The sequence below is a fragment of the Streptomyces sp. NPDC002640 genome (assembly GCF_053592575.1).
This window is the reverse complement of sequence record NZ_JBSFVZ010000004.1, coordinates 170,159-227,829: the sequence shown is the minus strand read 5'-3', so window position 1 is coordinate 227,829 and position 57,671 is coordinate 170,159. Positions and strand designations below refer to the sequence as shown.

Here is a 57,671-nt window from a genome sequence, read left to right as displayed (position 1 = left end):
CACGCGTGAGCCCCGGCCACGCGTGAGCCCCGGCCACGCCTGAGCCCCGGGCGAGCCTGAGCCCCGGCCACGCCTGAGCCCCGGGCGAGCCTGAGCCCCGGCCCCGACCCGCGCCCCGGTCCCGCCCGAGCCCGGCGTGGGCCGGACGCGGGCGTGGTGCGAGCATGGGGCGCATGGCAACTCATGTGATCACCGGCGCCGGATCCGGCATCGGCGCCGCCGTCGCCCGACGGCTGCTGGAGCGCGGCGACGAGCTCGTGCTGCACGCCCGGGACGCGGGCCGGGCCAAGGAGCTCGCGGCCCGCTTCCCCGGCGCCCGGACGCTGGTCGGCGACCTGAACGACCCGGACAAGCTCTCCTGGGCCTTCTCCCACCAGAGCCTGCCGGAGCGGGTCGACTCGCTGCTGCACATCGCCGGCGTGGTCGACCTCGGGCCGGTGGGGGAGCTCACCCCCAAGGCGTGGCGCCACCAGCTCAACGTCAACCTGATCGCGCCCGCCGAGCTGACCCGGCACTTCCTGCCGCAGCTGCGGGTCGCGCGGGGGCACGTGCTGTTCGTGAACTCCGGCGCCGGGCTCAACGCCTCCCCGCACTGGGCGGCGTACGCGGCGTCCAAGCACGGGCTGAAGGCGCTGGCCGACTCGCTGCGGCAGGAGGAGCACGGCAACGGGGTGCGGGTCACCTCCGTGTACCCCGGGCGCACGGCCACGCCCATGCAGGCGAAGGTGCACCAGCAGGAGGGCAAGGAGTACGACGAGGCGCGGTGGATCGACCCCGAGTCGGTCGCCACGACCATCCTCATGGCCCTCGACCTGCCCCGTGACGCCGAGGTCAACGACCTCACCGTCCGCCCGGGTCGCTGACCCGCGCGCCGGCCGCGGCGGCGGAGCGCCGCGGCCGGCGCGGACCGGGAGGCCGCGCGTCGCGGTCGGGGAGGACGCCCGAGGGGACGGAGGCGCGGGGCGCGGGCCCCCGGGGACCGCGGGCCCGCCCGCTTCCGTACCCTTCCGGGGTGAGCGAAAAGCGTAGGTTCAACTTCGGGCCCGCCACCGGGGTGGGCTCCCTCCCCGGCGAGGACGCCCTGGAGGCCGCCAAGACCGCCGTGGGGTCGTTCGAGACGTTCGCGTTCCTCCCCGAGCTCCCCGCCCGCGGCCCCGGCGCGGACATGATCGGCCGCACCGCCGGCCTCCTCGTCGAGATGTACGCCCGCGTCGAGCCCAGCGGCTGGCGCCTCGGGGACCGCCCCGGCCGGGACACCCGCCGCGCCCACGCCTGGCTGCGGCAGGACCTCGACGCGTTCGAGGAGCACACCCAGGGCTACGAGGGCCAGGTCAAGGTGCAGGCCGTCGGCCCGTGGACGCTGGCCGCCGCACTGGAGATGAGGAACGGCGAGGCCGTGCTCTCCGACCCCGGCGCCGCCCGCGACCTCACCGGCTCCCTCGCCGAAGGGCTGCGGAACCACCTCGCCGAGCTGCGCCGCCGCGTCCCCGGCGCCGAGATCGTGCTCCAGCTCGACGAGCCCTCCCTCACCGCCGTGCTGCGCGGGCAGATCCGCACCGCCAGCGGCTACCGCACCCACCGCGCCGTCGACCGGCAGGTCGTGGAGGCGGCCCTGCGCGAGGTGATCGGCGTCCACGACGGCCCCGTGGTGGTCCACTCCTGCGCCCCCGACGTCCCGTTCGCGCTGCTGCGCCGCTCGGGGGTCGCCGCCGTGTCCTTCGACTTCTCGCTGCTCACGGAGCGTGACGACGACGCGATCGGCGAGGCGGTGGAGGACGGCCTGCGGCTGTTCGCCGGAGTGGTGCCGAGCACCGACGCCCCGTTGTCCGACCCTGCCGGTAGCGTCATGGGTGTCAGGACGCTCTGGCGCAGGCTGGGACTGTCCCCGGGTCTCCTCCCGGAGGCGGTCACGGTCACGCCGACGTGCGGACTCGCCGGGGCGACCCCGGGGTACGCGCGGAAGGCGCTCGCCCAGTGCGTCCGGGCGGCGACATCGCTCGCGGACAACCCTGAGTAACGGGAGGACCGACAGTGGCCGGCGAGGACGAGCAGGCGAACACGACGGGCAGTACGACGGAGAGTCCCGTGCCCAGCGAGGCGCGGGACCGGCACGCACAGCTGGCCGAGCAGATCGAGGAGCACCGCTTCCGTTACTACGTGAAGGACGCTCCCGTCATCAGCGACGCCGAGTTCGACAAGCTGCTGCGCGAGCTGGAGGCGCTGGAGGAGCGGCACCCCGAGCTGCGCACGCCCGACTCGCCGACCCAGAAGGTCGCCGGCGCCTACGAGACGGAGTTCACCGCAGTCCGGCACCGCGAGCGGATGCTGTCGCTGGACAACGCCTTCGACGACGAGGAACTCGCCGCCTGGGCCGACCGGGTGGCCAAGGAGATCGGCGCCTCCGCCCACCACTTCCTCTGCGAACTCAAGGTCGACGGCCTCGCCGTCAACCTCACCTACGAGCACGGCCGCCTCACCCGCGCCGCCACCCGCGGCGACGGACGCACCGGCGAGGACATCACGCCCAACGTGCGCACCATCGCCGAGATCCCCGACCGGCTCCACGGGGAGGACCTCCCCGACCTGGTCGAGATCCGCGGCGAGGTCTACTTCCCGATGGAGAAGTTCGAGGAGCTCAACGCCCGCCTGGTCGCGGCCGGCGACAAGCCCTTCGCCAACCCGCGCAACGCGGCGGCCGGTTCGCTGCGCCAGAAGGACCCCCGGGTCACCGCCACCCGCCCGCTCCACATGGTGGTGCACGGCATCGGCGCCCTGGAGGGGTACCAGGGCTCCGGCATGTCCCGCCTCTCCGAGGCCTACGACCTGCTCCGCTCCTGGGGCCTGCCGACCGCCCGGCACAACAAGGTGGTCGACGACCTCCCGGGCGTCCGCGACTTCATCGCCCACTTCGGCGAGAACCGGCACTCCGTGGAGCACGAGATCGACGGCGTGGTCGTCAAGCTGGACGAGATCCCGCTCCAGGGCCGCCTCGGCTCCACCTCCCGCGCCCCGCGCTGGGCGATCGCCTGGAAGTACGCGCCGGAGGAGGTCAACACCAAGCTGCTCAACATCCGCGTGGGCGTCGGCCGCACGGGCCGGGTCACGCCCTACGCACAGGTCGAGCCCGTCACCGTGGCCGGGTCCGAGGTCGAGTTCGCCACCCTGCACAACCAGGACGTGGTCAAGGCCAAGGGCGTCCTCATCGGCGACACGGTGGTGCTGCGCAAGGCCGGCGACGTCATCCCGGAGATCCTCGGCCCGGTGGCCGACCTGCGGGACGGCAGCGAGCGGGCGTTCGTGATGCCCACCGAGTGCCCCGAATGCGGCACGCCGCTGCGGCCCATGAAGGAGGGCGACGTCGACCTCCGCTGCCCCAACGCCCGCAGCTGCCCCGCCCAGTTGCGCGAACGGCTCTTCTACCTGGCCGGGCGCAAGGCCCTCGACATCGAGCACTTCGGCTACGTCGCCGCCGCCGCGCTCACCCAGCCGCTGGAGCCCTCCGACCCCCCGCTGCGCGACGAGGGCGACCTCTTCGACCTCGCCGTCGAACAGCTCCTGCCCATCAAGGCCTACGTCCTCGACCAGGACAGCGGCCTGCCCAAGCGGGACCCGAAGACCGGCGAGGACAAGATCGTCACGATCTTCGCCAACAAGGCGGGCGAGCCGAAGAAGAACGCGCTCGCCATGCTGCAGAACATCGAGGCCGCCAAGGAACGCCCGCTGGCCAGAATCCTCACCAGCCTCTCCATCCGCCACGTCGGCCCGGTCGCCGCCGAGGCGCTGGCCCGCGAGTTCCGCTCCCTGGAGCGCATCGAGGCCGCGAGCGAGGAGGAACTGGCCGGCACCGAGGGCGTCGGCTCGATCATCGCCGCCTCGCTCAAGGAATGGTTCGCCGAGGACTGGCACCAGGAGATCCTCCGCAAGTGGCGCGCCGCCGGCGTGCGCATGGAGGACGAGGCCACCGGCGAGGACGAGGGCCCGCGCCCGCTCGAGGGCCTGACCGTGGTGGTCACCGGCACCCTCGCCTCCTACACCCGCGACGGGGCCAAGGAGGCACTGGTCGGCCGGGGCGCCAAGGTGACGGGCTCGGTGTCGAAGAAGACCTCGTTCGTGGTGGTCGGCGACAACCCCGGCTCCAAGTACGACAAGGCGATGCAGCTCAAGGTGCCGGTGCTCGACGAGGACGGCTTCCGCGTCCTCCTGGAGGAGGGCACGGACGCCGCCCTCCAGGCCGCGCTGCCCGCCGAGGGGACCGCGGAAGGGACCGCGGCGGGCGAGGGGCCTGGGGAGGGCGCACGGGCGGGGGCCTGACGGGCGGCGGCGGCCCGCGCGTCACCGGAGAACCCGCCCAATCGGGGAGGAAGCACGCCTTCCGGGTGGTGTGGGGCGTTTCCGGGTAACCACCGGTGACCGCTGCCCAGATGCCGCCGGGCCGCCTAGTGTTGGGGTGGTGCACCGTCGGCCCACCGGCGGTCGGAGCACGCCCCGCGGTGGGAACCGCCGCGGAGCGAGGAGTTCGGACACGCGCGGCCGGAGAGCCGTCGCGTCGGCCGCGCGGCGCGGGCACCGCGGGCTGTGAGAGGGACGGGGTATGGAACCGACCGAGAACGCCGCGTCGGGGCCTCGGCTGCCCGCACGCCTGGCCGACGCCCTGCGACGTCCGTTCTCCCGGCTCACCTCCGGCCCCCGCACCGGAACGCCCTCCGCTGCCACGAGACCACCCCTCGCCCGCACCGGAACACCCCCCGGCCCCGGCGGAGCACCCTTCGCCCCCGGCGGCCCCGCTTCCGTTCCCGGTGGCCCAGCCTCCGTCCGCGGCGGTTGGGCCACCGCCCCTGGCGGAACACCCTTCGCCCCCGGTGGCCCGGCGTCCGTCGGCGGCTCAGCTTCCGCCCCCGGTGGCCCCGCTTCCGTTCCCGGTGGCTCAGCCTCCGTCCGCGGCGGTTGGGCCTCCGCCCCTGGCGGAGGACCCCTCGCCCCCGGTGGCCCGGCGTCCGTTCCCGGCGGAACAGCCTTCGCCCTCGGTGGCCCGGCGTCCGTCGTCGGCCCAGCTTCCGCCCCCGGCGGCCCGGCCTCCGCCCCCGGCGGAACACCCTCCGCCCCCGGCGGAACGCCGTCCGCCCCCGCCGGGCCGGCCGCGGCCTCCGGCGAGGCGCCCGTGGTCCGTGGCCGGACTCCGGTCGCCGCCCGGCGGCTCGCCGTCGCCCTCGCCCCGCTCCGGCGCAGGCGCACCGAGGCCGCGGCACCCGCCACCGGCCGCCCCGGTCCGCTCGCCCACCTCGCCGTCACCCCCGCCTACCCGCCTCACCGGTACGGCGTCGACCCCGACGGCCAGGCCCGGCAGCAGATGCTCGCCTGGCCCGTCCTCCCCGTGGTGGTCGTCGCGGCCGCCGGGTTCGTCCTCGGCGCCGGCTTCTACCGGGCCCTCACCGGACAGCACGCCCTGTTCCCGCCCGGCCCCGTCGGCTGGTCCCTGGCCCTGCTCACCGGCGTGATCGTCGGCCATCTCGTCCTGCTGGGCCGGACCCGCTGGTGGGGCGGCACGGGCTCCGGCGCCGCCCTCACCCTCGCCGTGCTGCTGCTCTACGGCTGGGTGCCGGCCGGCCTGGTCAGCCTCACCGTCGTGCTGTTCTCCGGCATCGCCCGGCGCCGCAGCAGACGCGAGAACCTGCTGTGCGGCGCCGTCGACATCCTCGGCATCGCCGTGGGCGCGCTGCTGCTCGCCCTGTTCGGCAGGTTCCCCTCCGTCGAGGCGCCCTGGCAGGCCCAGTACTGGACCGGGTCGGCCGCCCCCCAGGTCGCCGCCGTCGCCTTCGCCTACCTCGCCGTCACCCGGGTGCTGCTCTGGTACCTCCAGGCCCCCAGCGGCGACGGCCTCCCCGTCTTCACCCGCACCGACATGAAGCGGCAGGGACTCCTCGCCGCCGCCCTGCTCGGCATCGCCCCGCTGATGTGCGTGGTCACCTCCGTCCAGCCGCTGCTGCTGCCCCTGTTCGGCATCCCGCTGATCGCGGTCGACCGCACCCTGTGGATCGCCCGGGCCCGCGCCGAGGAACAGCTCCGCGACCCGCTCACCGGGCTGCCCAACCGGCAGTGGCTGCTGGAGCGCACCTGGAGCGCGCTGGACGACGCCGAACGCCAGGAGGCCAGGACCGCCCTGGTCCTGATCGACCTCGACCGCTTCCGCTCGGTCAACGACACCCTCGGCCACCTCGCGGGCGACCGGCTGCTGGTCCAGATAGCCGGACGCCTGCGCCGCGCCCTGCCCGAGGGGGCCGAGGCCGCCCGGCTCGGCGGCGACGAGTTCGCGGTCCTGCTGCCGCTCACCGACTCCACCACCTCGGCGACCCGCGCCGCCCGCGGCCTGGTGGCCGAACTGGGATCCCCGCTGGACCTCGACGGCCTGACCCTGGTCCTGGAGGCCAGCGCGGGCGTGGCCCTCTACCCCGACCACGCCCCGGACGCCGAGGGCCTGCTGCGCAGGGCCGACGTCGCCATGTACCAGGCCAAGCGGGACCGCACCGGCGTCGAGGCGTACGAGTCCAAGCGGGACTCCAACACGCCCGACCGGCTCGGGCTCCTGGGCGACCTGCGCCGTGCCCTCGACGCCCACGAGGTCGAGCTCCACTACCAGCCCAAGGTCCGCTTCGACGGCGAGGTCGCCGGCCTCGAGGCGCTGGTGCGGTGGGTGCACCCCGAGCGGGGCCGGGTGCCCCCGGACGAGTTCATCGCCATCGCCGAGACCTCCGGGCTGATGCCGCACCTCACCGAGTACGTCCTGGAGACCGCGCTCGCGCAGGTCGCCCAGTGGCGGACGCAGGGACTGATGGTCCCGGTCGCCGTCAACGTCTCGCCGCGCGATGTCCACACCCCCGGGTTCGCCGGTTCGGTGGCCGCGCGGCTCGCCCGGCACGGGGTGCCCACCGGCGCGCTCCAGCTGGAGATCACCGAGCACGTGCTGCTGGAGGACCCCCAGCGCGCCGCCGACACCCTGGCGGCGCTCAGCGGCCACGGGGTGAAGCTGTCCCTCGACGACTTCGGCACGGGGTACTCCTCGCTGGTGCACCTGCGGCGGCTGCCGGTGAGCGAGCTGAAGATCGACCGGTCGTTCGTGGCGCGGCTGGCGGTCGACTCCCAGGACGCCGAGATCGTGCGGTGCACGCTGGACCTGGCCCACTCCCTGGGCCTCCTGGTCGTCGCCGAGGGCGTCGAGGACGACGAGACCTGGGAACGGCTCCGGGACCTGGGCTGCGACGCGGTCCAGGGCTGGCTGGTGTCCGCCGCCATGCCCGCCGACGAGACCACCGCCTGGCTCCGCGCCCGCGGGGTCCGGCGCGCCCCGGCCGCCCTGGACCCGGGCCGCGGCTGAACGCAGGCCGCGGACCGCGCCGGTGACCGCCCGGCGACCGTGCCGGTGGCCGCCCGGCGACCGTGCCGGTGGCCGCCCGGCGACCGTGCCGGTGGCCGTGCCCGTGTCCGCCCCGAAAGGGCGGCCCGGGTAAACCGGTGCGTGGCCGGGTGGGCGCGAGCCATAGGATTGGGGTTCCGAACCACAGAACTCTCACCCCAGAGGATCGCTGCATGCCTGGCATCACGCGCGAGGAGGTCGCCCACCTCGCCCGGCTGGCGCGTCTGGAGCTGAAGCCCGAAGAGCTCGACCACTTCGCAGGCCAGCTCGACGACATCATCGGCGCGGTCGCCCGCGTCAGCGAGGTCGCCGACCAAGACGTGCCCCCGACCTCCCACCCGCTCCCGCTGACCAACGTCATGCGCGCGGACGAGGTCCGTCCCTCGCTCACCCCGGAGCAGGCCCTCTCCGGCGCCCCTGCCCAGGAGCAGCAGCGTTTCAAGGTGCCGCAGATCCTGGGTGAGGAGCAGTAGTCATGACGGACATCATCAAGCTCACCGCCGCCGAGACCGCCGAGAAGATCGCCTCCGGCGAACTCACGGCCGTCGAGGTCGCCGAGGCCCACCTCGCCCGCATCGAGGCGGTCGACGAGAAGGTCCACGCCTTCCTGCACATCGACCGCGAGGGCGCCCTGGCGCAGGCCCGCGAGGTCGACGCCAAGCGCGAGCGCGGCGAGAAGCTCGGCCCGCTGGCCGGCGTGCCGCTCGCCCTGAAGGACATCTTCACCACCGAGGGCGTCCCGACCACGGTCGGCTCCAAGATCCTCGAGGGCTGGATCCCGCCGTACGACGCCACGCTGGTCAAGCGCCTGAAGGCGGCCGACGTCGTCATCCTCGGCAAGACCAACATGGACGAGTTCGCGATGGGCTCCTCCACCGAGAACAGCGCCTACGGCCCCACCGGCAACCCGTGGGACCTCACCCGGATCCCCGGCGGATCCGGCGGCGGTTCCTCCGCCGCGCTGGCCGCGTACATGGCCCCGCTGGCCATCGGCACCGACACCGGCGGCTCCATCCGCCAGCCGGCCGCCGTCACCGGCACGGTCGGCGTCAAGCCGACCTACGGCGCGGTCTCCCGCTACGGCATGGTCGCCTTCTCGTCCTCCCTCGACCAGGGCGGGCCCTGCGCCCGCACCGTCCTCGACGCGGCGCTGCTGCACGAGGCGATCGCCGGCCACGACCCGATGGACTCCACCTCCATCGACGCCCCGGTCCCGCCGGTCGTCGAGGCCGCCCGCAACGGCTCCGTCGCCGGCATGCGCGTCGGTGTCGTCAAGCAGTTCCGCGGCGAGGGCTACCAGGCCGGCGTGGTGCAGCGGTTCGAGGAGTCGGTCGAGCTGCTGAAGTCGCTCGGCGCCGAGATCGTCGAGCTGGACTGCCCCTCCTTCGACCTCGGGCTCTCCGCGTACTACCTGATCGCGCCCTCCGAGTGCTCGTCCAACCTGGCCCGCTTCGACGGCCTGCGCTACGGCCTGCGGGTCGGCGACGACGGCGGCAACTCGGCCGAGACGGTCACCTCGCTCACCCGCGAGGCCGGCTTCGGCGACGAGGTCAAGCGCCGCATCATGCTCGGCACCTACGCGCTGAGCTCCGGCTACTACGACGCCTACTACGGCAGCGCGCAGAAGGTCCGCACGCTGATCACGCGGGACTTCGAGAAGGCCTTCGAGCAGGTCGACGTCATCGTGTCGCCGACCACGCCGACCACCGCCTTCCCGATCGGCGAGCGCGCCGACGACCCGATGGCGATGTACCTGGCAGACCTGTGCACCATCCCCACCAACCTCGCGGGCAACTCGGCCATGTCGCTGCCCTGCGGTCTCGCCCCGGAGGACAACCTCCCGGTGGGCCTGCAGATCATCGCCCCGGCGATGAAGGACGACCGTCTGTACAAGGTCGGGGCAGCGGTCGAGGCCGCCTTCGTGGAAAAGTGGGGACACCCGCTCCTCGAGGAGGCTCCGTCGCTGTGAACTCGCTGAAGAAGGCCAAGGGCTTCAAGAAGTCCCGCAACGGGACGTACCTGTCCATCGCCACCACCGCCTTCGGTGCCGTGACGGTCGTCAAGCAGATCCGCAGGGCCCGTCAGGACAGCGACACGCTGCGGCTGCTGGACGCGGCCGTCTCCGGCGTCGCCATCGTGACCGGCCTCGCCATCCTGCTGCGCGACCTGAAGCAGCTGGGCGACGACGACGTCCTGCTGGGCTGAGAGGGAAGTACCACCGTGACCACCACGACCGACCTGGTGTCGTACGAGGACGCTCTGGCGTCGTACGACCCCGTCATGGGCCTCGAGGTCCATGTCGAACTCGGCACGCAGACCAAGATGTTCTGCGGCTGCTCGACCGCGCTCGGCGCGGAGCCGAACACCCAGACGTGCCCCACCTGCCTCGGCATGCCCGGCGCCCTCCCGGTCGTCAACGCGACCGGCGTGGAGTCGGCGATCCGGATCGGCCTCGCGCTGAACTGCGAGATCGCCGAGTGGTGCCGCTTCGCCCGGAAGAACTACTTCTATCCGGACATGCCGAAGAACTTCCAGACCTCCCAGTACGACGAGCCGATCGCCTTCAACGGCTACCTCGACGTGCAGCTGGAGGACGGGGAGACCTTCCGCGTCGAGATCGAGCGCGCCCACATGGAGGAGGACACCGGCAAGTCGACGCACATCGGCGGTGCCACCGGCCGCATCCACGGCGCCTCGCACTCCCTGCTGGACTACAACCGCGCCGGCATCCCGCTGATCGAGATCGTCACCAAGCCCATCGAGGGCGCCGGCGAGCGCGCGCCCGAGGTGGCGCGGGCGTACGTGCGCGAGCTGCGCGAGCTCATCCGTGCCCTCGGGGTCTCCGAGGCCCGCATGGACAAGGGCCAGATGCGCTGCGACGTCAACCTGTCGCTGCGACCGCACGGCCGCGAGAAGTTCGGCACCCGCAGCGAGACCAAGAACGTCAACTCGCTGCGCTCGGTGGAGCGCGCCGCCCGCTTCGAGATCCAGCGGCACGCGGCGGTGCTGTCCTCCGGCGGCACCATCGTGCAGGAGACCCGCCACTTCCACGAGGACACCGGGTCCACGACCTCGGGCCGCGTGAAGGAGGAGGCGGAGGACTACCGCTACTTCCCGGAGCCGGACCTGGTCCCGGTCGCCCCGTCCCGCGAGTGGGTCGAGGAGATCCGCGGCTCGCTGCCGGAGCTGCCGCTGGTCCGCCGCAACCGGCTCCGCGAGGAGTGGGGTGTGTCGGCCACCGACATGCAGGCCATCCTCAACGCCGGCACGCTCGACCTCATCGTGGAGACGATCGAGGCCGGCGCCGACGCCGCCTCCGCCCGCAAGTGGTGGATGGGTGAGCTGGCGCGCAGCGCCAACGAGTCGGGCGTCGCGCCCGACCAGCTGGCGATCACCCCCGCCCAGGTGGCGCGGGTGTCCGAGCTGGTCGCCAAGGGCGAGCTCAACGACAAGCTGGCCCGCCAGGTCATCGAGGGCGTGCTGGCCGGCGAGGGCGCCCCGGACGAGGTCGTGGAGAAGCGCGGCCTGAAGGTCGTCTCCGACGAGGGCGCGCTGGGCGCGGCCGTGGACGAGGCGATCGCCGGCAATCCGGGCGTCGCGGACAAGATCCGCGGCGGCAAGGTGGCGGCGGCCGGCGCGCTGGTCGGCGCGGTCATGAAGGCCACCCGCGGCCAGGCCGACGCCGCGCGCGTCAAGGAGCTGATCCTCGAGAGGCTCGGCGTCACCGAGGGCTGACCCCCTCGTCCGCCCTACGACGGCGCCCCGGACCGGTGAGGTCCGGGGCGCCGCCGTGTGTCCGGCGCGCGGCCCCTCAGGGCTTCTCCTCGGGCAGCCGGAGCACGCCGACGAGGGTCAGCGCCATGAGCGCCGCCCCGCACAGCAGGGTGGTGCGGAATCCGTCCGTCGCGGACAGCAGCAGGGCGAACAGGGCCGTCCCGGCGCCGGCGGCGAGGCGGCTCACCACGTTCAGCGTGGTGGTGCCCCCGGCCGTCTCCGGTCCGGAGAGTCCGCGGGTGGCCGCCGTCATCAGCGGCATGTTGACCAGCCCCACCCCCACCCCGAGCAGGGCCAGCGCCGCCACCACCCACCCGTGGGGCAGTTCCTCCTCACCCGCCAGCACGGCGACGGCCAGGTAGGCGGAGGCCGCCAGAGCGACCCCGGGCAGCGCCAGCCGCCGTGACGGCAGCCGGTCCGCGATCCGGCCCGCGAGCTGCATCACCGTGCCGCTGCAGAGGAACTGCGGCGCCATCAGCAGGCCGGTCGTCGTCCCGCTCAGTCCTCGCTGCTGCTGCCAGTACAGCGGCACGGCCATCAGCAGACCGAAGTACGCGGCCGAGAAGGGCACCAGCGCCGCCAGGGACCGGCCGAAGGCGGGCCGGGCGAGGAGCCGCAGGTCGAGCAGCGGCGGCCGGTCGCTGCGCAGGGCGCGGACCGCGAAGACCGCCACCAGCGCGCCGCCCCCGAGAACGGGCAGCAGGGCACCGGCCGAGGTGGCGGCGCCGGTCTCGCCGGCCACCGTCAGTCCGTAGAAGAGCGCGGCCAGGCCGGGGGAGAGGGTGAGCAGGCCGACCAGGTCCAGCGGTCGCCGCTCCGCCGCCCGGTCGCCGCCTCGGACCAGCCGGGCGCCCAGCAGCAGGGTCAGGACGCCCACCGGCAGGTTGACCAGGAAGATCCAGCGCCAGGACAGCGCGTCGGTGAGGATTCCGCCGAGCACCGGCCCGGTCATGGGGCCGATCAGGACCGGAATGCTGAGGATCGCCATCGCGCTGCCCTTGCGCTCGGGCGGCACCGCGCGCAGCAGCACCGTCATGGCGACCGGCACGATCAGCCCGCCGCCCGCCCCCTGCAGGACCCGGAAGACGATCAGGGAGCCGGTGTCCCAGGCGACGCCGCAGAGCCCCGACCCGGCGGTGAACAGCGCCACCGAGACCAGGAACACCCGGCGGCTCCCCCACCGGTCCACCGCCCAGCCGGTTACCGGGAGGACGGTCGCCAGGGCCAGGGTGTATCCGGTGACCACCCACTGCACCACGGACAGCGGGCTGCCGAACGAGGAACCCAGCGCGGGCAGGGCCACGTTGACGATGGTCAGGTCGAGGACGGTCATGAACGACCCCAGCACCAGGACACCGGCCGTCGCCAGGACCTGCCGGGGTATCGCGGGCAGCGGGGCGGCGGCCGCGGCAGGTCCGCGCCGCCTCAGGGTCAGGGCCATCCGCGTCAGCCCGCCCGCTTCGGGACGGCGGGCCGCCCGGCCCACGGGGAGCCGGACGGCACGAGAACGCGTAACGGGGTGCGGTCGTAGGACGTCATGGGGCGAAAGTACAACGGCCGCTGTAAAAAATGCAACGGCCGTTGTACTCGGCCGGGTGAGGACTACCGTGGGCGGGCGACGACAGTGGAAGGACGGACCCGGTGGGCGAACGGCGGACCGGCAAGTGGCAGGCGATCCTGCGGGGTGCCACCAAGGTGTTCGGGGAGGAGGGCTACGCCCGCGCGGGCGTCGACGCCATCGCCGAGGAGGCGGGGGTCTCCACCCGCACCATCTACAACCACTTCCCCGGCGGGAAGGCCGAGTTGTTCCGCACCGTGCTGCTGGAGGGGTGCGAGCGGGTGGTGCGGGCGCAGATCGACGCCATCGACCGCAGGCTGCACAAGGTCACCGACCTGGAGGCCGACCTGACCGCGTTCGCCCTCGCCTGGCTGGAACCCAAGTCGCGGCACCCGGAGCACTTCGCCGTGGTCCGGCAGATGCACGCCGAGGCGGGACGGCTGCCGGCCGAGTTCCTGGAGACCTGGCGCGCCGCCGGACCGGACCGGTCCCGGGCCGCACTCGCCGCCCGCTTCCGGGAACTCGCCGAGGACGGCTGGCTGGAGACCCCCGACCCCGAACAGGCCGCGCTCCACTTCCTGCTGCTCACCGGAACGGAGATCGGCAACCGCGGCCACCTGGGGGCCGTCGCCGTTCCGCGGGCCGAACAGGAGGCCCTGGCGACCGCGGGGGTCAGGGCCTTCCTGTACGGCTACCTGCCGCCAGGGCGCTGAGGGGCAACGCCGGCGGATGGCGGGGGCAGCGCTGACGGGCGACGTCGGCGGCAACGCATGCGGGCAGCGAGGGCAACGCCGGCGGGCGGCGGGACCCGCCGCACGCTCAGCCGACCCGCAGCTCCAGGATGCGGTCGTCCTCCCCGCTCGGGTCCCCGCGGCCGTCCGTGTTGGACGTGACCAGCCACAGCCGGTCCCCGCCGGCCGCGACCACCGTGCGCAGGCGCCCGTACTCGCCCTCCAGGAACGACTGCGGCTCGGCGGACGCCTCGGTGCCGTCGAGCGGGACCCGCCACAGGCGTTCGCCCCGCAGGCCGGCCAGCCACAACGAGCCCTCGGCGTAGGCCAGTCCGCTGGGGGAGGCGTCGCTGGTCCGCCACTGGGCGATCGGGTCGTGGAACTCCTCGCCGCCGCCCTTGCCCTCCTGCTCGGGCCACCCGTAGTTGTCGCCCGGCGCGATGTGGTTCACCTCGTCCCAGGTGTCCTGCCCGAACTCGGCCGCGAACAGCCGCTGTTCACCGTCGAAGGCCAGCCCCTGCACGTTCCGGTGGCCCCACGACCACACCGGGGAGTCCGGGAACGGGTTGCCCGGCGCGGGCTCGCCCTCCGGGGTCAGGCGGAGGATCTTGCCGCCCAGGGACTCCCGGTCCTGCGCGAGCGGCTCCTCGCCCGCCTCACCGGTGCCCACGTAGAGCAGCTTGTCCGGACCGAACGCGATCCGCCCGCCGTTGTGCACGAACGCCTTCGGGATGCCGCGGAACACCACGTCCGGCTCGCCGAGTTGCTCGCCCGCCGGGCGGTCCGGCCGGTACAGCATCCGCACGATCCGGTTGTCGGAGGCCGAGGTGAAGTAGGCGTAGAGGTAGTGGTCCGAGGAGAAACCGGGCGACAGGGCGATGCCGAGCAGGCCGCCCTCGCCCTCCGGAGCGACCCCGGGCACCTCGCCGACCTCGGTCTTCTTCCCGTTCCGGGTGTCGACCCGGGTGATGGTGCCCTCGTCCCGGGAGGCGACCAGCAGCGCGTCCTTGCCCACCGGGGCCACGCCCCACGGCGACTTCAGCCCCGTGGCGACCGTGCGGACCACCTCCACCGACCCCTTGGCCGGCGGCGTCCGCCCGCCCGGGCTCGCCGCCGGGGCGTCACTCGCCGCCGGGCTGCTCACCGCGGGCGACGGCGCCGGATCCTCCTCACCACCGGACCCGCAGGCCGCCGTCAGCAGCAGCGCGGACGAGGCCAGGGCGGCCGTCACAGCTCTACCTCGCAGGAGTCGTCGCACGACGGGGTGTCCCTCCGGTCGGATCGGTCACGGTGCCGAACGGCACCACGCGGGTTTCCGGCTCACCCTTTCCGACACCGGACGGGCCACCGAAAGTTCCCGCTGCCGCACCTTCGCACCCCATCGGGTGGGGGAAGCGGGGGAGAGGCGGGTGGGAGAAGAGCGGGAGAGGCGGGTGGGAGAAGAGGGGAGGGGGTCAGTCCCAGGAGCCGCGTGCCGGTGGGAGGTCCCGCAGTTCCGCCAGGTCCTCGGGGGTCAGCCGCAGCGTCGCCGCGCCCGCGTTCTCACCGGCCCACCGCTCCTGCTTGGTCCCCGGCACCGCCACCACGTGCGGCCCCTGCCCCAGCACCCACGCCAGCGCCACCTGCGCCGGGGTGACGCCCTCCCCGTGCCGCTCGGCGACCCGCCGCAGCCCGGCCACCACCGGCTGGTTGGCCGCCATCATCTCGGCGGTGAACCTCGGGTGCCGCGCCCGCGGATCGTCCGGCTCGAAGCCCTCGCCGGGCGTGAGGGTGCCGGTGAGGTAGCCGCTGCCCAGCGGCATCGCGGCCAGGAACCCCACGCCGTGCGCCGTGCACCACGGCAGCAGGGCCTCCAGCGCCTCCCGCGACCAGACCGACAGCTCCGCCTCCACCGCCGTCACCGGGAACACCTGCTGCAGCCGGCCGAGCTGCTCCAGCGTCGTCCGGTACGGCCGGGAGCCCGCCCGGCGTCCGCTGCGGGCGCCGCCCACCGCGCACAGGCCCAGCGAGCGCACCTTGCCTTCGCGCACCAGCTCCGCCATGGCGCCCCAGGTCTCCTCCACCGGTACCTCGGGATCCGCCCGGTGCAGCTGGTAGAGGTCGATCACATCGGTCTGCAACCGCCGCAGCGAGGCGTCGCAGGCCCGCTTGACGTACCCGGGGCGGCCGTTGGCGACCAGATGCCCCTCGCCCACCAGCAGCCCGACCTTGGTGGAGACGAACGCGTCCGCGCGGCGCTCCTTGAGCACCCGCCCCAGCAGCAGCTCGTTGGTGAACGGCCCGTACATGTCGGCCGTGTCCAGCAGCATCGCCCCGCCGCCCAGGTCCAGCGCCCGGTGCACCGCGCGCAGCGACTCGCCGCCGCGCCGCCGGGAGGCGCTGTACGCCCAGCTCATCGGCATGCACCCGAGCCCCACGGCGCCGACCTCGAGCGTCGTCGAGCCCATCCTCCTGCGCTCCACCTGCCCCGGACCCTCCCTAGGCCTGCCCTGCCGCCACCGCGAGAACCCAACCTAACCTCTGCCGTCCGGAGCCACTGACCTAGCCTCGGTGGCATGACTGCTGAAGTGTGGCTGCCCTACCCCGAGGACGAGTTGGAGGGGCTGCCGGAAGGACCCGTCTACCGGTACTGGAACGGCGAGGACGCGTACCCGGCGGACCCCGCCGCCTGCGTGTTCTACGTCGTGCCCTACCTCAGGCCGGGCCCGGTGGCGACCCGGCCCATGCCGGAGATGAGCGCCGTGCGGGTCGTGCAGACCCTCTCCGCCGGCATCGACCACGTCGAACCGGGGCTGGCCTCGCTGCCCGACGGCGTCCAGGTCTGCAACGCCCGGGGGGTCCACGACGCCAGCACCGCCGAGCTGACCCTGGCCCTGATCCTCGCCCAGCTGCGCGGCATCCCCGACTTCGTGCGCGCCCAGGAACGAGGGGAGTGGCGCGGCGGGTTCCGGCCCGCGCTCGCCGACCGGACGGTGCTGATCGTCGGTTACGGGGCGATCGGTTCGGCCGTCGAGGACCGGCTCGTGCCCTTCGAGCCCGCGCGGGTGCTGCGCGTCGCGCGCTCCGCGCGCACGACGGCGCGCGGTCCGGTGCACCCGCTCGCCGACCTCCCGGGGCTGCTGCCCGAGGCCGACGTGGTGGTACTGCTCACCCCGCTCACCGAGACCACCCGCCACCTCGTGGACGCCGAGTTCCTGTCCCGGATGCAGGACGGGGCCCTGCTGGTGAACGTCTCCCGCGGGCCCGTGGTCGAGACCAAGGCCCTGCTCGCGGAGGTGGAGACGGGCCGTCTGAAGGCGGCGCTGGACGTCACCGACCCCGAACCGCTGCCGCCGGGCCACCCGCTGTGGACCGCCCCCGGCGTCCTCGTCACCCCCCATGTCGGCGGACCCACCAGCGCGTTCGCCCCGAGGGCCAAGAGGCTGCTGGTGGACCAGTTGTCCCGATTCGCCGACGGACGCCCCCTGCGCAATGTGATGCTGACGACCGGCCGTTGACGCATGACCTGGTCCGGTTCGGGTACTCTCCGCTGTCCCGTGGACGCGGACCGTGCCGAACCTCCGTTCGTCATCACGGAGAGTAGATGAAGTATGTCCCTGAGTGACGATGCTGGTGTATCGTCACTCGGGGGCTGCGCCGCGCACCGGGGCGCCGGAGACGGACCAGGACCGAACTGCGAGGGGGCGACGGGCGATGCACGGCCGACGGACCGGACGACGGATCTTCGACGTCGCGACGCACCGCGCCGCGCCGCGGGAACGCCGGCGGCAACCCCGGCGCGCCACGGCGCACACCGGGGCCTTCCGCCGCGCACTGTGCGCCGCCCGCATCCCCGGCGGCTGCGGGAGGCCCCGGTGAGTTCCCCTTCCCTCTCCCCGCCCGTCCTCGACGGCGGAGGGTGCCGCACCCCTGAGCCACGGCTGTCCGCCGCGCTGCCCGGGCCCACCCGCCAACTGTCCCTCGTGCGCCGGGCCGTGGCCCTCACGCCGCTGCTGCTCCTGACGCTGCTCTGCGGGGGGTACGCCCTCGGATCGGCGGTCGGCTGGGGCTCGCACCGCATGGCCCTGGTGATGGGGGACTTCGGGCTCAGCGCGGCCGGCGCCACCGCCGCCGTCTCCTGCTTCCTCTACGCCCGCCGGCAGGCCGACGAATTCCGCCCGGCCTGGCTGCTGTTCGCGCTCTCCTCCGCCATGGCCAGCCTGGGCAACCTGGTCTGGGGCTGGTACGAGGTGGTCATCCGGGCGGAGATGCCCCGGCCCAGCCTGGCCGACTTCTTCTTCCTCTGCTTCGCGCCGCCCGCCATCCTGGGCCTGCTGATGCTGGCGCGGCGTCCCATGACCAGGGCCGGCTGGGTGTGCCTGGTGCTCGACGCCTGGCTGATCGGCGGCTCCCTGCTGACCCTCTCCTGGAGCCTGGCCCTCGGCCACAAGGCGGGCGAGGCCGGCGAGGGCGTCGCCCACGCGGCCTTCCAGCTCGCCTACCCGATACTGGACATCGCGCTGGTGAGCGTGGTCCTCGCGCTGCACTTCCGGCGCACGGCCGCGAACCGCGCCGCGGTCAACACCGCGGTCGGAGCGCTGGCCCTCACCGTGGTCTGCGACGCGATGTTCACCTCGCCGCTGCTCCACCAGAGTTACCGGTCCGGCCAGTTGCTCGACGCCGGCTGGTTCGCGGGCTCGCTGCTGCTCGCCTACGCGCCCTGGGCCGCCGCCCTCGCCCGTCCTTGGGAGGGCCGCCGGGGCGGCCCGTCCCGCCGCGCCGGGAGCCGCGCCGGGAGCGGCGCCGGGAGCGACATCGGGGGCGCCGCCGGAAGCCGGGCCGGGAGCGGCGCCCGGACCACCGGTTCCCCGGCGCCCGACGAGCCGCCGGGCGGACCGGGGACCCGCGGCCCCGTGCGCCCGCGCCGGCCCGCGCCCGGCCCCGGCCCCGGCCCCGCGTCGCCGGTCCTGGAGGCCGGCTACTACGCGCCGGTGCGGCCCATAGCGGGATCGCTGGCCGCGCTGACGCCCTACCTCGCCGCCGCCGTCTGCACGCTGGGCATCCTCTACAACGTCCTGGCCGGCCACGCCGTGGACCAGGTCGTGCTGCTCACCGCCGGGGCCGTGGTCCTGGCGCTGCTGGTCCGGCAGGGCATCATGCTGCTGGACAACATGGCCCTCACCCAGAAGCTCGCCCAGAAGGAGAACCACTTCCGGTCCCTGGTCCAGGGCTCCAGCGACGTCATCATGATCGCGGCGCCCAACGGCCGCCTGAAGTACGTCAGCGACGCCTCCCAGGGGGTCTACGGCCTGTCCCCGGAGGAACTGGTCGGCCGCGAACTCGCCGCCCTGATCCACCCCGAGGACCTGCCCGGCGTCGTGCACGAGCTGCGCCGCTTCCTGGCCGCCGGCCCGCCCGCCGACCCGATCCGGATCGAGTACCGCTTCCGCTCCGGCAGCGCCCCGCGCCCGGCCGACGCCGAGCGCGGAGGCAGCTGGCTCAACGTCGAGTCCACGGTCAACCGGCACCAGGGCGGCCTGATCCTCAACAGCCGCGACGTCACCGAACGCGTCCGCCTCCAGGCCCAGTTGCAGCACAGCGCCGAGCACGACCCGCTCACCGACCTGCCCAACAGGGCGCTCTTCACCCGGCGGGTCGGGCAGGCGCTCTCCGGCCGCCGGGCCTCCGACCGCGGCACCGCCGTGCTCTTCATCGACCTCGACGGCTTCAAGGCGGTCAACGACACCATCGGCCACCAGGCCGGGGACGAACTCCTCGTCCAGGCCGCCCGCCGCCTCCAGGAGGCCGTCCGCCAGGGCGACACCGCGGCCCGCCTCGGCGGGGACGAGTTCGCCGCCCTGATCCTCGGCGACGGGACCGGCGACCTCACCGCACGCGAGGGCCACATCCTGGAGCTGGCCGACCGCCTCAGGACGCGGCTCTCCCAGCCCTACGACATCGACGGCAACGACGTCCGGGTGGCCGCCTCCATCGGCGTCGCCTTCGCCGAACCGGGCCTCGGCGCAGGCGAACTCCTGCGCAACGCCGACCTCGCGATGTACCGGGCCAAGGCGGCCGGCAAGGACCGCGTCGAGCTGTACGCCCCGCAGATGCAGCAGGACGTGGTGCGCCGGGCCGAGGTCGCCGCCCGGCTGCGCACGGCGCTGCACGACGGCGAGTTCACGCTGCTCCACCAGCCCGTGGTGTGCCTGGCCGACGGCCGGATCAGCGCCGTGTCCGCGCAGCCCCGCTGGCGTTCCGGCCAGGGCGCGCTCTTCACCCCCGCCGAGTTCCTCCGCACGGCCGAGGACAACGACCGGACGGCCGCGCTCGGCCGCTGGGTGCTGGAAGAGGCCGTCGTCCAGGCCGCCGACCGCTTCCGCGCGGGCCTGCGCACCCCCGTGGCGGTGCGGATCTCCGCGCGGCGCCTGCTCGACCGTTCGATGCCGCTGACGTCGATAGAGGAGCTGCTGACCCGGCACGAGCTCGCCCCCGGGTCGCTGATGCTCGAGATCGCCGGCCTCGGCCCGCGGATCCCGCTGGACGAGCTGGAGGGCCGGCTCAAGGCGCTGCGCCGGCTGGGCGTGCGCTTCGCGCTGGACGGCGTCGGCGCCGCCTACGGGGCCATCCCGGCGCTCCGGCGGCTGCCGGTGGAGGTGCTGAAGTTCGACCGGAGCATGGTCGAGGGCGTGGTGGAGTCCGCCCGCCTGTACAAGATCACCAGCGGGCTGGTGCAGATCGCCGGGGATCTCGGGATGCAGACCGTCGCCGACGGCGTCGACCTGCCCGACCAGGTGAGCGTGCTGCGCGTCATGGGCTGCACCCACGCCCTCGGCGGCGTGTTCTCCGCCCCGCTCGACGAGCACCGGATCCGCCGGGCGCTCGCGGTGGGCCACTGCCCGGTCCCCGCGGGCCCGGCCCGCGCCCCCGGAACGGCGGGCGCGGCGGCGGGTGCGGCCGCCGGCACGGCGGCCGCAGGCAGGTCCCCGGGCGCGGTGTCCCTCCGCGCCGCGGGCCGTCCCACGGCCCCAACGCCCGGCCCCGGCGTGGTCCCCGCCCGGCCGCCGGTGCCCCCGGCACGCGTCGGGGGAACGGCCTACGCGGGCCGCCCCCACACCGGCCTCCGGCCACATAGTGAGACCGTCGTCCCACCCACTTGACACCCGACCGGCGTCGGGTAGAGGGTCAAGGTCATGCGCACCCGAATTCTCGTACTTGGACAGCGCGTCGGCTGAGTTGGACCCTTCGGAACTGAGCACCGGAGATCCAGCGCCCTACCGCCCGACGCGCTCCCCTCGCTTGCCTGACGGCACGAGGGGTTTTTTGTTGCACAGGGACGACGCGCCAACCGAACAAACCTCGCGAAAAGCTCGCACACACCACTCTGCATCGAGAAGAGAATGCCGATGACCGAGCAGGCCACCGGGGCCCACCATCCGCAGCCGCGGCCCCGCACCGGAGGACTCCAGCAGTCGCCGATCGAGCACGTCACGGGCGCCCAGTCGCTCATCCGCTCGCTCGAGGAGGTAGGAGCCGACACGGTCTTCGGCATTCCCGGCGGCACGATCCTGCCGGCGTACGACCCGATGATGGACTCCACCCGGGTGCGCCACGTCCTGGTCCGGCACGAGCAGGGCGCCGGCCACGCGGCCACCGGCTACGCGCAGGCCACCGGCAAGGTCGGCGTCTGCATGGCCACCTCCGGCCCGGGCGCCACCAACCTGGTCACCCCGATCGCCGACGCCAACATGGACTCGGTGCCGCTGGTCGCGATCACCGGGCAGGTGGTGTCCTCGGCGATCGGCACGGACGCCTTCCAGGAGGCGGACATCGTCGGCATCACCATGCCGATCACCAAGCACAGCTTCCTGGTCACCCGCGCCGAGGAGATCCCCCGGGTCATCGCCGAGGCCTTCCACATCGCCTCCAGCGGCCGCCCCGGCCCGGTCCTGGTCGACATCCCGAAGGACATCCTCCAGGCGAAGACCACCTTCTCCTGGCCGCCGGCCGTCGACCTGCCGGGCTACCGGCCGGTCACCAAGCCGCACGCCAAGCAGATCCGCGAGGCCGCCCGGCTGATCACCTCCGCGAAGCGCCCCGTGCTCTACGTCGGCGGCGGCGTCCTCAAGGCCGGTGCCACCGCCGAACTGAAGGTGCTCGCGGAGCTGACCGGCGCGCCGGTCACCACCACGCTGATGGCGCTGGGCGCGTTCCCCGACAGCCACCCGCAGCACGTGGGCATGCCCGGCATGCACGGCTCGGTCTCCGCGGTCACCGCGCTGCAGAAGTCCGACCTGATCGTCGCCCTGGGCGCCCGCTTCGACGACCGCGTCACCGGCAAGCTGGACAGCTTCGCCCCGCACGCCAAGGTCGTCCACGCGGACATCGACCCGGCCGAGATCGGCAAGAACCGCGAGGCCGACGTGCCGATCGTCGGCGACGCCCGCGAGGTCATCGCCGACCTGGTCCAGGCCGTGCAGAAGGAGCACTCCGAGGGCCACCGCGCCGACCTGACCGCCTGGTGGGCGGACCTGGACCGGTGGCGGGAGAACTACCCGCTGGGCTACGAGCTGCCGTCCGACGGCTCGCTCTCCCCGCAGCAGGTCATCGAGCGCATCGGGCAGCTCGCCCCCGAGGGCACGATCTTCACCGCGGGCGTCGGCCAGCACCAGATGTGGGCCGCGCACTTCCTGCAGCACGAGACGCCGGCCAGCTGGCTGAACTCCGGCGGCGCCGGGACGATGGGCTACGCGGTCCCCGCCGCGATGGGCGCCAAGGCCGGACGGCCCGAGCGCGCGGTCTGGGCGATCGACGGCGACGGCTGCTTCCAGATGACCAACCAGGAGCTCACCACCTGCGCCCTGAACAACATCCCGATCAAGGTCGCCGTCATCAACAACGGCGCCCTGGGGATGGTCCGCCAGTGGCAGACGCTCTTCTACAACCAGCGCTACTCCAACACGGTGCTGCACTCCGGCCCCGCCGCCGAGGCCAAGGGCCCCAGCGCCGGCACCCGGGTCCCGGACTTCGTCAAGCTCTCCGAGGCGATGGGCTGCCACGCCATCCGCTGCGAGTCGCCCGACGAGCTGGACAAGGTCATCGAGGAGGCCAACTCGATCAACGACCGCCCGGTCGTCGTGGACTTCATCGTCCACGAGGACGCGATGGTCTGGCCGATGGTCGCCGCCGGCACCTCCAACGACGAGATCATGGCCGCGCGGGACGTCCGCCCCGACTTCGGCGACAACGAAGAGTGATGGAGCGAGGAACACCTGACATGTCGAAGCACACGCTCTCCGTCCTGGTGCAGAACACGCCGGGCATCCTGGCGCGGATCGCCGCGCTCTTCTCCCGCCGCGGGTTCAACATCGACTCGCTCGCCGTGGGCGTCACCGAGCACCCCGACATCTCCCGCATCACCATCGTGGTGGGCGTCGAGGACCTCCCGCTCGAGCAGGTCACCAAGCAGCTCAACAAGCTGGTCAACGTCCTGAAGATCGTCGAGCTGGACCCCTCCCAGTCGGTCCGGCGCCAGCTGGTCCTGGTCAAGGTGCGGGCGGACAACGAGACCCGCTCGCAGATCACCCAGATCGTCGACCTGTTCCGCGCCAAGACGGTGGACGTCTCCCCGGAGGCCGTCACCATCGAGGCCACCGGCGGCAGCGACAAACTGGAGGCCATGCTCCGGATGCTGGAGCCGTACGGCATCAAGGAGCTGGTCCAGTCCGGGACGATCGCCATAGGGCGCGGCGCGCGGTCCATCACCGACCGCTCGCTGCGGGCCCTCGACCGCGCCTCCTGACCCGGACCGGCGCCCCGCACCCCCCCCGGCTCGCCCGCATGGCGAGACCGCGGAACCTCTTCCCCCGCCCGGTCATACGCTGGGCGCGACACCTGCGACACCTGCAGAACGACAACCCTGCAGAACATAGGAGTGAACCGAAGTGGCCGAGCTGTTCTACGACGCCGACGCCGACCTGTCCATCATCCAGGGCCGCAAGGTCGCGGTCATCGGCTACGGCAGCCAGGGTCACGCGCACGCCCTGTCGCTGCGCGACTCCGGTGTGGACGTCCGCGTCGGTCTGCACGAGGGCTCCAAGTCCCGCGCCAAGGCCGAGGAGCAGGGCCTGCGCGTGGTCACCCCCGCCGAGGCCGCGGCCGAGGCCGACGTCGTGATGATCCTGGTCCCGGACCCGATCCAGGCGCAGGTCTACGAGGAGTCGATCAAGGACAACCTGAAGGACGGCGACGCCCTGTTCTTCGGCCACGGCTTCAACATCCGGTTCGGCTTCATCAAGGCCCCGGCCGGCGTGGACATCTGCATGGTCGCCCCCAAGGGCCCGGGCCACCTGGTGCGCCGTCAGTACGAGGAGGGCCGCGGCGTCCCGTGCATCGCGGCCGTCGAGCAGGACGCCACCGGCAAGGGCTTCGAGCTGGCCCTGTCCTACGCCAAGGCGATCGGCGGCACCCGCGCCGGCGTCATCAAGACGACCTTCACCGAGGAGACCGAGACCGACCTGTTCGGCGAGCAGGCCGTGCTCTGCGGTGGCACCGCCGCACTGGTCAAGGCGGGCTTCGAGACCCTCACCGAGGCGGGCTACCAGCCGGAGATCGCCTACTTCGAGTGCCTCCACGAGCTGAAGCTGATCGTCGACCTGATGTACGAGGGCGGCCTGGAGAAGATGCGCTGGTCGGTCTCCGAGACCGCCGAGTGGGGCGACTACGTCACCGGCCCGCGGATCATCACCGACGCCACCAAGGCCGAGATGAAGAAGGTCCTCGCGGAGATCCAGGACGGCACCTTCGCCCAGCAGTGGATGGACGAGTACCACGGCGGTCTGAAGAAGTACAACGAGTACAAGAACCAGGACTCGCAGCACCTGCTCGAGACCACCGGCAAGGAGCTGCGCAAGCTCATGAGCTGGGTCGACGAGGAGGCGTGAGCCCCCTGCCGGGGCCGGAGCGACGCTCCGGCCCCGGCACCGCCCGGGTGCGAAACCCCACGGACGGGTGATCCTTCCGCACAGGCGCGGGACGACGTCCGGCGCCCCACTACACTGCACTGCATACGCGTCAGGCCCACAGCGTCGTGCGTCTTCCACGCGGCTAGCACCCCTCCACGCCTGCGGCCGTCGGGACGGCCGTCCGCAACGCAATTGAGGACTCACGTGAGCTCGAAACCTGTCGTACTCATCGCTGAAGAGCTGTCGCCCGCCACCGTCGACGCACTCGGTCCGGACTTCGAGATCCGGCACTGCAACGGGGCCGACCGGAGCGAACTGCTCCCGGCCATCGCCGACGTGGACGCGATCCTGGTCCGCTCGGCCACCAAGGTCGACGCCGAGGCGATCGCCGCGGCGAACAAGCTGAAGGTCGTCGCGCGAGCCGGCGTCGGCCTCGACAACGTCGACGTCTCCGCCGCCACCAAGGCCGGCGTGATGGTCGTCAACGCCCCCACCTCGAACATCGTGACCGCCGCCGAGCTGGCCTGCGGTCTCCTCCTGGCCACGGCCCGCAACATCCCGCAGGCCAACGCCGCGCTGAAGAACGGCGAGTGGAAGCGCTCCAAGTACACGGGCGTCGAGCTGGCGGAGAAGACCCTCGGCGTGGTCGGCCTCGGCCGGATCGGCGCGCTCGTCGCCCAGCGGATGTCCGCCTTCGGCATGAAGGTCGTCGCCTACGACCCGTACGTGCAGCCCGCCCGGGCCGCGCAGATGGGCGTCAAGGTCCTGACGCTGGACGAGCTGCTCGAGGTCTCCGACTTCATCACCGTCCACCTGCCGAAGACGCCGGAGACGCTCGGCCTGATCGGCGACGAGGCGCTGCGCAAGGTCAAGCCGACCGTGCGCATCGTCAACGCCGCGCGCGGCGGCATCGTCGACGAGGAGGCGCTGTACTCGGCGCTCAAGGAGGGCCGGGTCGCCGGCGCCGGCCTCGACGTCTACGCCAAGGAGCCCTGCACGGACTCGCCGCTGTTCGAGTTCGACCAGGTCGTCTCCACGCCGCACCTGGGCGCGTCCACGGACGAGGCGCAGGAGAAGGCCGGTATCGCCGTGGCCCGTTCGGTGCGCCTGGCGCTCGCCGGCGAGCTGGTGCCGGACGCGGTCAACGTCCAGGGCGGCGTGATCGCCGAGGACGTCAAGCCGGGTCTGCCGCTGGCCGAGCGGCTGGGCCGCATCTTCACGGCGCTGGCCGGCGAGGTCGCGGTCCGTCTCGACGTCGAGGTGTACGGCGAGATCACCCAGCACGACGTCAAGGTGCTGGAACTCTCCGCGCTGAAGGGCGTCTTCGAGGACGTCGTCGAGGACACGGTGTCCTACGTCAACGCCCCGCTGTTCGCGCAGGAGCGCGGTGTCGAGGTGCGGCTGACCACCAGCTCCGAGTCGCCCGACCACCGGAACGTGGTCACCGTGCGCGGCACGCTGGGCAACGGCACGGAGGTCTCGGTCTCCGGCACGCTGGCCGGTCCGAAGCACCACCAGAAGCTGGTCGCCGTCGGCGAGTTCGACGTGGACCTGGCGCTGACCGACCACATGCTGGTGCTGCGCTACGCCGACCGTCCCGGCGTGGTCGGCACGGTCGGCCGGGTGCTCGGCGAGTCCGGCGTCAACATCGCGGGCATGCAGGTCGCCCGCGCCGCGGCCGGCGGCGAGGCGCTCGCGGTGCTGACGGTCGACGACACGGTGCCGGCCGCGGTGCTGTCGGAGCTGGCCGAGGAGATCGGCGCGACCTCCGCCCGCGCCATCAACCTCACCTGACGGCACCCGCCCCAGCCTGACCCGGGCCCGCCCCCACCCGTTCCGCACGGGTGAGGGCGGGCCCGCGGCTTTTCCCGTGCCGCGGCTTCGCCCGGCCCGCGGGCTCCCTGCCCGCGGGCTTCCCGGTCCGCGGGCTTTCCCGTGCCCGCGGCCTCTCCCGGGCCCGCGGTCACCCTTCTCCGCTGCTCCGGACGCCGATGCCCCGCAGCGTGGCCGCCGCGACGACCGCGGCGACGGCGAGCACCGCGGCCCCGGTGAGCGCGGCGGCGTGCATGCCGTCGGTGAAGGCCACCCGGGCCGCCGAGGTCAGGGCCTCGCCCGCGCGGCCGGGCAGCTCCGCGGCGACGGCCAGCGCTCCGCCGAGGGTCTCCCGGGCCGCCTCGGGCGCCGCGTCGGGGATCCGGTCCCGGTAGACGGCGGTGCCGACGGAGCCCAGCACGGCCATGCCGAGCGCGCCGCCGAACTCCGCCCCGGTCTCCAGCAGCGAGGAGGCCGAACCCGCCTTCTCCACCGGGGCGGCGCCCAGCGCCAGGTCCGTCATCTGCGACATCACCAGCACGATGCCGCAGGCCAGCACCCCGGCCGCGACCAGGAGCAGGGCCAGCGAGTCGGTGCCGGGCGCGGAGAGCAGGGTGAAGCCGCCGGCGGCGATCAGGAACCCGGCCGTCACCACGTGGACCCGGGGCACGCCGCGGTGCACCAGCGCCGTCGCGGCCGGCGCGGCCACGCCGATCGGCAGCGACGGGACCAGCGACCACAGGGCGGCCTCCAGGGCGCTCATGCCGAGCACCGACTGCAGGTACTGGGTGGTGAAGAACGACGAGCCCATCATGCCCAGCGCGGAGACCGCGTTGAGCGCCACCGCCGGGCCGAAGCCGCGGGAGCGGAACAGGCCGCGCGGGATCATCGGGGAGGCCGCGGTGCGCTGCCGCCACACGAGGAGCACCCCGAACAGCAGCCCCGCGCCCACGAAGAGGGCCTGCTCCGCCCGCGGGCCGTCCGAGGCGAACTCCTTCAGACCGTGGATCAGGGGCAGTACCGCCGCCATCGACAGCGGCACGCTCAGCAGGTCGAACCGGCCCGGTGACGGGTCCTTGGACTCCGGCAGGAGCAGCGGACCGAGCACCAGCAGCAGGGCCATGGCGGGCAGGTTCACCAGGAACACCGAGCCCCACCAGAAGAACTCGACCAGCACCCCGCTCATCACGGAACCCAGCGCGACGCCGCCGGTCATCACCGCGGTCCACACGCCGATCGCCTGGGCGCGCTGCCGGGGATCGGTGAACATCGTGCGGACCAGCGCCATCGTCGAGGGCATCAGGGTGGCGCCGCCGATGCCCAGGACCGCGCGGGCGGCGATCAGCGCCTCCGCGCTGTCGGCGTAGGCGGCGGCCAGCGAGGCCGCGCCGAACGCGGCGGCGCCGAACAGCAGCAGTCGGCGGCGGCCGATGCGGTCGCCCAGCGAGCCCATCGTCATCAGCAGGCCGGCCAGGACGAACGCGTAGATGTCGAAGATCCAGAGCTGTTGGGTGCCGGTGGGCGCGAGGTCGGCGCTGATCGCCGGGACCGCGAAGTAGAGCACCGACACGTCCATGGAGACCAGCAGCAGCGGCAGCATCAGCACCGTCAGCGCGGTCCACTCGCGGCGTCCGGCCCGGGCCGGGGTGGGAGTCGTCGTCATACCGGGAACGGTACACGCGTCTTATACGCGCGTCTATGACGTATGTATAAGACAGTCGTCAGAGACGTGTGTACGGATGCGGATAGAGTGGCGGCATGGGTCATCGTGAGGATCTGCTGGACGGTGCCAAGCGCTGCCTGCTGGAGCAGGGGTTCGCCCGGACCACGGCGCGCGACATCGTGCGCGCGTCGGGGGCCAACCTGGCGTCGATCGGCTACCACTACGGCTCCAAGGACGCCCTGCTCGCCCAGGCGTACGTAGCGCTGGTGGAGGACCAGGCGGAGCGCTTCGACTGGGACGCCGGCCCGGTCGGCACCGCTCCCGGGTCCCCCGAGCGCGTGCGGGCGGTGCTGCGGACGCTGGTCGACTCGCTGCGGCGGCCGGACTCGATCTGGCACCTCAGCATGGAGATCATCGCCCTGGGCGACCGGCTCCCCGAGATCCGCCGCAACCTCGCCCAGGCCCAGAAGGAGGGCGGCCGCGGCCTCGCCGCGCTGCTGCTGGGCATGCCGGAGGAGGAGGTCGACGACGAGCTCACGGACACCGTGGGCGGCCTCGCCATGGTCCTGATGAGCGGCCTCATCGCCCAGCACACGCTCGACCCGGAGTTCGCTCCGAACGGCGACCAGCTCGCCGACGGCCTGTACCGGCTGGTGGGATCACCGGCCCTGGGATCACCCTCCGCCGAGGGCCGGTGACTACAGCCGGGCGGCCTTGACCCCCATGTGGAGCAGGAGCCGGTGCTCGCCGTCGTCCAGGTCGAGGCCGGTGAGCTGCTCCACCCGGGAGAGGCGGTAGTAGAGGGTCTGCCGGTGGATGCCGAGGGCCGCCGCGGCACGGCCCGCCTGCCCGGCGTGGTCCAGGAACACCTCCACGGTGCGGGCCAGCTCGGCATGGGCGAGCAGGTCGCGCAGCGCGGCGTCCTCCGCCGCGCCTGCCGGGAGCCGGGTGAGCAGACGGTACGGGCCGATCCCCGACCACTGCGCCACCGGCCCCAGCCGGGGTTCGGCGGAGGCGGCCCGGGCTGCGGCCAGCGCCTGGTCCCACAGCTCGCCGGCCTCCCGCGCGCCCCGCCGCGGCCCACCCACCCCCGCGGCCGAGCCCGGCGCCAGCCGCGCCACGGAGGTCAGCACCGAGGCGGGCACCTCCGCGCCGGTGCGCACCCGCACCAGCAGCGCCAGCATCTGGGCGCCGCCCGTCAGCGGCGCCGCGCAGGCCGCCGCCGTGCCCGGCACCCGGCGGGCCGACGGGGGATCCTCCTCCGTCCACGGCGTCACGCACACCACGGTGTACAGGCCGCCGGCGTCCGGGCCGAGCGCCGACTCCAGCGCGGTCAGCGCGATCTCCCGCTCCCGCCCCGGGCCGCCGGTCTCCAGCACCCGCCGGAACTCCCGGGTCACCGCGTCCTCCGCGGACGCCTCCTCGGCCAGCAGCGCGCCGATCCGCCCGGCCACCCGCATGGCCGCCTCGAGCTGGTCCTCGGTGGGCCCCGGCTCGGACTCCAGCAGCCACACGTATCCCTGCACGACCTCGCGGGAGCGGGCGGGCAGGCAGATCCGGCCCCGCAGCACGCCCGCCTCGGGCGCCGGGGGGATCCGCACCGGCCCCTTCGCGCGGGCGATGCCGAAGCCCTCGAACCAGGCCCTGACCTGCGCCGACGAGCTGCGCGCCAGGATCGTCCGGGTCCTCACGGGGTCCAGTGCGGCCTCGTCGCCGAGCCCGTCGTGCACCCCGAAGGCGATCAGACCGAAGTCGCGGCCCTCCAGGGTGGCGGGTACGCCCAGCAGCGCGGAGATCTCGTCGACGAGTTCCTGGTAGTCGGGTCTCACCGCTCCATTCTCCCCCCTCTTCATACAGATGTCTGAGAGGAAAGCCGCGGATCCGTGACAGGTGTCGATAGGTGAAACGGAACCTGGATCCCTACCGTTCGAATCGGCGGTCCACGCCCTCGTCACTTTCGCTTCATCAGGAGGTCCCGTGCTGGGTCCCGTGATTCTCGCCGCCTCGCGCAGCGACAGGATGCGCCGTCTGGTCACCGCGGCTCCGGGGACCAAGCAGGTCGTCGACCGGTTCATCCCCGGCGAGACCGTCGACGACGTGATGCCGATCATCCGCAGCCTCACCGACCAGGGCCTCGAGCTCACCCTGGACGTGGTGGGCGAGGACATCACGACGCCCGAGCAGGCCGAGGCGGCCCGCGACGCCTACCTCGAGCTGATCGCCCACCTGAAGGAGCTGGAGCTCGGCCCCAAGGTCGAGATGTCCGTCAAGCTCTCGATGTTCGGCCAGGACCTGGAGAACGGCGTGGAGATCTCCCGCGCCAACGTCCGCCCGGTCGTCGAGGCCGCCTCCGAGATCGGCACCACGGTCACCCTCGACGCCGAGGACCACACCACCATCGACAAGATGCTGGCCACCCACGCCTGGCTGCGCGAGGACTTCCCGCAGACCGGCTGCGTGCTGCAGGCGATGCTGTTCCGCACCGAGGAGGACGCCCGCCGTCTCGCCGGGAACGGCAGCCGCGTGCGCATCGTCAAGGGTGCCTACAAGGAGCCCGCCGAGGTCGCCCACCAGTCCAAGGCGGAGATCGACAAGGCCTACGTCCGGGTCCTGAAGATCCTCATGAACGGCAACGGCTACCCCATGATCGGGTCGCACGATCCGCGGATGATCTCCATCGGACAGGAGCTCGCGCGCCGCGCAGGGCGCAAGATGGATGAGTACGAGATTCAGATGCTGTTCGGCATCCGCGGCGACGAGTCGCTGCGTCTGGCCGCCGAGGGTCACCGGATGCGCGTCTACACCGCGTACGGCACCGACTGGTACGGCTACTTCATGCGCCGTCTCGCCGAGAAGCCGTCGAACCTCCGGTTCTTCCTGCGTTCGATGGTCAGCAAGGGCTGAGCCCCGCACCCCACCGCACCGCTCACCCGCACAACCGCCCCACCGCTGAGAGCTCTCACAAGGAGAAGGAACCCATGGACGCTGTGACCCAGGTCCCCACGCCCGTGAACGAGCCGGTGCACGGCTACGCTCCCGGCTCGGCCGAGCGCACCCGGCTGGAGGCCAAGCTCAAGGAGCTGGCCGACAACCCGATCGAGCTCCCGATGACCATCGGCGGCGTCAAGCGCCTCGGCGGCGGCGAGGAGTTCACGGTCGTCCAGCCGCACAACCACCAGGCCGTCCTCGGCACCGGCCGCCACGCCACCCAGCAGGACGCCCAGGAGGCGATCGACGCCGCCCTGGCCGCCGCGCCGGCCTGGCGCGCCATGTCCTTCGACGACCGCGCCGCGATCATCCTGCGCGCCGCCGAGCTGCTGTCCGGCCCGTGGCGCGAGACGCTGGCCGCCTCCACCATGCTCGGCCAGGGCAAGACGGCCCAGCAGGCCGAGATCGACACCCCCTGCGAGCTGGTCGACTTCTGGCGCTTCAACGTGCACTACGCGCGCCAGATCCTCGCCGAGCAGCCCCCGGCCAACTCCCCGGGCGTGTGGAACCGCATGGACCACCGCCCGCTGGAGGGCTTCGTCTACGCGATCACGCCGTTCAACTTCACGGCCATCGCCGCCAACCTGCCGACCGCGCCCGCGCTGATGGGCAACGTCGTGGTCTGGAAGCCGTCGCCGACGCAGACCCACGCCGCCGTGCTGATGATGCGGCTGCTGGAGGAGGCGGGCCTGCCCAAGGGCGTCATCAACCTGGTCACCGGTGACGGCATCGCGGTCTCGGAGGTCGCGCTGAACCACCGCGACCTGGCCGGCATCCACTTCACCGGCTCCACCAAGACCTTCCAGCACCTGTGGAAGACGGTCGGCGCCAACATCGAGAAGTACCGCACCTACCCCCGCCTGGTCGGCGAGACCGGCGGCAAGGACTTCGTCGTCGCCCACCCGAGCGCCGACCGCGCGATCCTGAAGACCGCGCTGACCCGTGGCGCCTTCGAGTACCAGGGCCAGAAGTGCTCCGCCACCTCCCGCGCCTACATCCCGGCCTCCATCTGGCACGACGGGTTCAAGGAGGAGTTCGCGGCCGAGGTCGACGGCATCAAGATGGGTGACGTCACCGACCTGTCGAACTTCATCGGCGCCGTGATCGACGAGCGTTCGTTCGCCAAGAACAAGGCCGCCATCGACCGCGCCAAGGCCGACGACGCCTGCACGATCGTGGCCGGCGGCACCTACGACGACTCGGTGGGCTATTTCGTCCGCCCGACCGTCATCGAGTGCACCGACCCGGAGAACGAGGTCTTCACGACCGAGTACTTCGGCCCGATCCTCGCCGTCCACGTCTACGAGGACGAGAAGTACGACGAGATGCTGACCCAGATGGAGTCGGCCTCCGACTACGCCCTCACCGGCTCGGTCATCTCCCAGGACCGCGCCGCGGCCGCCTACACGATGGAGAAGCTCCGCTACGCGGCGGGCAACTTCTACATCAACGACAAGTCGACCGGCGCCGTGGTCGGCCAGCAGCCCTTCGGCGGCGGCCGCGCCTCCGGCACCAACGACAAGGCCGGCGCCCCGCAGAACCTGCAGCGCTGGACCCTGACCCGGGCCATCAAGGAGACCCTGGTCCCGCCGACCGAGTACGGCTACCCGCACATGGGCTGACGGCCCCTGTCCGACGCATCCGCCCCCGCCTCCTCCGAGAGGCGGGGGCGGACCCGTTTCCCGTGGTGCGCACGGGACGCGCGGGCACGGATGAGGCCGATGGGGTGATCCCCGTCTCGGATAGTAGGACTTCCGAGTAACTGTGGAGACATCCAAGCCCGCCTGGCCTAGCTTGGTGGGAGCCGAACGTTCCGCCCGATCCGGCGAACGGCGTTGGCGAGCCACGCCCCCGCGCAGGTGACCCCTGCGGCGTGCCGCTCCCCGCCCCTTCCGGCGTCTGGAATCCCTCCTGTCGCATTCCTGTCGCATTTCTTTCGAAGGAGCCGAAGCGTCATGTCCGAGACCACCACAGCCACCCACCCGCACGCCACCGCCCGGTCCCGTGCCCGCCGGACCCACGTGGCCGACGCCGACCGCCGCAACGCCGCCGCCGCCCTCCAGCGGGCCCTCGACCGCCGCGACAACGGCGGGGCGACCGGCCACTGACCGCCCGCCCAGGCTGACGGGTGGCCCCCCGCTGTCCGGATGGCGGACGGCGTGGGCCACTCCTTGGGACGACCGATTAGGGTGCCGACATGTCTCGCAGCATCGATCTCGCAGTGATCCCCGGTGACGGCATCGGGCAGGAAGTCGTGGCCGAAGGCCTGAAGGTCCTCTCCGCCGTCCTCCCGCAGGACGTGAAGCTGGAGACCACCGAGTACGACTTCGGTGCCCGCCGGTACCACGCCACCGGCGAGACCCTCACCGACGAGGACCTCGCCGCGCTCCAGGGGCACGACGCGATCCTGCTCGGCGCCATCGGCGACCCGTCCGTCCCCTCCGGCGTGCTGGAGCGCGGCTTCCTGCTCAAGCTCCGCTTCGCCTTCGACCACCACGTGAACCTGCGCCCCTCCAAGTTGCTGCCGGGTGTCGCCACCCCGCTGGCCGGCGAGCCGCAGATCGACTTCGTGGTGGTCCGGGAGGGCACCGAGGGTCCCTACACGGGCAACGGCGGCACCATCCGCAAGGGCACCGAGCACGAGGTGGCCACCGAGGTCTCGGTGAACACCGCGTTCGGCGTCGAGCGCGTGGTCCGCGACGCGTTCGCCCGGGCCCAGGCCCGCCCGCGCAAGAAGCTGGCGCTGATCCACAAGAACAACGTGCTGACCTTCGCCGGTCACCTGTGGACCGACGTGTTCAACCGCGTCGCCCAGGAGTTCCCCGAGGTCACCACCGAGTACATGCACGTCGACGCCGCGACCATCTACCTGGTCACCCAGCCGGAGCGGTTCGACGTGATCGTCACCGACAACCTGTTCGGCGACATCATCACCGACCTCGCCGCCGCCGTGTCCGGCGGGATCGGCGTCGCCGCCTCGGGCAACATCAACCCGAGCGGCGCCTACCCGTCCATGTTCGAGCCGGTCCACGGCTCGGCCCCGGACATCGCGGGCCAGGGCAAGGCCGACCCCACGGCCACCGTCCTGTCCGTCGCGCTGCTGCTGCGCCACCTCGGCCTCGACGCCGAGGCCGCGCGGATCGACGACGCCGTCGCCGCCGACCTGGTCGAGCGCGTGGGCCTGCCCGCCCGGTCCACCGAGGAGATCGGCGACGCGCTCGCCGCACGAGTAGCCGGCTGACCCCGGCTGCCCCCCTTCGAAAGCCGCCGGGATGCACCTCGCACCCGGCGGCTTCCGCCATGTCCCGCCGGGTGCCACCATCGAAACGCAGGGCCGCTGCACCGCACCGTCCTTCACCGGGCACCCTCTTGCGATAATCGGACGTGGAGTCGCGTTCGATCATCGCCGGAACGTGCCGGCCGGGCGTCCCGACGGACGTCCGAAGACGGCGGGGAGCACGAGCGGAGACGCGGCCCGTCACTACAACGGTGAAGGACAGTTCTGCTGATGACGACGACGCCCACGATCGAGCGCAAGCCCACCTCGCACCCGCTGCCCGCGGCCGAGCGGGAGGCGATCCTGGCCAACCCCGGGTTCGGCCGCCACTTCACCGACCACATGGTGACGATCAAGTGGACCGAGGGCCGTGGCTGGCACGACGCCGAACTCGTCCCCTACGGCCCGCTCTCCCTCGACCCGGCCAACATGACCCTGCACTACGCGCAGGAGATCTTCGAGGGACTCAAGGCCTACCGCCGCGCCGACGGCTCGGTGGGCGTCTTCCGCCCCGAGAAGAACGCCCGCCGCTTCCAGGCCTCCGCCCGCCGTCTCGCCATGCCGGAACTACCCGTCGAGACCTTCATCGAGGCCTGTGACGCGCTGGTCGAGCAGGACGTCGACTGGGTCCCGGCGCACGGCGGCGAGGAGTCGCTGTACCTGCGACCGTTCCTGATCGCCACCGAGGTCGGCCTGGGTGTCCGGCCGGCCAAGGAGTACCTGTTCCTGGTCATCGCCTCGCCGGCCGGCGCCTACTTCCCGGGCGGCGTGAAGCCGGTCTCCATCTGGGTCGCCGAGGAGCACGTCCGCGCCGTCCCCGGCGGCATGGGCGACGCCAAGACCGGCGGCAACTACGCCGCCTCCCTGATGGCCCAGGCCGAGGCCGCCAAGGTCGGCTGCGACCAGGTCTGCTACCTCGACGCCATCGAGCGGAAGTGGATCGAGGAGCTCGGCGGCATGAACCTGTACTTCGTCTACGAGGACCGGATCGTCACCCCCGCGCTCAGCGGCTCCATCCTCGAGGGCGTCACCCGCGACTCGCTGCTGACCGTCGCCCGTGACCTCGGCCACACCGCCGAGGAGGGCAAGATCTCCGTCGAGCAGTGGCAGGCCGACGCCGAGAGCGGCGCTCTCCGGGAGGTCTTCGCCTGCGGCACCGCCGCGGTGATCACCCCCGTCGGCGCGGTCAAGCGCAGCAGCGGCGCCGAGTGGAAGCACGGCACCGGCGAGCCGGGCGAGGTCACCCTGCGCCTGCGCGACGCGCTGCTGGACATCCAGCGCGGCACCGCCGAGGACAAGCACGGCTGGATGCACAAGGTCTGCTGACACCCGGCCCGCCGCCGGTCCGGCACCCGCGCCGCCGGTCCGGCACCGGCCCCCGGCCCGACGGCCCCGAGGAGCACCCGCCCCTCGGGGCCGTCGGCCGTCTCGGCGGCGGTTCCGTGGGCCTCTCAGCTGCGCGGAACTCCAGGTCCTGGGACGATTCGCCCGTATTCTGAGACACCCGGCCGGTCGCGGGGCGGACTGTGCCAAACTGCTCGCGTGCCCTCGTTCGCCATGATTACCGGCAGCAGGCGCGCCGGTCCGCAGTGACGACCCGTACGTATCCCGTACGCGTGGTCACCGTCGTCGTCGACCCGCGCGCAGACCTCTCGCACCCGCGAGGGGTTTTCTTTGTTTCGGCCCCACCCGCGGCCGGAGCAGGAAGGCGCGCACGGCCGGAGGCGGTGGAGCCGGTTCTTCCGGTCAGACCGAGACGACCAGTTCAGGAGTTCCCACCATGACGGACACCAGCCGACCCGACGACGCCTTCCACGTCTTCGACACCACGCTGCGCGACGGAGCCCAGCGGGAGGGCATCAACCTCACCGTCTCCGACAAGCTGGCCATCGCGCGGCACCTGGACGAGTTCGGCGTGGGCTTCATCGAGGGCGGCTGGCCGGGCGCCAACCCGCGGGACACCGAGTTCTTCGCCCGCGCCCGCGAGGAGATCGACTTCCGGCACGCCCGGCTCGTCGCCTTCGGCGCCACCCGCAGGGCGGGCGGCTCGGCGGCGGACGACCCGCAGGTCAAGGCGCTCCTGGACTCCGGCGCCGACGTGATCACCCTGGTGGCCAAGGCCCACGACCGCCACGTGGAACTCGCCCTGCGCACCACCCTCGAGGAGAACCTCGAGATGGTCCGCGACACCGTCTCCCACCTGGTGGCGGCGGGCCGGCGCGTCTTCGTCGACTGCGAGCACTTCTTCGACGGTTACCGCGCCAACCCGGCCTACGCCAAGGCCGTGGTCCGCACCGCCGCCGAGGCCGGCGCCGACGTGGTCGTCCTGTGCGACACCAACGGCGGCATGCTCCCCGCCCAGATCGCCGCCGTGATCTCCACCGTCCTCGCCGACACCGGCGCCCGCCTCGGCATCCACGCCCAGGACGACACCGGCTGCGCGGTCGCCAACACGCTGGCCGCCGTCGACGCCGGCGCCACCCACGTCCAGTGCACCGCCAACGGCTACGGCGAGCGCGTGGGCAACGCCAACCTCTTCCCGGTGGTCGCCGCGCTGGAGATCAAGTACGGCAAGCGGGTCCTGCCCGAGGGGCGGCTCCGCGAGATGACCCGGATCTCCCACGCCATCGCCGAGGTCGTCAACCTCACGCCCTCCACCCACCAGCCCTACGTCGGCGTCTCCGCCTTCGCCCACAAGGCCGGACTGCACGCCTCCGCGATCAAGGTCGACCCGGACCTGTACCAGCACATCGACCCCGAGCAGGTCGGCAACACCATGCGGATGCTGGTCTCCGACATGGCCGGCCGGGCGTCCGTCGAGCTCAAGGGCAAGGAACTCGGCATCGACCTCGGCGGCGACCGGGAACTGGTCGGCCGGGTCGTCGAACGGGTCAAGGAGCGCGAGCTCAAGGGCTACACGTACGAGGCGGCCGACGCCAGTTTCGAACTCCTGCTGCGCGCCGAGGCCGGCACCCTCCCGGTCTACTTCGAGGTGGACTCCTGGCGCGCGATCACCGAGGACCGCCCCGACGGCAGCCACGCCAACGAGGCCACGGTGAAGCTGACCGCCAAGGGCGAGACCATCCACGCCGCCGGCGAGGGCAACGGACCCGTCAACGCCCTCGACCGGGCGCTGCGCGCCGGCCTGGAGCGGATCTACCCGGAGCTGGCCAAGATCGGCCTGGTCGACTACAAGGTCCGCATCCTGGAGGGCCGCTCCGGCACCGACTCCACCACCCGCGTCCTGATCTCCACCTCCGACGGCCGCGCCGAGTGGTCCACGGTCGGCGTCGCCGACAACGTGATCGCGGCGTCCTGGCAGGCGCTCGCCGACGCCTACACCTACGGCCTGCTGCGTGCCGGGGTCGCCCCCGCCTGACCGCCGGCGCGGAGCGGCGGGCGCGGGGAAGCCGGGGGAGTCAAGCGCCAGGGCGAGCCGAACGCCAGGGCGAGCCGAACGTCGGGGCCGGCCGAACGTCGGGGCCGGCCGAACGCCGCGGGAGCCGAACGTCGGGCGAGCCGGAAAGAGGCGCGGTGACCCATTTCACCCTTTCGCCTCATTGGGCGTACCTTCGAACATATGAAGGGCACCCCGACCCGCCGGCGCCTCGGGCGACCGGCCTCCCTGGCGGCGGCCACGCTGCTGACCACGTCGGCCGCTCTGGTGACCGGCGTGCCCCTTGCCTCCGCCGCGCCCACCGGGACAGTGGCCGCGGCGGAGTTCAGCGTGGCCCCGGCCGCCGCCGACATATCCGAGATAGCCGAGAACCTGCGTGAGAGCCCCGTCTACGTCGACCCGGAGGCGGCCGGCCAGCTCTCGCAGGCCGAGGCGGACGACCTCGCCCAGCGGATCGAGAGCGCCGACCGCTCGGTCTTCCTGGTGGTCCTGCCCGAGGGCTACCCGACCGACAGCATCTTCGCCGACCTGCGCGCCGCCACCGGTGTCACCGGCGTCTACGGCATACGGGTGGGCGACCGGTTCGACGCCCGGGCCGACTCCTCCGTGATGTCCCGCCAGGCCGTCGCCAACCTGGCCCGGAGCGTGGACGGCGAGCCCGCCGCGCAGCAGCTGGACAACTTCACCGACCGAGCGCTGTCCACCATGCGCGGATCGGCGCCCGACGGCTGGGAGGGCAGGACCGACGGCAGCGCCAACGGCGTCGGCGCGCTGGTCACCGTAGGCGCGCTGGCCGCGGCGGTGGGAGGCGGCGCGCTGGTGGTCACCCGCCGGAGCCGCCGCCGTACGGAGACCGCGCAGCGGGAGGCACTGGAACGGCTGCGGGTGGTGGTCGACGAGGACATCACCGCGTACGGCGAGGAACTGGACCGGCTGGACTTCCACCCCGGCGAACCCGGTGCCGACGACGCGATGCGCGGGGACTACGCGCGGGCGCTCGACAGCTACGAGGACGCCAAGCGGAAGATGGCCGCCGCCAAGCGGCCCGAGGACGTCAAGGGCGTCACGGAGACCCTGGAGGACGGCCGGTTCGCGCTCTCCGTGCTGGCGGCGCGGCGGGAGGGCCGCCCGCTGCCCGACCGGCGGGCCCCCTGCTTCTTCGACCCGCGGCACGGCCCCTCGGTCGCCGACGCGCGCTGGACCCCGCCCGGCGGCACGGCGCGTGAGGTGCCGGTATGCGCCGCGGACCAGGCCAGGCTGGCCGACGGGCTGGAGCCGATGATCCGTGAGGTCGACACCGGCTACGGCAACCGCCGCCCCTACTGGGACGCGGGCCCCGCCTACGGCCCGTGGGCCGGCGGGTACTTCGGCGGCGCGCTGCTGCCGGGGCTGCTGGTGGGCACCATGCTCGGCGGCATGATGGCCGGGCCCGCCTACGGCGCGGGCTGGGGCGACGGCTACGGCGGGTACGAGGGCGGTGACTTCTCCGGCGGCGACTTCAACTCCGGTGACTTCGGCGGCGGTTTCGGCGACTTCGGCGGCGGAGGCGGTGGCGGCGACTTCGGCGGCGGCTTCTGACGCGGTCCGACGCGGCTTCCGACGCCGCCGAGGCGGACACGGCGAGGGGGCGGCTCCCGGGACCTCCGGGAGCCGCCCCCTCCGCGTCGCGCGCGGCCGGTCGGCGCGGTGGATCGGCGCGGTGGGTCGGCGCGGTGGGTCAGACGGCGGCGTAGACCGCGCCCAGGTACTGCGCGCCCTGCTCGGAGCCGACCAGCCCGGCCTTCATCTTGTTCATCACGTAGCAGAAGGTCATCCTCCGCTCGACGTCCATCACGATCTGGGAGCCGCCCCAGCCGCCCCAGAAGCAGATCCTCCCCTCCGGGACGAACGGCACCCCCGCCGGCTCGGGCAGGGCGAAGCCGATGCCGAACCGCAGCGGCAGGCCGAGCACCTGGTCCACGCCACGGGCCTGCTCGCGGAAGACGAGCTCGACGGTCGCCGGCGACAGCAGCCGCACGCCGTCCACCTCGCCGCCGCGCGAGATCACCGACAGGGTCCGGGCCACCGAGGCCGCGTTGCCGTGGCCGTTGGCGCCACCGATGTCGGCGAGCCGCCAGCCGGGGGTGTTGGCGGCCTCCGCGTTCATCGGCGCGGAGGTCATGGTCCGCACCAGCACACTCCGCGGGTCGAGCGTGGCGGGGTCCATCACCATCGGCGGCGGCGGGATGATCTCGGCGCAGCGGTCCCAGTCCTCCTCCCGCGCGCCGATCCGGAAGTCGGTGCCCAGCGGCCCGGCGATCTCCTCGTCCACGAACCGCTTCAGCGTCCTGCCGCTCACCCGGCGGACCAGCTCGCCGACCAGGTGCCCGTAGTTCAGCAGGTGGTAGCCGGACCCCTCGCCCGGCGTCCAGAACGGGGCCTGCGCCGCCAGGTGCGACGTCGAGCGCTCCCAGTCGAAGAGGGCGGCCGTCTCGAACGGGGCCTCCCAGCCGGACACCCCGGAGGTGTGGCTCAGGACGTGCCGGACCAGCACCCCCTCCTTGCCGTTCGCGGCGAACTCCGGCCAGTACTTGGCGACCGGCGCGTCCACGTCCAGCTCACCGCGGTCCACCAGGACCAGCGCGGCCAGCGCGGTCAGCGTCTTGGTCGTCGACCAGACGTTGACGATGGTGTCCCGCTCCCAGGGCCGGGTCCGCGCGGCGTCGGCGTACCCGCCCCAGATGTCGACGACCCGCTCCCCGTCGATGTCCAGGTACACCGACAGCCCGGTCTCCGCGCCCACCGCCAGATTCGCCTCGGCGGCCTCCCGCACCGCCGCGAACCGCTCGTCCACATACCCGCTCAGCTCGGCCACGCCCTGCCCCTCGTCCCGTCCTCGTCCGGGGCCCGACCCGACCGCCCGCCCCTGCCGACCCCAGCACCCTAGGAGCGCGGGGCGCCGCGGGGGAACGGCCGCGACACGATTCGGTGCGCGTGCACATACCGGGGGCGCGTTTCATGGTCACCGGCGGCGGAACGCCGGAGGGCGGCGCCCGGAAGAGGTTCCGGGCGCCGCCCTCCGGGCGGAAACGCGTTACGCCGCCAGCTTCGCCAGGGCCGCGTCGATGCGGGTCAGCGTGGTGTCCTTGCCGAGGACCTCCAGCGACTCGAAGAGCGGCAGGCCCACGGTGCGGCCGGTGACCGCCACGCGGACCGGGGCCTGGGCCTTGCCCAGCTTGAGGCCGTGGGCCTCGCCGGCGGCCAGGACGGCCTCCTTCAGGGAGTCCGCGGAGGACCAGTCGGCGGCCTCCAGCTTCTCGCGCGCCGTGCGCAGCAGCGCGTCCGAGCCCTCCTTCATCGCCTTCGTCCACGACGCCTCGTCGAAGACCGGCTCCGGCAGGAAGAGGAAGTCGACGTTGGCGGTGATCTCGGAGAGCACCTTCAGCCGGGTCTGCGCGTGCGGCGCGATCGCCGCCCACTTGGCCTCGTCGAAGTCCTCCGGCGCCCACGGGGCGAACGGCGCCCGCAGCCACGGCTCGCAGCGGGCCGCGAACTCCTTCGGGTCCAGCATCCGGATGTGGTCGCCGTTGATGGCCTCGCACTTCTTGAGGTCGAAGCGCGCCGGGTTGGGGTTGACGTCCTTCAGGTCGAACGCGGCCACCATCTCCTCGACGGAGAAGACGTCACGGTCGGCGGAGAGCGACCAGCCCAGCAGGGAGAGGTAGTTGAGCAGGCCCTCGGGCAGGAAGCCCTGCTCGCGGTAGAGGTTGAGCGAGGCCTGCGGGTCGCGCTTGGACAGCTTCTTGTTGCCCTCGCCCATCACGTACGGCAGGTGGCCGAAGCGCGGGACGGCCTTGGCGATGCCCAGCTCGATCAGCGCGCCGTAGAGCGCGATCTGCCGCGGGGTGGAGGAGAGCAGGTCCTCGCCGCGCAGGACGTGGGTGATCTCCATCAGCGCGTCGTCGACCGGGTTCACCAGCGTGTACAGCGGCGCGCCGTTGGCCCGGACGATGCCGTAGTCCGGCACGTTCTCCGGGGCGAAGGTCAGCTCGCCGCGGACCAGGTCGTCGAAGGTGATCGTGGTGTCCGGCATCCGGAAGCGCACGATCGGCCGGCGGCCCTCCGCCTCGTAGGCGGCGACCTGCTCGGCGGTCAGCTCGCGGCAGTGGCCGTCGTAGCCGGACGGGCGGCCGGCCGCGCGGGCGGCCTCGCGGCGCTCGTCGAGCTCCTCGGTGGAGCAGTAGCAGTGGTAGGCGTGGCCGCCGTCCAGCAGCTTCTGCGCGACGTCGCGGTAGATGTCCATCCGCTGCGACTGCCGGTACGGGGCGTGCGGGCCGCCGACCTCCGGGCCCTCGTCCCAGTCGAAGCCCAGCCAGCGCATCGAGTCGAGGAGCTGCTCGTACGACTCCTCCGAGTCGCGGGCCGCGTCGGTGTCCTCGATGCGGAAGACCAGGGTGCCCTGGTGGCGCCGGGCGAACGCCCAGTTGAACAGGGCGGTGCGCACCAGACCCACGTGGGGGTTACCGGTGGGGGAGGGGCAGAAACGAACACGGACTGGTGCGCTAGCCACGCTTGACAACCTTGTTGGTGAGAGTGCCGATGCCTTCGATGGAGACGGCGACCTCGTCGCCGTCCTGGAGCGGGCCGACGCCCGCCGGGGTGCCGGTGAGGATCACGTCGCCCGGCAGCAGCGTCATCGCCGCCGAGATGTTCACGACCAGGTCCTCGACGGAGTTGACCATCTGCGCGGTGGTGCCGAGCTGACGCTGCTGCCCGTTGACCGTGCACTGGACGGCGAGGTCGGACGGGTCCAGCTCGGTCTCGATCCAGGGACCGAGCGGGCAGGACGTGTCGAAGCCCTTGGCCCGCGCCCACTGCTGCTCGCGGCGCTGCACGTCGCGGGCGGTGACGTCGTTGGCGCAGGTGTAGCCGAGGATCACGTCCTTGACGCGCTCCTTGGGGACCTCGCGGCACATCCGCCCGATCACCACGGCCAGCTCGGCCTCGTGGTGGAGCTCCTGGGAGAAGGACGGGTACTGGATGACGTCGCCGGAGCCGATCACGGAGGTGGACGGCTTGAAGAAGGCGAACGGCTCCGCGGCCGCCTCCCCGCCCATCTCCGCCGCGTGCTCCGCGTAGTTGCGGCCGAACGCGACGACCTTGCTGGGCAGGACGGGCGGCAGGAGGCGGACCTTGCTCAGCGGGACCTTGGTGCCGGAGAGCTCGAATTCCGCGAACGGGATGCCCTTGATGATGTCGAGGACGAGTTCGTCCTGCTGGTCGCCCTCGACCACGCCGAAGGCGACGTTCCCGTCGATGGAGAATCTGGCGATGCGCACGGGATCCTGGTGCCCCTCACTGAGCTGCCGGCCGGAGTCTGACGCTCCAGGCTAACGCGGAGGAGGGGGCCGGGGTGGCGCACCGCCCGGACGGCGCCGGGCCGGCTACTCGGCGGCGCGGACCGGGACCTCGTTCAGCACCGTGCGCCGGGGGTTCGCGGTCTGCGCCGGCAGGTCGACGGAGTGCTCCCGCTCCTCGCCGAGCAGGTGCGCGGCGTCTTCCAGGTGCGCCAGGGTGGTGCGGCGCGGGTTGGCGGTGATGCGGGCGCTCATGTTCGTCTTCACTGTCGTTCGGACCCCTCGGGATGCGGGTACTGCTGCGTCGGCGGCCGCCGACGGCATCGCCGGCGGTCCTGTCAAGGGTTCAGACTAAAACGTCAGGCTAAGCGCGGCCCTCCCGGTCCGAGGGGTGAAGGGTGCGTGAAACGTTAGTGATTTTCCTCACGCGGAGGGCCGTCATTTCCGGCAGAACGGGTCATTCGGACGGAGAGGCATATCGGGCATACCCAAGTGAAAGTCTGCATTCCGCTCCCGATCATCGCGACTGGGACAACGGGGCGCGCCCGGCGGAACCTGGGGAAACTTCCGGTTTGTCCGAGATGGACCTCCACGCCCGGTGACATGCTCGGTACACGGTGTCATCTGGGTCACGGGCTCCCCTACGGGCCTTGTTGAGGATCGGCCACTGTGCTGGAATTCCACGGACCGTCGTGGGAGCACCATGCCGACGCTCCGGCGTGACACAGCCGCGGGCGGCGGTTCAGGAGGGGGAAGAAGCGCCGGTCCATCCGACCGCGAAGGTCACTTCACGACCACACAACGGGGGCGCCGCCCGAACGCGCCCTCGCATACGCCGACACCGTTCCTTCCCCCCGGGAGGGACGCCTGGTCCAGAGGTTGCGACGCTAGTGCAGGGACGTTTCAAGAGGGATGGCAGCGCTTCGGCGGAGCCGGAGCCACACAACGGGACCGCACGCGGTGCCTCGCCCCAGCACGCCCAGCCCCCGGGCCAGGGACAGGGACCGGACGCCGCCCCCGCGGCCCCGCCCCTGAAGCCGGTGGGCAACGGACCGACGGGCCCGGGCTCCCGGGTGGCCCTGCGCAACTGGCGCATCTCCACCCGTCTGGTGTCGCTCCTCGCGCTGCCCGTGGTCGCCGCGACCACCCTGGGCGGCCTGCGCATCAGCGACTCGCTCGAGGACATGCAGCAGCTGGAGAACATGCAGCTGCTCACCGAGATGACCAAGCAGGCCACCGAGCTGGCCGAGGCGCTCCAGGAGGAGCGCGACGTCACCGCCGGCCCCCTCGCCCACGACGGCAAGGACGGCGACTACCGCGTCAAGACGCCCCGCGAGCGGACCGACCGCGCCAAGGCCCAGTTCCTCAAGGACACCGAGGCGGTCGACGCCCAGCTCAGCGACGGCCAGCTCCAGGGCGTGCGCGACAGCCTCGTCGGCCTGGTCGGCGAGCTGCGCGACCTGAACAAGCTCCGCAAGAACGCCTACGACGCCGACGACAACGCCACCCAGACCGTCGAGTCGTACCACCGGGTCATCACCCAGCTGCTCGACCTGTCCACCGACATGGCCGAGGCGACCAGCAACCCGGAGATGATCCAGCGCACCCGCGCCCTGGCGGCCTTCTCCAGCGCCAAGGAGTACGCGTCCATGCAGCGCGCGGTCATCGCCGCCTCGCTGCCCAAGGACGCCTCCTCGTTCGCCGACATCTCCGAGAACGACCGCCTCTACGGCGAGGCCGCCGTCGAGGGCGAGAAGAGCGAGCTGGACACCTTCCGGACCATCTACGGCTCCGGCGCCCAGAAGACGCTCGACCCGCTGGGCAACAACAGCGTGATCGAGGCCGCGGACAAGTACGCGGACACCGTGCTCAGCCCCAACGGCAGCCGCAACGTGGGCAAGCAGTCCTACCAGGACTGGGTGGACGACGCCTCCACCAAGCTGGAGTCGATGAGCAGCATCGAGCACACGCTCCTCGAGGAGATGGAGCAGAAGGCCCGCGAGCTGCAGTCCGAGGCCCAGCGCGAGGCGCTGATCTCCGGTGTCCTGATCCTCGTCGTGCTCGGCGTGTCCCTGGTCGGCGCCTTCGTGGTGGCCCGCTCCATGATCCGCTCGCTGCGCCGGCTGCAGGACACCGCGACCAAGGTCGCCAAGGACCGCCTGCCCGAGCTGGTCAAGCAGCTCTCCGAGGCCGACCCGCAGGACGTCGACACCACCGTCGAGTCGGTCGGTGTGCACTCCCGCGACGAGATCGGCCAGGTGGCCGCGGCCTTCGACGACGTGCACCGCGAGGCGGTCCGCCTCGCCGCCGAGCAGGCCCTGCTCCGGGGCAACGTCAACGCGATGTTCACCAACCTCTCGCGCCGCTCGCAGGGTCTCATCCAGCGCCAGCTGACCCTCATCTCCGAGCTGGAGTCCCGCGAGGCCGACCCCGACCAGCTCTCCTCGCTGTTCAAGCTCGACCACCTCGCCACCCGCATGCGCCGTAACGGCGAGAACCTCCTCGTCCTCGCGGGCGAGGAGCCCGGCCGCCGCTGGACCCGGCCGGTCCCGCTGGTCGACGTGCTGCGCGCCGCGGCCTCCGAGGTGGAGCAGTACGAGCGCATCGAGCTGGCCACGGTCCCCAAGACCGAGATCGCCGGCCGCGTCGTCAACGACCTCGTGCACCTGCTCGCCGAGCTGCTGGAGAACGCCACCTCGTTCTCCTCCCCGCAGACCAAGGTCCGGGTCACCGGTCACGCCCTGCCCGACGGCCGGGCGCTGATCGAGATCCACGACACCGGCATCGGCCTCTCGCCCGAGGACCTGTCCGCGATCAACGAGCGCCTCGCCGCACCGCCCACGGTGGACGTGTCCGTCTCCCGCCGCATGGGTCTGTTCGTGGTCGGCCGTCTGTCGCAGCGCCACGGCATCCGCATCCAGCTCCGTCCCTCGGACTCCGGCGGCACCACCGCGCTGGTCATGCTCCCGGTGGACGTTGCCCAGGGCGACAAGAAGGCGGTGCCGAAGGCCGGCCAGAGCGGCCAGGGCGGCGGCGGCATCGCCGCGGCCGCGGCCGGCGCGGCAGCGGCCCGGCGTGGCGGCGGCACGGCGATCGGCTCGGGCGCCCGTCCGGCGCTGCCCGGCCGTGACTCCGGCGGTCCCGGCGGTCCCGGCGGCGGCTTCGGCCAGGGTGGTCCCGGCCAGGGCGGCATGCCCGGCGGCGGGCCCGGCCAGGGCCGTCCCGGCGCCGGGTTCGGCGGCGGCCCCTCCGCCCAGGCTCCGACCCCGCAGGCCCCGGCTCCGCAGGCCCCGGCCCCCCAGGGCCAGGCCGCGCAGTCCCCGCAGGCCGGCTTCCCGGGCGTGCCCGGGCCGCAGCAGAACCGCGGCCAGGTTCCCGCGCAGCGCACCGGTTCCGCCCCCACCCCGCACCCGGGCCGCCCCGGCCAGGGCAACGCGCAGGGCATGGGCCAGGGCAACGCGCAGGGCCAGGGCGGCGGCGCCCCCCAGCAGGGCCGCCCGCAGTCCGGTCAGTCCGGTCAGCCCGGCCGGCGCCAGCCCCAGCTGCCGGCCTCCGGCGGCGTCCCGCGCGCGGAGCTCCCCGGCGGAACCGGCCCGCAGCACCGCCGTCCGGCCGGCTCCCCGCTCGACGGTCCGCGCGGGCACGAGGAGTTCCAGCAGACCTCCCAGATGCCGCGGATCGAGGACCCGCAGGGCCCGGGCTCCACGGCGCAGTTCCCGCGCCCGGACTTCGACGCCCCCGTCCCGCCGCAGCAGCCCCCGGCCCCCGGCCAGCAGCACCCGCAGCAGGGTGCCAGCCCCGAGCAGCCGCAGGCTCCGCAGTACGGCGCCACCCCGGGCGCCGGCCAGTACCCGCAGCAGGGCTACGGGGCCGTGCCGCAGGACCCCTCGTCCACCGGCCAGTTCCCGGCGCAGGACTCGTCGTCCACGGGCCAGTACCCGGCTCCGGGCCAGTACCCGGCGCAGGACTCGTCGTCCACGGGTCAGTTCCCGGCTCCGGGCCAGTACCCGGCGCAGGACCCGTCGTCCACGGGCCAGTTCCCGGCTCCGGGCCAGTACCCGGCGCAGGACCCGTCGTCCACCGGCCAGTTCGCCCAGCCGCAGGCCGGCGGGCAGCAGGGCTACGGCGGTTACGGCGCGCAGCAGCCCCAGCAGCCCCAGCAGGGCGACCTGCCGCCGGCCAACGGCCGTGCGGACGGCGGCACCCCGCTGTTCGACTCGCTGGAGACCAACTGGTTCCGCGGCCAGCAGCAGGCCGCGGGCCAGCAGCAGGCGGCCCCGCAGGGCCGGCCGCAGCAGCCGCAGGGCGGCCGTCCGAACGGTCCGCAGCAGCAGGGACCGGGGCAGGCCCGCCGCCCGCAGCAGCCCGCGCAGGGCACCCCCCAGCAGCAGCGGCCCGGCGCCGGGGCTCCGGCCCAGCGGCCGTCGGCGGCCCCCTGGCGCAGCTCGCCCAACGACGAGCTGTCCCGCCAGGCAGAGCGCGCCCGCAAGCCCAGCGCGGGCGGCGTCACGACGTCCGGCCTGCCGCGCCGGGTGCCCAAGGCGAACCTCGTCCCGGGCACGGCGCAGCAGAACCAGCACACCGGCGGGCCGCAGGTCTCCCGCGCGCCCGACGCCGTGCGAGGCCGGCTGACCAATCTCCGCCGGGGCATCGCACAGGGACGGCAGGCCTCCTCGGGCCAGACCGGTTCCTACCCGAGCCCCACTCACCAGCAGGAGCGCTAGTTGAGCCCGATGAGCCAGGCGGCACAGAACCTGAACTGGTTGATCACGAACTTCGTGGACAACACGCCCGGGGTCTCCCACACCGTCGTCGTCTCCGCCGACGGTCTGCTCCTGGCGATGTCCGAGGGCTTCCCGCGTGACCGCGCCGACCAGCTCGCCGCGGTCGCGTCGGGGCTCACCTCGCTGACCGCGGGAGCCTCGCGGATCTTCGAGGGCGGCAGCGTCAACCAGACGGTCGTCGAGATGGAACGTGGTTTTCTGCTGATCATGTCCGTCTCCGACGGCTCGTCCCTGGCCGTACTCGCCCACCCCGAGTGCGACATCGGCCTGGTCGGGTACGAGATGGCGCTGCTGGTCGACCGCGCGGGCGCCGTGCTCACGCCGGACCTGCGCGCCGAGCTCCAGGGCAGCCTGCTCCGCTGAGGGCGCTGCCCGCGCCATGTGACCGACACCCCCACCGTCCGGCCGTCATGAACGCAACCCCCCACCGGCCAGCGGCACTTCAATCCGACTTGCTGTCCGCCCGGAGGATGCATGAACCCGCCCAACGCCGCTCACGATCCGTACAGAGACCAGTACGGTGACGAGGGGCCGCTGGTCAGGCCCTACGCCATGACCGGCGGCCGGACCCGGCCGCGCTATCAGCTCGCCATCGAGGCGCTGATCAGCACGATCGCCAATCCGGCACAGACCCAGGGGCTGCTCCCCGAGCACCAGCGCATTTGTCACCTCTGCCGGGAGGTGAAGTCGGTGGCGGAGGTGTCCGCCCTGCTGTCCATGCCCCTGGGCGTGGCGCGGATCCTGGTCGCCGACCTCGCCGAGGCGGGCATGGTCGCCGTCCACCAGCCGGGCGGCGACGAGAACAACGGCGGTGCACCGGACGTGACACTGCTCGAAAGGGTGCTCAGTGGACTTCGCAACCTCTGACGGGGGCCGGGCGACCACCTCGGCGAAAATCGTGGTGGCGGGCGGCTTCGGCGTGGGCAAGACCACGTTCGTCAGCTCCGTCTCGGAGATCGACCCGCTGCGCACGGAGGCCGTCATGACCTCCGCCTCGGCGGGCATCGACGACCTCACCCACACGTCCGGCAAGACGACCACCACGGTCGCCATGGACTTCGGGCGCATCACGCTCGACCAGGACCTGATCCTGTACCTGTTCGGCACCCCCGGCCAGGACCGGTTCTGGTTCATGTGGGACGACCTGGTCCGCGGCGCCATCGGCGCGGTGGTTCTGGTGGACACCCGGCGTCTGGCCGACTGCTTCCCCGCGGTCGACTACTTCGAGAATTCCGGCCTGCCGTTCGTGGTGGCGCTCAACAACTTCGACGGCCACCAGCCGTACCAGCCGGAGGAGGTGCGCGAGGCCCTGCAGATCAGCGAGGGCACCCCCATCATCGCCACCGACGCCCGGCACCGCGCCGACGCGAAGGGCGCCCTGATCAACCTGGTGGAGCACGCGCTCATGGCACGGCTCCGCTAGGACCTGGCCGGCCGAGCTTCGCCGGAACCCGGTCGCGCCCCGGCGGCGCGGCCGGGTTCCGCCGTCCCCGAGGGCGCGCGGGGGCGTCGGTCGGCAGCCCGAGTGCGCTGCCGCGCAGCCCAAGTGCGCCGCCGCGCAGCACAGTTATGACCTGCCTCAACAGGCCCCTGTGGCCTGTGCCACCCGGCGTCGGGTGTTCATAACATTTCGACAGAGATATCGGTCACCTCCTGCGACAGGGCGCGGTCGGGCGATGTCGCTGCGCGCACAAACTCCCCGCCTTTTGCCGGTCGACGGTCCTTATGTCCCCTTTGCGGATGGCGTTTCGCGTGCCGTCCAGTCCCATCCGGACGTTTGGAACTGTCCCTCCCCACATGCTGGAATGCCAGAACTGCCCATTGGTCACAAGGGCCAGAGACACCGCGGCACGACGAAGGTGCCGACCGCCGAGAGGTTGTTGGTCGAGTGAGGCAACGCAAGAACGGACCCGAGCCGTCGGCGCGGGGCAACTTCACGCCGCCCCCGCGCGCGGACGAGCTGCCCGGCTCCGAGCCGGTGGCCGCGCCGGAGGCGAGCGGAGGTCGTTTCTCGCCCCGCAACTGGCGTGTGCGTACGCGTCTGAACGCGATCCTGCTCATACCCGTCGTTCTCGGCCTCATTCTGGCGGCCGTCGAGGTCAAGGGATCGATCGACACCTGGCAGGAGGCCGAGGACGCCGCGGCCACCGCGCGCATCGTCCGTGGCGCCCTCGACTACGCCGACGCCCTCTCCGAGGAGCGTGACCGCAGTGCCGCCCCGCTCCTGGAGGGCAAGGGCGCGGACAACCCGGTCGTCAAGGAGGTCCGTCAGCGGACCGACAAGGCGGCCGCCGACTTCGACAAGCTCCTCCTCGACGCCCCGGAGAACGAATCCCTCGAGCGGCGCATCCGCATCTTCGAGGACTCGAAGGACCTCCTGGCGAAGCTGCGGCAGGGCGCCTACACCAAGGCGCTCCCCGGCACCCAGACGGAGGAGGGGTACATCAAGGTCATCCACCCCCTCATGGACTTCGCCAACGAGCTCACGCTCGACGAGGGCAACGTCGTCTCCTACGGCCGTACCGCGTACGCCATCTCGCTGACCAAGGGCGCCCTGTCGCTGCAGCGCTCCGTCGGTACGCACATCCTGGTGAAGCCGGACCCGGAGACGGTCCAGCAGCAGCTGGTGACCCTCTACTCGTTCGCCTACCTCGAGCGCATCGCCATCGAGGAGTACACCGGCGCCGGCCGCGACGAGGACCACGAGCGCCTCGAGGCGGAAACGGTCGAGATCAAGCGGCAGTTCCAGAAGACGGCGACCGAGACGCCGTTCCACAAGAACCTGACCGACACCACCCAGATCATCGCCGCGATGATGAAGTACAACCCGGCCACGCCCGAGGGCGCGGCCGCCCTCGAGCAGATGGGCGTCACCGCGCAGACCTGGCAGCAGGTCAACGACCCCAAGTTCGCGGCCTACGGTGAGATCGAGGCCGACCTCGCCGACGCCGCGGTGGCGGGCTCCCAGCAGGTCGCGGACGACTCCAGGACGGCCACCTTCCTCGCCGCCGGCGCCGTGCTCATCGCGCTGATCGCCGCCTTCATCCTGGCCGGTCTCGTCGCCCGCCAGATGAGCCGCGCGATGCGCGACCTGCGGAACGCCGCCTTCGACGTCGCCGAGCAGCGCCTGCCGATGCTGGTCGACCAGCTCTCGCGCACCGACCCGGGCCGGGTCGACACCCGCGTCACCCCGATCCCGATCAGCACCACCGACGAGATCGGCGAGGTCGCCCGCGCCTTCGACCAGGTCCACCGCGAGGCGGTCCGGCTCGCCGCGGAGCAGGCCCTGCTCCGGGGCAACATCAACGCGATCTTCACCAACCTGTCGCGCCGCAACCAGTCGCTGATCGAGGGCCAGCTGACCCTGATCACCGACCTCGAGAACAACGAGGCCGACCCGGACCAGCTGGAGAACCTCTTCAAGCTGGACCACCTGGCGACCCGCATGCGCCGCAACGGCGAGAACCTCCTGGTCCTCGCCGGCGAGGAGCCCGGCCGCCGCTGGGACCAGCCGGTCCCGCTGGTCGACATTTTGCGCGCCGCCTCCTCCGAGGTGGAGCAGTACGAGCGCATCGAACTGGCCGGCGTGCCCGAGGCCGAGATCCACGGCCGCGCCGTGACCGACCTCGTGCACCTGCTGGCCGAGCTGCTGGAGAACGCCACCACGTTCTCCTCCCCGCAGACCAAGGTCCGCGTCACCGCGACCCGTCTGCCCGACGGCCGCATCATGATCGAGATCCACGACAAGGGCATCGGCCTCACCGCCGAGGACTTCGCGGACATCAACCACAAGCTGGCCAACCCGCCGACCGTGGACGCCGCGATCTCCCAGCACATGGGCCTCTTCGTGGTCGGCCGCCTGTCGGACCGGCACGGCATCCGCGTCCAGCTCCGCCCCTCGGGCGAGCAGGCCGGCACCACCTCGCTGGTCATGCTCCCGGACAACATCACCCACGGCGGCGCCGCCCAGGACCTGCCGGCGGACGAGTTCACCGTCTCGCAGATCATCCCGGAGCAGCCGTTCCAGCAGGCCGCCGTCGAGCAGGCCCCGCTGCGGACCGCCGCCGAGCTGGGCTTCGACGACACCCGCTACCAGCAGGTGCCGGAGGACGTCCGCGAGCTCGACCCGGTCGGCCGCCAGATGCTCCGCGAGGAGCGCCGCGCCGCGCTGGAGGCCCAGGTCCACCAGCAGGGCTTCGGCGACGACCAGGGCTACGGCGAGGGCCTGCAGCAGGGCCAGGGCCAGGGCCAGACCTTCCAGGACGGTCAGGGCTACCAGGACGGCGGCTACGACCAGCAGGGCTACCAGGACCAGCAGAACTACGACGAGTCGTACTACGCCCCTGAGAACGGCTACGAGCAGGGCTATGCGGACGCCGGTCAGGGCGGCGCCCCGGCCGAGGGCCAGGACGCCTACCAGAACTACGGCGAGCAGCCCTACCAGGACGACTGGCAGCAGCAGCAGGGTTACGGCAACGGCTACGGCGACGGTTACGCCCAGGAAACGGAATCCCCGCAGGGGCCTGACGTGGGCATGCGTGACGGCGTAGGCTTCGGCCAGGGCCCGGCGACCACCGACGCCGGACTTCCCCGGCGCGGAGGCTTCACGGGCGGGCCCGGTCAGGGCAACGGTCAGGAGCAGGCCCCCGCGGGCGACGACTGGCGTACGTCCAACGACGACCGCTGGGAGTCCGCCTCCAAGCTCCGCAAGCCCAAGGCGGGCGGAGTCACCTCCTCCGGCCTGCCGAAGCGGGTGCCCAAGGCGAACCTCGTGGAGGGAACCGCCGAGGCGACCCCGCAGGGCGGCCCGCAGGTCTCCCGCAACCCCGACGAAGTGCGGGGCCGGCTGAGCAACCTGCGGCGGGGCGTCCAGCGCGGACGCACCGCCGGGAACGAAACGAACGGCCAGGCCGACGGGAACCAGTTCCGTGGTCCTGACAGCACCTACAACCAGGAGCGTTAGTGTGAGCCCGATGAGCCAGGCGGCGCAGAACCTGAACTGGTTGATCACCAACTTCGTGGACAACACCCCCGGTGTTTCCCACACCGTGGTGGTCTCCGCCGACGGCCTCCTTCTGGCGATGTCGGAAGGCTTCCCCCGTGACCGTGCGGACCAGCTCGCGGCGGTCGCGTCGGGTCTGACCTCGCTGACCGCGGGAGCCTCGCGGATCTTCGAGGGCGGCCACGTGAACCAGACGGTGGTCGAGATGGAGCGGGGCTTCCTCTTCATCATGTCCATTTCGGACGGTTCGTCACTCGCGGTGCTGGCCCACCCCGACGCGGACATCGGTCTGGTCGGCTACGAGATGGCCCTCCTGGTCGACCGTGCGGGTACGGTACTTACGCCGGATCTTCGTGCGGAGCTTCAGGGGAGCCTGCTCAACTAGCAGACACCACGTGCGTCTTGGCGTCCCGAGACCGTAAGGTTTCGGGACGCGGCTTCCACACGTTGGGTGCCCGGCACAGTTGGAGGAGGAGAGAGAGTGGCAACACCCCCAGGCGGTCCGAACCCGGGCGGCTGGTCGTACGGCCAGGGCCAGAACGGGCAGCACGGCGAGCAGTCGTACGACTTTTCCTCCGCTGCGGGCCACCAGCACCAGCAGCCGTATGCTCCCCAGCACCCGCAGGGACAGGGTCACGGGCAGCAGTCTCCGTACGGGCAGCCGGCTGCCCCGTACGACCGTTCCGTGGCGCCGCAGCGGCGTAATGCCGAGCCCGGTGCGGCTGCCAAGAATCCCCTGGTGCGCCCGTACGCCATGACGGGCGGCCGTACCAGGCCCCGGTACCAGCTCGCCATCGAGGCGCTGGTGCACACCACCGCGCAGCCGCACCAGATGCAGGGGCAGCTTCCCGAGCATCAGCGGATCTGCAACCTCTGCCGGGAGATCAAGTCGGTCGCCGAGGTCTCGGCCCTGCTGCAGATCCCTCTCGGCGTGGCCAGGATCCTCGTCGCCGACTTGGCGGAGGCGGGCCTGGTCGCCATCCATCAGCCGGGCGGCGACGAGAACGCCGGCGGCCAGCCAGACGTGACACTGCTCGAAAGGGTGCTCAGTGGACTTCGCAAGCTCTAGCGGCGGTCCTTCCCGCTCCACCACCTCCGCGAAGATCGTGGTGGCGGGCGGCTTCGGCGTGGGCAAGACCACGTTCGTCGGCGCCGTCTCGGAGATCAACCCGCTGCGCACGGAGGCCGTCATGACGTCTGCTTCGGCGGGCATCGACGACCTCACCCACACCGGGGACAAGACGACCACCACGGTCGCCATGGACTTCGGCCGCATCACCCTGGACCAGGACCTGATCCTGTACCTGTTCGGCACCCCCGGCCAGGACCGGTTCTGGTTCATGTGGGACGACCTGGTCCGCGGCGCCATCGGCGCGGTGGTCCTGGTGGACACCCGGCGTCTCGCCGACTGCTTCCCCGCGGTCGACTACTTCGAGAACTCGGGTCTTCCCTTCGTCATCGCCCTGAACGGCTTCGACGGCCAGCAGCCGTACCAGCCGGAAGAGGTGCGGGAAGCGCTGCAGATCGGGCCCGACACTCCGATCATCACCACCGACGCGCGCCACCGGGCCGACGCCAAGTCGACCCTCATCACGCTCGTCGAGCACGCCCTGATGGCCCGGCTCCGCTAGCCGCCGGCCTCACCCCGGAACCCGGCGCCGCCGCCAAGGCGGCGCCGGGTTCCGGCGTTCCCGGGAGCTTTCGCGGCGTTCGGGGCGCGGCGCAGCCGCAGGAGAGCGGACGGACGAAAGGCCCGCCCACCCCCGAGGGGAGTGGACGGGCCTTTCGCGGGTGAGGTCAGCGGTCAGCGCCAGCTGTGCGGGGCGCGGAAGCCGGGCTCGCGCTCCAGGCGCCGCCAGGCGGCCCGCACGGAGCCACCGCCGTGCCCCGGCACCGAGACCGGCGCCGCGGCCGCCCGGGCCATCAGGATCGCGGTGAGGGCCGCGAGCTCCTCCGGCCCGGCCTGCCCTTTCTCCACGCGGATGTCGAACGACGAGTTCATGGGTTCGTCTCCTACTGAGGCGGGTTGCCGTGCTTGCGGGACGGCAGATCGGCGTGCTTGGTGCGGAGCATCGCGAGGGACCCGATCAGGACCTCCCGCGTCTCGGCCGGGTCGATCACGTCGTCGACCAGGCCCCGCTCCGCGGCGTAATAGGGGTGCATCAGCTCGGACTTGTACTCCTTGACCATGCGGGTGCGCATGGCCTCGGGGTCGTCGGCCTCGGCGATCCGGCGGCGGAAGATCACGTTGGCCGCGCCCTCGGCGCCCATGACCGCGATCTCGTTGGTCGGCCAGGCGTAGGTGAGGTCCGCGCCGATGGACTGGGAGTCCATGACGATGTACGCGCCGCCGTACGCCTTGCGCAGGATCAGCGAGATCCGCGGCACCGTCGCGTTGCAGTACGCGTACAGCAGCTTGGCGCCGTGCCGGATGATGCCGCCGTGCTCCTGGTCCACGCCCGGCAGGAAGCCGGGCACGTCCAGGAAGGTCAGGATCGGGATGTTGAAGGCGTCGCACATCTGGACGAAGCGCGCGGCCTTCTCGCTGGCCTCGATGTCCAGCACGCCCGCCAGCACCTGCGGCTGGTTGGCGACGATGCCCACGACCTGCCCGTCGAGCCGGCCGAGCGCGCAGATGATGTTGCGGGCCCAGCGCTCGTGGACCTCGAGGTAGTCGCCGTCGTCGACGATCTCTTCGATGACCTTCGCCATGTCGTAGGGCCGGTTGCCGTCGGCGGGGACCAGGTCCAGCAGGACGTCCGAGCGCCGGTCGGCCGGGTCCGTGGCCACCGTCTGCGGCGGGTTCTCCCGGTTGTTCTGCGGGAGCAGCGCCAGCAGGTAGCGGACCTCGGCGATGCAGGTCTCCTCGTCGTCGTACGCGAAGTGGCAGACGCCGGAGGTCTCGGCGTGGACGTCGGCACCGCCGAGGCCGTTCTGGCTGATCTCCTCGCCGGTCACGGCCTTGACCACGTCGGGGCCGGTGATGAACATCTGCGAGGTCTCGCGGACCATGAAGACGAAGTCGGTCAGGGCGGGGCTGTACGCCGCGCCGCCCGCGCACGGGCCGAGCATCACGCTGATCTGCGGGATGACGCCGGACGCCTTGGTGTTGCGCTGGAAGATGCCGCCGTAGCCGGCGAGGGCGGACACGCCCTCCTGGATCCGCGCGCCCGCGCCGTCGTTCAGCGACACCAGCGGCGCCCCCGCGGCGATGGCCATGTCCATGATCTTGTGGATCTTGGTGGCGTGGGCCTCACCCAGGGCGCCGCCGAAGATCCGGAAGTCGTGGGCGTAGACGAAGACCGTACGGCCCTCCACCGTGCCCCAGCCGGTGATCACGCCGTCCGTGTACGGCTTCTTGGCCTCCAGGCCGAACCCGGTGGCCCGGTGGCGGCGCAGCTGCTCGACCTCCCGGAAGGAGCCGGGGTCCAGCAGCAGGTCGATGCGCTCCCGTGCGGTCAGCTTGCCTTTGGCGTGCTGCGCCTCGGTGGCCCGCTCGCTCGGCCCGGCCAGTGCCCGCGCCCGGATCCCGCGCAGCTCCGCCACACGGCCCCGCGCGTCGGCCGGCTCGTTCAGGTCCTCCGTGGGCTCACCCAGTGCCTCTTCCACAACGGTCATGTAGCGACCTTACGAAGCGAGCCGGACACACCGGGCCGTCGACTCCGTACAGTGTCCGGCGCGATTTCCTGGCGCTACCGGACAGAAGGCCCCGTCCGTGCAGGCGATCCTCCTGACGAACCGCCCATGGTGTTGTGGGGACGCCACAACTGCTCTGCTCCGTCCGGGTGAGTGCGGCGCGGTGCCCGCGGTGCGTCCGGGAGAGTGAATCGGCGGGTTCTTCGGCGCGAACGGTTGAATCTTAAACAGAATGGCGCTACCTTCGTACTCGTCGGGGATTCGTTGAATCTTCAACCGAAACGCGAACCGACACCGACACCGGCACCACCGACACCACCGACATCCGCGGGCATTCGTCCGTACCGTCTCCGAGGAGCACATCATGGGCATCTTCAACCGCAGCAACGACGCCGCCGGCAACGCTCCGGTGAGCCCGGACCTCGCGGCCCTCACCGGCGACTACACCGTCGACCCCTCGCACACCACGCTCGGCTTCGTCGCCCGGCACGCCATGGTCACCAACGTCAAGGGCCAGTTCCGCGAGTTCACCGGCTCCCTGCACCTGGACGGCACCGACCCGTCGAAGTCCACCGCCTCGCTGGACATCGTCATGGACTCCATCGACACCGGCTCCGCCGACCGCGACGGCCACCTGAGGAGCGCGGACTTCTTCAAGACGGACGAGCACCCGCACATGACCTTCCGTTCCATCGCGGTCGAGGCGGCGGGCGGCGACGACTACCGCGTCACCGGCGACCTGACCATCCTCGGCGTCACCCGGCCCGTCACCATCGACCTCGAGTTCCAGGGCGCCGCCAAGGACCCGTTCGGCAACGAGCGCGTCGGCTTCGAGGGCCGCGGCGAGATCCTGCGCTCCGACTGGGGCGTCACCTGGAACGCCGCCCTGGAGACCGGTGGCGTGCTGGTGTCGGACAAGATCAAGCTCCGCTTCGACATCTCCGCGATCAAGTCCGCCTGACGCCCGTGCGCCGCGGGGGTTCCCCGCCCGGACACCGGGTGGGGAACACGCGCGTCGCCCGCCCGGGCACTCGGGCTATACGCCGTCCCCCTCCTGCGCGACGCGGTCCCCGCGCCGTCTGGGCAGGACGGCCGCCCACCGGCAGGGTGGGTCCATGCAACGTCTCGTGGACGCGCGACCCGCACTCCTGTGGCCCGCGGCGGCGGCCGCCGTCTTCACCGCGGCCCAACTCGTCCTGATCCCCGGCACCGGGCTCGGCTGGGACGAGATCGTCTACGTCACCCAGGTCGAGGGCGGCGACACCCCCGCCGCCTTCTTCTCGGCCCCCCGGGCCCGCGGGGTCAGCTGGCTCAGCGCGCCCGTCACCGCGTTCACCGGATCCGCCGCCTCCCCGGCCGCGC

At 72.5% G+C, this 57,671-nt stretch carries 44 protein-coding genes (1 of these 44 cut by a window edge); 33 read left to right on the top strand and 11 right to left on the bottom strand.

Going from position 1 to position 57,671, the window contains the following annotated elements; translation table 11 throughout:
- Positions 1–164 precede the first annotated feature (164 nt).
- The 8 genes from ACWD3O_RS07630 (at position 165) to gatB (ending at position 11,143) form a co-directional block, all read left to right on the top strand.
- A complete protein-coding gene (locus ACWD3O_RS07630; protein ID WP_451412666.1) occupies positions 165–863 on the top strand; it encodes an SDR family oxidoreductase in 699 nt (232 codons plus the stop codon).
- Between the two features lie 149 nt (positions 864–1,012).
- Complete coding sequence (locus ACWD3O_RS07625) at positions 1,013–2,017, top strand: methionine synthase (protein ID WP_451415155.1); 1,005 nt, start codon at positions 1,013–1,015, stop codon at positions 2,015–2,017.
- Positions 2,018–2,031: 14 nt separating this feature from the next.
- The gene (gene ligA, locus ACWD3O_RS07620) at positions 2,032–4,311 is read left to right on the top strand and encodes an NAD-dependent DNA ligase LigA (protein WP_451415154.1); all 2,280 of its coding nucleotides are present in this window, start codon (positions 2,032–2,034) and stop codon (positions 4,309–4,311) included.
- An 847-nt stretch (positions 4,312–5,158) separates the two neighbouring features.
- On the top strand, positions 5,159–7,369 hold the full coding sequence (locus ACWD3O_RS07615; RefSeq protein ID WP_451415153.1) for a putative bifunctional diguanylate cyclase/phosphodiesterase: 2,211 nt from the start codon (positions 5,159–5,161) through the stop codon (positions 7,367–7,369).
- A gap of 212 nt (positions 7,370–7,581) precedes the next feature.
- Positions 7,582–7,881, top strand: coding sequence for an Asp-tRNA(Asn)/Glu-tRNA(Gln) amidotransferase subunit GatC (gene gatC / locus ACWD3O_RS07610; RefSeq protein ID WP_108954271.1), 300 nt, complete (start codon positions 7,582–7,584; stop codon positions 7,879–7,881).
- Between the two features lie 2 nt (positions 7,882–7,883).
- Positions 7,884–9,377 (top strand): Asp-tRNA(Asn)/Glu-tRNA(Gln) amidotransferase subunit GatA, encoded by a 1,494-nt coding sequence (gene gatA / locus ACWD3O_RS07605; RefSeq protein ID WP_451415152.1) that lies wholly within the window; start codon positions 7,884–7,886, stop codon positions 9,375–9,377.
- Positions 9,374–9,613, top strand: a complete 240-nt coding sequence (locus ACWD3O_RS07600) for a hypothetical protein (RefSeq protein ID WP_451412661.1) — start codon at positions 9,374–9,376, stop codon at positions 9,611–9,613. Before gatA ends, ACWD3O_RS07600 begins: the two co-directional genes overlap by 4 nt.
- 15 nt (positions 9,614–9,628) lie before the next feature.
- Complete coding sequence (gene gatB / locus ACWD3O_RS07595) at positions 9,629–11,143, top strand: Asp-tRNA(Asn)/Glu-tRNA(Gln) amidotransferase subunit GatB (RefSeq protein WP_451415151.1); 1,515 nt, start codon at positions 9,629–9,631, stop codon at positions 11,141–11,143.
- Positions 11,144–11,219: 76 nt separating this feature from the next.
- On the opposite strand, the gene ACWD3O_RS07590 is transcribed toward gatB, so the two are convergent.
- Entirely contained in the window at positions 11,220–12,623 is a 1,404-nt protein-coding gene (locus ACWD3O_RS07590; protein ID WP_451415150.1) for a DHA2 family efflux MFS transporter permease subunit, read from the bottom strand.
- A gap of 200 nt (positions 12,624–12,823) precedes the next feature.
- On the opposite strand from ACWD3O_RS07590, the gene ACWD3O_RS07585 reads away from it, so the two are divergent.
- A complete protein-coding gene (locus tag ACWD3O_RS07585) occupies positions 12,824–13,453 on the top strand; it encodes a TetR/AcrR family transcriptional regulator (protein WP_451415149.1) in 630 nt (209 codons plus the stop codon).
- Between the two features lie 106 nt (positions 13,454–13,559).
- On the opposite strand, the gene ACWD3O_RS07580 is transcribed toward ACWD3O_RS07585, so the two are convergent.
- Both ACWD3O_RS07580 and ACWD3O_RS07575 read right to left on the bottom strand, forming a co-directional pair.
- Positions 13,560–14,702, bottom strand: coding sequence for a PQQ-dependent sugar dehydrogenase (locus ACWD3O_RS07580; RefSeq protein ID WP_451415148.1), 1,143 nt, complete (start codon positions 14,700–14,702; stop codon positions 13,560–13,562).
- Between the two features lie 223 nt (positions 14,703–14,925).
- Complete coding sequence (locus ACWD3O_RS07575) at positions 14,926–15,933, bottom strand: aldo/keto reductase (protein ID WP_451412656.1); 1,008 nt, start codon at positions 15,931–15,933, stop codon at positions 14,926–14,928.
- Between the two features lie 93 nt (positions 15,934–16,026).
- Here ACWD3O_RS07575 and ACWD3O_RS07570 point away from each other — a divergent pair, with 93 nt between their 5' ends.
- From ACWD3O_RS07570 to serA, 6 genes are all read left to right on the top strand, one after another.
- Entirely contained in the window at positions 16,027–16,968 is a 942-nt protein-coding gene (locus tag ACWD3O_RS07570) for a 2-hydroxyacid dehydrogenase (RefSeq protein WP_451415147.1), read from the top strand.
- 357 nt (positions 16,969–17,325) lie between these two features.
- The gene (locus tag ACWD3O_RS07565) at positions 17,326–20,610 is read left to right on the top strand and encodes a putative bifunctional diguanylate cyclase/phosphodiesterase (protein ID WP_451415146.1); all 3,285 of its coding nucleotides are present in this window, start codon (positions 17,326–17,328) and stop codon (positions 20,608–20,610) included.
- A 246-nt stretch (positions 20,611–20,856) separates the two neighbouring features.
- The gene (locus tag ACWD3O_RS07560; protein ID WP_451415145.1) at positions 20,857–22,707 is read left to right on the top strand and encodes an acetolactate synthase large subunit; all 1,851 of its coding nucleotides are present in this window, start codon (positions 20,857–20,859) and stop codon (positions 22,705–22,707) included.
- A 20-nt stretch (positions 22,708–22,727) separates the two neighbouring features.
- Complete coding sequence (gene ilvN, locus ACWD3O_RS07555) at positions 22,728–23,252, top strand: acetolactate synthase small subunit (protein ID WP_356136977.1); 525 nt, start codon at positions 22,728–22,730, stop codon at positions 23,250–23,252.
- Between the two features lie 142 nt (positions 23,253–23,394).
- On the top strand, positions 23,395–24,393 hold the full coding sequence (gene ilvC / locus ACWD3O_RS07550) for a ketol-acid reductoisomerase (protein WP_356136979.1): 999 nt from the start codon (positions 23,395–23,397) through the stop codon (positions 24,391–24,393).
- Positions 24,394–24,618: 225 nt separating this feature from the next.
- A complete protein-coding gene (serA, locus tag ACWD3O_RS07545; protein ID WP_451415144.1) occupies positions 24,619–26,208 on the top strand; it encodes a phosphoglycerate dehydrogenase in 1,590 nt (529 codons plus the stop codon).
- A gap of 169 nt (positions 26,209–26,377) precedes the next feature.
- Here the strand turns inward: serA and ACWD3O_RS07540 are convergent, their stop codons facing one another.
- A complete protein-coding gene (locus tag ACWD3O_RS07540) occupies positions 26,378–27,889 on the bottom strand; it encodes an MFS transporter (protein ID WP_451415143.1) in 1,512 nt (503 codons plus the stop codon).
- Positions 27,890–27,984: 95 nt separating this feature from the next.
- Here ACWD3O_RS07540 and ACWD3O_RS07535 point away from each other — a divergent pair, with 95 nt between their 5' ends.
- Positions 27,985–28,587: a TetR/AcrR family transcriptional regulator gene (locus ACWD3O_RS07535; RefSeq protein WP_451412650.1), complete on the top strand. Its 603-nt coding sequence runs from the start codon at positions 27,985–27,987 to the stop codon at positions 28,585–28,587.
- Here ACWD3O_RS07535 and ACWD3O_RS07530 read toward each other — a convergent pair whose 3' ends face one another.
- A complete protein-coding gene (locus ACWD3O_RS07530; protein ID WP_451415142.1) occupies positions 28,588–29,742 on the bottom strand; it encodes a PucR family transcriptional regulator in 1,155 nt (384 codons plus the stop codon).
- 124 nt (positions 29,743–29,866) lie between these two features.
- Between ACWD3O_RS07530 and ACWD3O_RS07525 the strand changes: the two genes are divergently transcribed.
- From ACWD3O_RS07525 to ACWD3O_RS07495, 7 genes are all read left to right on the top strand, one after another.
- Positions 29,867–30,793 (top strand): proline dehydrogenase family protein, encoded by a 927-nt coding sequence (locus tag ACWD3O_RS07525; protein WP_451415141.1) that lies wholly within the window; start codon positions 29,867–29,869, stop codon positions 30,791–30,793.
- Positions 30,794–30,867: 74 nt separating this feature from the next.
- Positions 30,868–32,499, top strand: a complete 1,632-nt coding sequence (gene pruA, locus ACWD3O_RS07520) for an L-glutamate gamma-semialdehyde dehydrogenase (RefSeq protein WP_451412647.1) — start codon at positions 30,868–30,870, stop codon at positions 32,497–32,499.
- 333 nt (positions 32,500–32,832) lie between these two features.
- Positions 32,833–32,985 (top strand): hypothetical protein, encoded by a 153-nt coding sequence (locus ACWD3O_RS07515; protein ID WP_451415140.1) that lies wholly within the window; start codon positions 32,833–32,835, stop codon positions 32,983–32,985.
- Positions 32,986–33,074: 89 nt separating this feature from the next.
- Positions 33,075–34,118, top strand: coding sequence for a 3-isopropylmalate dehydrogenase (locus tag ACWD3O_RS07510; RefSeq protein WP_451412645.1), 1,044 nt, complete (start codon positions 33,075–33,077; stop codon positions 34,116–34,118).
- A gap of 267 nt (positions 34,119–34,385) precedes the next feature.
- On the top strand, positions 34,386–35,480 hold the full coding sequence (locus tag ACWD3O_RS07505; protein WP_451415139.1) for a branched-chain amino acid aminotransferase: 1,095 nt from the start codon (positions 34,386–34,388) through the stop codon (positions 35,478–35,480).
- 454 nt (positions 35,481–35,934) lie between these two features.
- A complete protein-coding gene (gene cimA, locus ACWD3O_RS07500) occupies positions 35,935–37,533 on the top strand; it encodes a citramalate synthase (RefSeq protein WP_451415138.1) in 1,599 nt (532 codons plus the stop codon).
- Between the two features lie 201 nt (positions 37,534–37,734).
- Complete coding sequence (locus ACWD3O_RS07495) at positions 37,735–39,129, top strand: hypothetical protein (protein ID WP_451415137.1); 1,395 nt, start codon at positions 37,735–37,737, stop codon at positions 39,127–39,129.
- A gap of 139 nt (positions 39,130–39,268) precedes the next feature.
- Here ACWD3O_RS07495 and ACWD3O_RS07490 read toward each other — a convergent pair whose 3' ends face one another.
- The 4 genes from ACWD3O_RS07490 to ACWD3O_RS07475 all read right to left on the bottom strand — a co-directional run bounded on the left by ACWD3O_RS07490 (position 39,269) and on the right by ACWD3O_RS07475 (position 43,154).
- A complete protein-coding gene (locus tag ACWD3O_RS07490; protein WP_451415136.1) occupies positions 39,269–40,405 on the bottom strand; it encodes a serine hydrolase domain-containing protein in 1,137 nt (378 codons plus the stop codon).
- A gap of 219 nt (positions 40,406–40,624) precedes the next feature.
- Positions 40,625–42,100: a glutamate--tRNA ligase gene (gltX, locus tag ACWD3O_RS07485; RefSeq protein WP_451415135.1), complete on the bottom strand. Its 1,476-nt coding sequence runs from the start codon at positions 42,098–42,100 to the stop codon at positions 40,625–40,627.
- Positions 42,093–42,869, bottom strand: a complete 777-nt coding sequence (locus tag ACWD3O_RS07480) for a fumarylacetoacetate hydrolase family protein (RefSeq protein ID WP_451412638.1) — start codon at positions 42,867–42,869, stop codon at positions 42,093–42,095. Before ACWD3O_RS07480 ends, gltX begins: the two co-directional genes overlap by 8 nt.
- Before the next feature lie 105 nt (positions 42,870–42,974).
- A complete protein-coding gene (locus ACWD3O_RS07475) occupies positions 42,975–43,154 on the bottom strand; it encodes a hypothetical protein (protein WP_451412637.1) in 180 nt (59 codons plus the stop codon).
- Positions 43,155–43,777: 623 nt separating this feature from the next.
- Here ACWD3O_RS07475 and ACWD3O_RS07470 point away from each other — a divergent pair.
- The 8 genes from ACWD3O_RS07470 to ACWD3O_RS07435 all read left to right on the top strand — a co-directional run bounded on the left by ACWD3O_RS07470 (position 43,778) and on the right by ACWD3O_RS07435 (position 54,304).
- A complete protein-coding gene (locus ACWD3O_RS07470) occupies positions 43,778–47,611 on the top strand; it encodes a nitrate- and nitrite sensing domain-containing protein (RefSeq protein ID WP_451415134.1) in 3,834 nt (1,277 codons plus the stop codon).
- Positions 47,612–48,034, top strand: coding sequence for a roadblock/LC7 domain-containing protein (locus ACWD3O_RS07465; protein WP_451415133.1), 423 nt, complete (start codon positions 47,612–47,614; stop codon positions 48,032–48,034). It abuts the gene before it with no gap.
- 111 nt (positions 48,035–48,145) lie between these two features.
- Positions 48,146–48,538, top strand: coding sequence for a DUF742 domain-containing protein (locus ACWD3O_RS07460; RefSeq protein WP_451412634.1), 393 nt, complete (start codon positions 48,146–48,148; stop codon positions 48,536–48,538).
- Positions 48,519–49,094, top strand: coding sequence for a GTP-binding protein (locus ACWD3O_RS07455; RefSeq protein ID WP_451412633.1), 576 nt, complete (start codon positions 48,519–48,521; stop codon positions 49,092–49,094). Before ACWD3O_RS07460 ends, ACWD3O_RS07455 begins: the two co-directional genes overlap by 20 nt.
- 465 nt (positions 49,095–49,559) lie before the next feature.
- Entirely contained in the window at positions 49,560–52,634 is a 3,075-nt protein-coding gene (locus ACWD3O_RS07450; protein ID WP_451415132.1) for a nitrate- and nitrite sensing domain-containing protein, read from the top strand.
- Between the two features lie 10 nt (positions 52,635–52,644).
- Positions 52,645–53,058: a roadblock/LC7 domain-containing protein gene (locus ACWD3O_RS07445; RefSeq protein WP_166021041.1), complete on the top strand. Its 414-nt coding sequence runs from the start codon at positions 52,645–52,647 to the stop codon at positions 53,056–53,058.
- Between the two features lie 96 nt (positions 53,059–53,154).
- Complete coding sequence (locus ACWD3O_RS07440; RefSeq protein WP_451412631.1) at positions 53,155–53,742, top strand: DUF742 domain-containing protein; 588 nt, start codon at positions 53,155–53,157, stop codon at positions 53,740–53,742.
- Positions 53,723–54,304 carry a GTP-binding protein gene (locus tag ACWD3O_RS07435; protein WP_159535964.1) on the top strand — a complete coding sequence of 194 codons (582 nt, stop codon included), beginning with the start codon at positions 53,723–53,725 and terminating at the stop codon, positions 54,302–54,304. Before ACWD3O_RS07440 ends, ACWD3O_RS07435 begins: the two co-directional genes overlap by 20 nt.
- Positions 54,305–54,477: 173 nt before the next feature.
- Here the strand turns inward: ACWD3O_RS07435 and ACWD3O_RS07430 are convergent, their stop codons facing one another.
- The gene (locus ACWD3O_RS07430; protein ID WP_451412630.1) at positions 54,478–54,675 is read right to left on the bottom strand and encodes an acyl-CoA carboxylase subunit epsilon; all 198 of its coding nucleotides are present in this window, start codon (positions 54,673–54,675) and stop codon (positions 54,478–54,480) included.
- Positions 54,676–54,686: 11 nt separating this feature from the next.
- Positions 54,687–56,291, bottom strand: a complete 1,605-nt coding sequence (locus ACWD3O_RS07425) for an acyl-CoA carboxylase subunit beta (RefSeq protein WP_451412629.1) — start codon at positions 56,289–56,291, stop codon at positions 54,687–54,689.
- A 382-nt stretch (positions 56,292–56,673) separates the two neighbouring features.
- Between ACWD3O_RS07425 and ACWD3O_RS07420 the strand changes: the two genes are divergently transcribed.
- Complete coding sequence (locus tag ACWD3O_RS07420; RefSeq protein WP_451415131.1) at positions 56,674–57,270, top strand: YceI family protein; 597 nt, start codon at positions 56,674–56,676, stop codon at positions 57,268–57,270.
- Between the two features lie 154 nt (positions 57,271–57,424).
- Positions 57,425–57,671, top strand: partial view of a hypothetical protein gene (locus tag ACWD3O_RS07415; protein WP_451415130.1) — the start only. It continues 1,277 nt past the right edge of the window; the window shows 247 of its 1,524 coding nt (coding positions 1–247); it begins with the start codon at positions 57,425–57,427; its stop codon lies off the right edge, out of view.

What these genes read in the sequence shown, in the direction of transcription:
- ACWD3O_RS07445 (WP_166021041.1), top strand. Translation starts at nt 52,645, where the DNA reads ATGAGCCAGGCGGCGCAGAACCTGAACTGGTTGATCACCAACTTCGTG.
- ACWD3O_RS07570 (WP_451415147.1), top strand. Translation starts at nt 16,027, where the DNA reads ATGACTGCTGAAGTGTGGCTGCCCTACCCCGAGGACGAGTTGGAGGGG.
- ACWD3O_RS07560 (WP_451415145.1), top strand. Translation starts at nt 20,857, where the DNA reads ATGACCGAGCAGGCCACCGGGGCCCACCATCCGCAGCCGCGGCCCCGC.
- ACWD3O_RS07430 (WP_451412630.1), bottom strand. Translation starts at nt 54,675, where the DNA reads ATGAACTCGTCGTTCGACATCCGCGTGGAGAAAGGGCAGGCCGGGCCG.
- gatA (WP_451415152.1), top strand. Translation starts at nt 7,884, where the DNA reads ATGACGGACATCATCAAGCTCACCGCCGCCGAGACCGCCGAGAAGATC.
- ACWD3O_RS07425 (WP_451412629.1), bottom strand. Translation starts at nt 56,291, where the DNA reads ATGACCGTTGTGGAAGAGGCACTGGGTGAGCCCACGGAGGACCTGAAC.
- ACWD3O_RS07540 (WP_451415143.1), bottom strand. Translation starts at nt 27,889, where the DNA reads ATGACGACGACTCCCACCCCGGCCCGGGCCGGACGCCGCGAGTGGACC.
- ACWD3O_RS07535 (WP_451412650.1), top strand. Translation starts at nt 27,985, where the DNA reads ATGGGTCATCGTGAGGATCTGCTGGACGGTGCCAAGCGCTGCCTGCTG.
- gatC (WP_108954271.1), top strand. Translation starts at nt 7,582, where the DNA reads ATGCCTGGCATCACGCGCGAGGAGGTCGCCCACCTCGCCCGGCTGGCG.
- ACWD3O_RS07505 (WP_451415139.1), top strand. Translation starts at nt 34,386, where the DNA reads ATGACGACGACGCCCACGATCGAGCGCAAGCCCACCTCGCACCCGCTG.
- ilvN (WP_356136977.1), top strand. Translation starts at nt 22,728, where the DNA reads ATGTCGAAGCACACGCTCTCCGTCCTGGTGCAGAACACGCCGGGCATC.
- ACWD3O_RS07630 (WP_451412666.1), top strand. Translation starts at nt 165, where the DNA reads ATGGGGCGCATGGCAACTCATGTGATCACCGGCGCCGGATCCGGCATC.
- ACWD3O_RS07590 (WP_451415150.1), bottom strand. Translation starts at nt 12,623, where the DNA reads ATGGCCCTGACCCTGAGGCGGCGCGGACCTGCCGCGGCCGCCGCCCCG.
- ACWD3O_RS07420 (WP_451415131.1), top strand. Translation starts at nt 56,674, where the DNA reads ATGGGCATCTTCAACCGCAGCAACGACGCCGCCGGCAACGCTCCGGTG.
- ACWD3O_RS07495 (WP_451415137.1), top strand. Translation starts at nt 37,735, where the DNA reads ATGAAGGGCACCCCGACCCGCCGGCGCCTCGGGCGACCGGCCTCCCTG.
- pruA (WP_451412647.1), top strand. Translation starts at nt 30,868, where the DNA reads ATGGACGCTGTGACCCAGGTCCCCACGCCCGTGAACGAGCCGGTGCAC.
- ACWD3O_RS07460 (WP_451412634.1), top strand. Translation starts at nt 48,146, where the DNA reads ATGAACCCGCCCAACGCCGCTCACGATCCGTACAGAGACCAGTACGGT.
- ACWD3O_RS07515 (WP_451415140.1), top strand. Translation starts at nt 32,833, where the DNA reads ATGTCCGAGACCACCACAGCCACCCACCCGCACGCCACCGCCCGGTCC.
- cimA (WP_451415138.1), top strand. Translation starts at nt 35,935, where the DNA reads ATGACGGACACCAGCCGACCCGACGACGCCTTCCACGTCTTCGACACC.
- ACWD3O_RS07530 (WP_451415142.1), bottom strand. Translation starts at nt 29,742, where the DNA reads ATGAAGAGGGGGGAGAATGGAGCGGTGAGACCCGACTACCAGGAACTC.
- ACWD3O_RS07510 (WP_451412645.1), top strand. Translation starts at nt 33,075, where the DNA reads ATGTCTCGCAGCATCGATCTCGCAGTGATCCCCGGTGACGGCATCGGG.